The organism is Mycolicibacterium chubuense (assembly GCF_001044255.1).
Lineage (GTDB): Bacteria > Actinomycetota > Actinomycetes > Mycobacteriales > Mycobacteriaceae > Mycobacterium > Mycobacterium chubuense.
In genome coordinates this window covers 1-55678 of the sequence record NZ_JYNX01000008.1, presented here as the reverse complement: position 1 = coordinate 55678, position 55678 = coordinate 1, and the positions used below count along the sequence as shown (strand labels likewise).

Below are 55678 nucleotides of genomic sequence, written 5' to 3'. Positions count from 1 at the left end.
CGCGACGACGCCGAGCTGACCCGCTCGGGGCGCGCCCTGAGCGACGAGTTCGGTGTCGACGTCCGCTCGGCCGCCGTCGATCTCGCCGACCACGACGGACCGGCCGCGCTGACCCGGATGGCGTCCGAGGCGTTCGGCGGACTCGACATCCTGGTCAACAACGCCGGCATCTCCCTGCCCGAGTCGGTGGTCGGCACGACCGCGGAGAACTTCGACGCCACCATCGCCGTGAACCTGCGCGCTCCCGCACTGCTCGCCGCGCAGATCGGAGCGCTCATGGTCGAGCAGGGCACCGGCGGGTCCATCGTCACGGTAGCCTCCGCGGCGGCGCTGGCCCCGCTGCCCGAGCACTACGCCTACTGCGCCTCGAAGGCGGGCCTGGTGATGGCGACCAAGGTGCTGGCGCGCGAACTCGGGCCGCACGGCATCCGGGCCAACTCCGTCTGCCCCACGGTGGTGCTCACCGAGATGGGACAGCGGGTGTGGGGCGAGGAGGCCAAGGCGGCCCCGATGCTGGCCCGGATCCCGCTGGGCCGCTTCGCCGTTCCGCACGAAGTGTCCGACGCGGTGGTGTGGTTGTGTTCCGACGCGGCGAGCATGGTCAACGGCGCCGACATCGCGATCGACGGCGGCTACACGATGGGCTGACCCCTGCTCAGTCGGGGTCGGCGGCGGCCAGCCGGTGCACCTGGTCTCGCGTGGCGGGGTACATCTGCGCCCACGTGGTGAACAGATCGTCGTAGAGCGCCCGGTTGCGCGGGTTCGGGGTGATCTCCCTGGCGATCGTGGCCCAGTCGGTGTCGGGCGGCACCAGCCCGACCCCGATGCCGGCCAACAGCGCGTCGCCGTAGCTGGCGCCGATCGCCTGCTCGGGCACCAGTTGCGAACGGCCCGTCACATCGCTGATCGCCTGGGCCCACACCGGGCTCTTCAGTCCCCCTCCGACCGCGACGGTGCGGGTGGCTTCGTGCGCGTCGTCGAATCTGTCCAGGATCTGCCGGATCCCGAACGCGATGCCCTCGTAGGCCGCGCGGAACAGGTGGCCCCTGCCGTGGCGCAACGTCAGCCCGGCGAGCACGCCGCGCGCCTTCGGGTCGAACACCGGGGTGCGTTCCCCGGCCAGGTACGGCAACATCAGCAGACCCTCGCTGCCCGCGGGCACTTCGAGCGCCTCGGCGGTCAGGTCGTCGAAAGACGGTCGCCCGGTGACCGATTGCAGCCAGTTGATCATCGTTCCGGCCGTCGAGGTCCCGGCGGCCAGCGCGAGCGTCTGAGGATCCACCCCCGCGGTGGTCCACAGCGCGGGATCGCTGTGGTACTCGTCGATCACCTGGACCAGGAACATCGTCGAGCCGTACATCAGCATCTGATCTCCGGGGCGACGAACCCCCACCGAGAAGGCCTCCGAATACGCGTCGACGGTCCCGGCGGCGACCGGCAGGCCCACCGGAAGGCCGGTCTCGCGGGCCGCCGCGGGTGTCACCCGGCCGACGATGTCGCTGGGCCACACCAGGTCGGGCAGCGGCAGCGGGCCGCAGATCCGCTCGGCCCACTCCCGGTTCCACGCGAACTCCCGGGTGGCGTACAACGGATCGCACTGGCTCGCGGTGTGGTGGTCCATCACGTACTCGCCGGTGAGCTTGGCGGCGATGAAGGAGTTGGAGCCGTACCACCCCGCCGCCGCGGCGAACGTCTCCGGCTCGTGGTTGCGCACCCATTCGATCTTGGGGCCGACGGCCTGACTCGACAGCAGGGTGCCGGCCCGGTCGAGAATCGCCTCCTCGCCCAATTCCTCTGTCAATGAGGCGATCTCGGCGTGCGCGCGGGTGTCGATGCCGTACAGGATGGCCGGCCGCAGCGGCCGCAGATCCGCGTCGCAGAGCACCAGGCACGGCCCCACGCCGCTGACGCACATACCGGCCAGCGTCGCGTTTGCGGGCAGCTTCGCGGTCAGTGCCGCGCTGATCGCGCAGACCTCACGCCACCACACCGCGTCGGCGTCGACCTCGGCCCACCCGGGCCGGGGCAGGTCCATCCCGTGGCTGATCGTCTCCGAGGCGACCACCGTGCCCGTCGAATCCACGAGAACGCCCTTGGTGCTCCCCGTTCCCATGTCGATACCGAGCAGCATGTCCACCACCCAACCCTACGACGGCGGGCAGAATCGCTGAGATGGACATCCGTCGGCTGCAGCTGCTGCTGGCCCTGTCCCGCCTGGGGTCGATGCGCGCGGTCGCCGAGGAACACCACCTCACCACGTCGACGGTGTCCGCGCAGATCGCCGCACTGGCCCGCGAGACCGGGGCGCAGCTGATCGAACCCGAAGGCCGGCGCGTGCGGCTCACCCCGGCCGGCCGACGGCTGGCCGACCACGCCGTCACGATCCTGGCCGCGGTGGAACGCGCCCGGGTCGACCTCGACGCCGACGCCGACCCTGCGGGAACCGTCCGGGTGGGCGGCTTCGCCACGGGCATCCGGGTGTCGCTGCTGCCGATCGTCGCCGATCTGCGCACCCGGTTCCCGAACGTCGACTTCGTGATCAGTGAGTACGAACCGATCGAGGCGTTCGGGCTGCTGACCGCCGACGACCTCGACCTCGCGCTGACCTACGACTACAACCTCGCCCCGGCCTCCCCCGGGGCGCTGCTCGACTCCGTGCCGCTGTGGTCGATCCGCTGGGGGCTGGGAGTCCCGTCGCCCGCCGCCCGGGGTACCTCGGGAATCGCGGACTTCGCCGACCAGACGTGGATCGTCAACTCCCGCAACACCGCCGACGAGGACGCGGTGCGGACGCTGGCCTCGCTGTCGGGATTCACCCCGCGCATCGCGCACCAGATCGACAGCCTCGACCTGGTGGAGGATCTGATCGTCGCCGGGTTCGGTGTGGGTCTGCTGCCGATCGCGCGGCCGACCGCGCCGGGGGTGACGGTGCTGCCGCTGACCGACCCCGACGTGGTGCTGACCGCCTACGCCGTCACCCGGATCGGCCGCGCCGACTGGCCGCCGCTGCGGGCCGTGCTGGAGCGCCTGCGGGCGGCCCCCGGCGAGCCACTGCCCCGGCCGCACTGGCCGCGACCCGACGCCGGGTGCCCGCCGCCGGCCTGACCACGCTCACCGCAGGGTGAGCTCCTGTGCGGTCCGGTATCGGTCGAGCACCTCCGGAGTCGGCGCACCCTCGTACACCGTGGTGCTGGCGAGCGACCAGTCCGGCGGACCGTCGCCCCCCGACAGGACCCACGCCGCCTGCCGGGCGGCGCCGAGTGCGACGTACTCGGCGGGGGCCGGAACGTGCACGGGCGCTCCGAGGACGGCCGGGGCCACCTGACGGACGGCCTCCGAGCGGGCGCCGCCGCCCACGAGGATGATCCGGTCCACCTCGACCCCGTGCGCGCGGATCTTGTCGATGCAGTAGGCCATCGATGCCAGCAGACCCTCCACCGCGGCCCGGGCAATGTTGGCGGAGTTGAGGTTTCGCGTCGTGACGCCGTGCAGGGCGCCGGCGGCGTCGGGCAGATTGGGTGACCGCTCACCGTCGAAGTACGGGACGAGGACCAACCCCTCCGCGCCGGCCGACGCCTTCAGGGCGAGGCGGTCGAACTCCTCGAAGTCGACGCCGATCATCGTCGCGACGGCCGCGAGCACCGGCGCCCCGTTGAGCGTGCACACCAGCGGGAGCTGACGCCCGGTCGCGTCGGCGAAGCCGGCGACGATGCCGTCGGGGTCCCGCGGTGCCGCGGCTCCGACGGCGCTGACCACCCCGGAGGTGCCCAGCGACACGACGCAGTCACCGGGACCGGCGCCCAGGCCCAGTGCGGCCGCCGCGTTGTCCCCGGCGCCGGCTCCCAGCAGGGCACCGTGCGCGGTCTGCGCCTGCGATCCGGCCGGCGCGACGACCGTCGGGAGCACCGGGCGCCGACCGCGCAGAGCCAACTCGAGCAACTCGGGGTCGTAGCTGTCCGACGCGGCGGAGTAGTACCCGGTGCCGCTGGCGTCGCTGCGATCGGTGGTCAGCTCGGTGATGTCGGTGGAGCCGGACAGTCGCCACGTCAGCCAGTCGTGGGGCAGGCAGACGGCCGCGGTGGCGTCGGCGTGCTCCGGCTCGTGATCGGCGAGCCACCGCAGTTTCGTCGCGGTGATCGCGGCGACGGGAACCACTCCCGTCCGGTCGGCCCACGCGGCCGGCCCGCCGAGCTCGTCGATCAGGTCCTCGGCCGCCCGGGCGGACCGGGTGTCGTTCCACAGCAATGCATCGCGGACCACCTGGCCCGACGAGTCCAGGCACACCATGCCGTGCTGCTGGGCGCCCACCGAGATCGCGGCCACGTCGGAGATGCCGCCGGCCTGCTCGATCGTCGCGGTCAACGCATCCCACCAGTGGGCCGGCGCGACCTCCGTGCCGCCCGGATGGGGACTGGACGCCGACCGCACCGGTTCCCCGGTGTCGGCATCGCAGATCACGATCTTGCACGACTGGGTGGAGGAGTCGACTCCCGCAACGAGTGGCACGCCTGCGAAGCTACCCTCGATGACCCTGACGAGATGGCGGACCGCACTGGCTTCGGTGTCGATCGCGGTGGCGCCGCTGATCGGGGCGACGCCGGCGGCAGCGGCGTGCGCCGCCGACAGCGACTGCGACCTGGTGCGGCGGGTCGCCGCCGCCGATGCCTACCTCGCCGACCGGCCCGGCACGGTCGGCTATGTGCTGCGCGACCGGCAGACCGGATTCGTCCACCGCAACGCCGAAGCGGCCGCGCCGGTGTGGACGGCGTCGACGATCAAGCTGGCCATGGTCGACGACCTGCTGGTGAAGAACCGCAGCGGTGCGATCACGCTCAGCGCATCCGACCGGCAGTTGATGACCGCGATGCTGCACTCCTCCGACGACGACGCCGCCGACACGCTGTGGGCCCGCTACGGCGGCGCCGACCACCGGACCTTCAACGCCGATTTCGCCGCGCTGGGACTGACCGGCTTCCGGCCCCAGCCCGGCTACAGCTCCGTGTATCCCTACTGGGGATTCCAGAAGGCCACGCCGGAGGACCTGGACCGGCTGATGACGTTCACGCTGACCGCTCTCGACGCGGCCGACACCGCGGCCGTCGTCGGCGAACTGCAACACGTCGCACCCGACCAGCAGTGGGGTGTGTGGGGCGCGGGACCGCAGCTGGCGCCGGGCAACAAGGACGGCTGGTCGCGGGAGGACAGCGGCTGGGTCACCAACAGCGTGGGATTCGCCGGCGCCCAGCAGCGCTACACGCTGGCGGTGATGAACGACCTCGGTTCCGCGGGCGGGTACGACGACGGGGTGGCGACCACGACGCACCTGGCGGAGCTGCTCCTCACGGGCCGATGACCGCCGCGTGACGGTGGCGTCGGTATCTGGTTTGGCCGCTCTGGAGCGTGGGAACATACCCGGCATGTTGATCCGTCGTGTCGCGCGCCCCATGCTGTCCGCCGTGTTCATCTCCCGCGGGATCGAGGCTCTGCGTAGCCCGAAGCCCGCGGCGGATGCCACCCGGAACACCCTCGAGGGCCTCAGCAAGTTGCCCGACCCGGTCGGCCCCAACGTGCCGTCGAACGCCGAGACGGTGGCCCGTGTCAACGCGGCGGTGCAGATCGGCGGCGGCCTGCTGCTCGCGACCGGCAAGCTCCCCCGGGTGGCCTCGGCCGCCCTGGCCCTGACGGTGGTGCCGGGCTCGCTGGGCGGGCACAACTTCTGGAACGAGGCCGACCCGCAGCGCAAGGCCGACGAGCGGCGCGCGTTCGTGACCGACATCAGCCTGATCGGTGGCCTGATCATCGCCGCCGTGGACACCGAGGGGAAGCCGTCGCTGGGCTGGCGTGGCCGGCGCGCGGCGCGCAAGGTCTCCGAAGCCGTCACCGCGGCCCTTCCGGTCGGCGCCGCCGCGGGCGGTTCGCTGGCCGACAGTGAACTCGCCGAGAAGGTCGGCCACGGCCTGCAGGTCGGCGCCGAGCGCGGCCGCGAACTGGCCCACATCGCGAGGGAACGCGGCGGCGAGTTCGCTGAGGTGGCGAGCGAGCGCGGCGGGAAGCTTGCCGAGATCGCCCGCGAGCGCGGCGGCGAACTCGCCGAGATCGCCCGCGAACGCGGCGGCGAGCTGGCGCACGTCGCGCGTCAGCGCGGCGAGGAGTTCGCCGACGTCGCGCGTGCCCGTGGCGAGGAATTCGCCGACGTGGCCCGCGACCGCGCACCCGAACTGGCCGACGCGGCCCGCGACCGCGCACTGCGCTCGGCCGAGCTGGCCCGCGCCCGGGCCGCCGATCTGGCCGACACTGCCGGCTCCGAGGTCAAGAAGCGCCGCAAGCGCTGGAGCTGAGCGCGGCCATTTCCTCTCATCCCGGGTGAAACTCTGCTCGCCCGGGTCCCCGCATGGGTACGGTGAGCTCGAATCGCAGCCGCCGCGAGAAAGAGACCACCCATGACCAGCGATTACCCCCCTCAGCCGGGCCAGTACGCGTACTCGGGCGGCTATCCGCCGCCCGGTCCCGGCGGTCATCCCGGCGGTCTCGGTCTGCGATTCGGCGCCCGGATCATCGACGGTCTGATCGTCGGCATCGTCGGGGGGATCATCGTCTACGTCATCGGGGCCGCGTCGAACGTCTGGATCACCGGACTGTTCACCGGGGCCCTGACGTTCGCTTACTACGTCGCCTTCGAGGTGACCCAGGGCTGGACGCCGGGCAAGAAGATCCTCGGGCTGAGCGTGCACGGACCGGGCGGGGCGGCCAAACCCACCGCCGCCCAGTCCGCGATTCGCAACTCGTGGACACTGTTGCCGATCATTCCGTTCATCGGCGGGCTGCTCGGCGTCGTCGCGATCGTCGTGATCGCGGTGACCATCAACAGCAGCCCCACCAAGCAGGGCAAGCACGACGAGCTCGCCGGCGGCACCCAGGTCGTCAAGGCCTGAGCGCGCCCGGGATCAGATGAAGATCCCGAGCAGCAGCACCAGCACCAGGCCCGTCACCGAGAGCACGGTCTCCATCACCGACCAGCTCTTGATGGTCTGGCCGACGCTCATCCCGAAGAACTCCTTGATGAGCCAGAACCCGGCGTCGTTGACGTGAGAGAAGAACAGCGAGCCCGCGCCGACCGCGAGTACGACGAGCGACACCTCGCCGGTGCTCAGGCCGTCCACAAGGCCGAGCATCAGCGACGACGCGGTGATGGTGGCGACCGTCGCCGAGCCGGTGGCCAGGCGGATCAGGACGGCGATCGTCCAGGCCAGCAGGATGATCGACACGTTGGCGCCCTTGGCCCAGTCGGCGAGCAGCGTCCCGATGCCGGTGTCGACGAGCAGCTGCTTGAAACCTCCGCCCGCGGCGACGATCAGGATGATGCCGGCGACCGGCGGCAGCGAGGATTCGACGCACTTCACAATCTGATCGCGGGTCATCTTGGCGCCCCGGCCGAGGGTGAAGATGCCGACGACGACCGCGATCAACAACGCCATCAGCGGCCGGCCCAGGATGTCGAACGTCTGCCGCACCAGGCTGTTCTCGTCGTCGATGAAGATGTCGACGAGCGCCTTGCCCATCATCAGCGCCACCGGCAGGAGCACGGAGAAGAGCGTGATGCCGAAGCTGGGGCGGGTGCGCTGCGCGACGGTCTGCACGCTGCCCGCGCCGCCGGCCGGGCCGCCTGTGCCCGAGCCGCCGGCGCCGCCGCCGTCGGCGCGGAGGTCATCGGCATTGAACCGGTCCGGGATGTCGATGACGACCCAGCGGCCGGCCAGCTTGCCGAACAACGGACCCGCGACGATGACCGTCGGGATCGCGACCGCCACGCCCAGCGCGAGCGTCACCCCGAGATCGGCGCCGAGCAGGTCGATCGCGGTCAGCGGTCCCGGGTGCGGCGGGACGAGCCCGTGCATCGCGGAAAGGCCTGCCAGCGCCGGGATTCCGATGGTGATCAGGGACTGACCCGAGCGCTTGGCGACCAGATAGATGACCGGCATCAGCAGCACGACGCCGATCTCGAAGAACATCGGCAGACCGATGATCGCGCCGACCAGCGCCATGGCCCAGGGCAGTGTGCGCGGCGAGGACCGCCCCACGATGGTGTCGACGATCTCGTCGGCACCGCCTGAGTCGGCGAGCAGTTTGGCGAACATCGCGCCGAGTGCGATCAGGATGCCGACGCCCGCGGCCGTGGTGCCGAAGCCGTCGGAGAACGACTCCAGCACGTCGCCGATGTTCATTCCCGCGACGATGCCGACGGTCAGCGCGCCGAAGATGAGCGAGAGGAAGGGATGCAGCTTGAAGACGGTGATCAGCACCACGATCACCGCGATGCCGGCCAGCGCGGCGATCACCAGTTGCCAGCCCGACGCGACGGGCTCCGGTAACTCGGTGTCGGCGGCCAGCAGTGTCAGTGCGAGGGGACTCATTTCTTCTCCTGTTCGGTGGTGATCCCGGTGGTGGCGCAGTAGGTGTCGACGATCGCGTCGATGCTCTGGTCGACGTCGATGGTGGTGCCGCGTTCGTCGGCGTCGAGGGGTTCGAGGGTGGCGAACTGGGAAGCCAGCAGCGACGCCGGCATGAAGTGTCCGGGCCGGCTCGCCTGGCGTCGGCTGATGACCTCGGGGGTGCCGCTGAGGTGGAGGAACTCGACGTCCGGGCAGTGCCGCCGCAACTGCTCCCGATAGCTGCGCTTGAGCGCCGAGCAGCTCATGACCCCACCGGTGTCGCACCGCTGAGCCAACCAGTCGCCGATGATTTCCAGCCACGGGTAGCGGTCATCGTCGTCGAGCGGCAGGCCGGCCGTCATCTTCGCGATGTTGGCCGGCGGATGGAAGTCGTCGGCATCGGCGAACGGCACCCTCACCCGTTGCGCGAGCGCTGCGCCAACAGTCGACTTCCCGGACCCTGAAACGCCCATGACCACGATGGGTGACGCCATCGGGACCTCCTACCCAGTTGTGCTTACGATCACACAGCATGCCTCAATCGTCATACCATTGCAAGAGTATCTCGACAATGTTCTACTTATTCATATCCAGCAAATCGTATGACAAGATGAATGGGTGACGCTGGAGACCGGAGCGCTGCACGACAGTGTGCTGACGGCGCTGGGCACCGCAATCGTGTCCGGCGAGTACTCCGAGGGGCAGGTCATCACGCTGGACGGGGTCAGTGCGCGGCACGGGGTGTCGCGCAGTGTGGCACGCGAGGCGATCCGTGTACTGGAGTCGATGGGCATGGTGGCCTCCCGCCGCCGCGTCGGCATCACCATCCAGCCGTCGCACAAATGGAATGTGTTCGACCCCAGGCTGATTCGCTGGCGGCTGGACTCCGATGACCGTGCCGCGCAACTGGCGTCGCTGTCGGAACTGCGCCGCGGTTTCGAACCGGCCGCCGCCGCACTCGCCGCGCGCCGCGCGGACCCGCACCAGTGCCGGATCCTGGCGGCCGCCGTCTCGGACATGGTCGTGCACGGCCGCACCGGCGACCTCGAGTCATACCTGTTGGCGGACAAAATCTTTCATCGAACCCTGCTGGAGGCCAGCGGCAACGAGATGTTCCGGGCGCTCAACGACGTGGTGGCCGAGGTGCTCTCAGGCCGCACGCACCACGGCATGATGCCGGACAGACCGAACCCGGCGGCCATCGCCCTGCACGACGAGGTGGCCCGCGCCATCCGGTTGAGCGACGAGGACGCGGCCGAGCGCGCGATGCGGGCGATCATCGACGAGGCGGCTTCGGCGGTGGCAGAGGGCGATTGACCTGCTCACCGCCGCGGTGCGTAGGTGTAATCGACCTTCGCCCCGTCGACGGTGGTGACCGTCAGCGTCAGCTCGGCGCGTTCCGAGCCGGCCGACACCGTGCAGTCCACGGTGTTGCCCACCCGTCCTTCGAGGTCGCCCCCACACACCGCGGATTCCGGCCGCTTGCCCAGATGGGTGGCGAGTTCGTCGAGCAGCGAGTTCTCGACCTCGGCCTTGGTCAGCAGCGGCACGAGGTCGAAGTTCATGGTCAGCCCGTCCACACTGGTCACCTCCGCGGTGCGCCGCAGGGTGGCGCCCCCGGCGGTGACGTCGCACTGAGCCGTCGCCTGGGGCCGGCCCAGCAGGCCCGTCGGGCACGCGACGGTGTCCGGGGCAGAGCCGGCATCGGCCGCCAGCCGCGTCACCGCCTGTTCGAGCTGTTCGCGCGACAACGCCGGGATCATCTCGTAGACGATCGACCCGCCGTCGATGCCGGTGACGGTGACGATCGGTTCGAAGCTGTTGGTCGTGCTGAGCACGACATCGCAGCGCGCCGACTGCCCGACCTCGCCGACCAGGGGATCCTTGCAGGTGACCGATTGCGGCTTCTCCCCCGCGGCGGCCAACCGCTGGGCGATGTCGGCCTGCAGATCGTCGGGGGCCACCGCGGGCACGGCATCGGAACTGACCGGCGAACTGCAGGACGTCAGCACGGCGCAGATGACGGCCAGTCCGGCGACCGCACTGATCAGCTTCGCCATCCGCTTCCCCGTCACCCCCGACCCCAGGTGCTGGGGACGTTAGCAGACCCGCCAGGACGGGGTGATTGACTGCCGGTGTGGACAGACAACCGCGCCGGCCCACGACGCTGGCCCGTCGGCTCTTCGACCGGATCGAACCCGTGCACGCCGTCACCTACTTCGCCCCGGAGTCCAGGACCGCCCTCGACGGCCTCGGGTACCGAGGCTTCTGGATGGGCTATCTCGCCGCCCGGTCGGCACCGCTGGGCCCGGTGCCCGCCGAGGTGGTGACCGCGCTGTTCTACAACTTCACCCCCGAACGGGTGGCCAAAGCTCTGCCCGCGGCGTGGGACATCGCGTCACCGGCTGACGCGCTGGGCGCCCGGGAAGACTCGGCCGCGGCGGCGCTGCGCCGCTGCGGCGTCACCGACGCGGCCGCGGCCGTGGCCGCCGACCTGGCGGCTCGCGCGGCAAGCGGGGCCGACGTCAGCGGGCGGGCACTGTATGCCGCCAACCGATCGCTGTCCTGGCCGTCGGAGCCGGTGGCACGGCTGTGGCACGCCGCGACACTGCTGCGCGAACACCGCGGCGACGGACACGTCGCCGTGCTCGCCGCCGAGGGACTTTCGGGCCGCGAATGCAACGTGCTGCACGCCGCGGCGGGCCGGGTGCCCGAGGAGATGATCAAACGCAGCCGCGACTACGACGACGCGCAATGGGCGTTGCACACCGACGCGCTGCGCCGGCGGGGACTGCTCGGGGCCGACGGCGCACTCACCGACGCCGGCCGCGCCCTCAAGCAGCGGATCGAGGACACCACCGACGCCCTTGCCCTGCCTGCGCTCGACGCCCTCGACGACGACGAGGTCGAGGCCCTGTTCCGGGCGCTGACCCCGATCACGCGCACCGTGATCGCCGCGGGCGACGTGCCCGCCGGGACGCCGATGGGTTTGCGCCGCGACGACCTCGACGACGACAGCGCGCATCTGGGGTGAACGCTCAGCGGGGTCCGTACATGATCAGCGCCACCCCCGCCAGAGCGACCAGCGCGCCCGCGACGTCCCACCGGTCGGGCCGGAAGCCGTCGGCGGCCATGCCCCACAGCAGCGAACCGACGATGAACACGCCGCCGTAGGCCGCCAGCACCCTGCCGAAGTGCGCGTCAGGCTGAAACGCGGCGACGAAACCGTATGCGCCCAGCGCGATCACACCGGCGCCCATCCACAGCCATCCGCGGTGTTCGCGGATGCCCTGCCACACCAGCCAGGCTCCCCCGATCTCGAGGACTGCGGCCAGGACGAACAGCAGGACGGATTTGACGACCACCCGTCCAGCCTGCCATCAGTGGTGCGCGCTGGTGGCGGACGTGTGGCACGCGTCCGGCGGCGTGCCGACCACGTCCAGGGCCGGGTTGCGGTCGAAGAACCCGAAGGGCTTGAGCCAGAACGACACCACATCGGCGGGCATCACCGGCCAGTCCTCGGGCCGGGTGATGTGGTGGATGCCGAAGACATACCACAGCACCACGTCGGTGTTCTCGATCGGGCGGTCGGCCGCGGTCCACTGCGTGAGCCCGGTGTCGCGCACCGATTGATTGACGAATTCGCCTGCAGGCCAACGCTCATCGGGCTTGTTCGGAGTCACCCACAGGGTGTGGGCGATCACGCCGGCACGCTGCAACACCGGCGAGCCGGGGTCGAACATGGGCGGGATGGCGCCGGTGGGCACAAGCTTGTAGGCCGGATGGGCCCCGATACCCGTCTTTACGTTGGGGTTGACCACCTTCCAGGCGCGCTGAGTCGCGAAGTTGACGTCCTGGCGGGCTTCGGCCTCGCTGCGCAGCGCGATGTTGCGTGTCACCAGCGACAGACCGTGCGGGTTGTCCGGTCCCATCGGCTCGGCGTAGGACTCCGACATCACCACCGTGTTGTCGGGGCCGTCGATGTCCATGTCGAGGCGGGCAACCAGAAAGTGTTGGTGGAACGGGGCGTACGTGCGTTCGTCGACGATCGTGCCGTTCGGATTGGGCGCCCCGGGCGGCAACGGCGTGGTCACCATGATGCCCGTGGCACGGACCTCGCATTCGATGTTGCCGTCCTGATACAGCCGCCAGTACACCAGGTACTCGTAGTTGGCGACAGTCACATGGAAGGACAACGTCAGCCGCCGCATCCGGCGCACCTCGGCGCCGATGTCGTGGTCGACGTGCTTCCACAGCACGGCGTTGTCCTCCTCGTGCATGCAGATCGCATTGGTGATGGTGTAGGGCTCACCAGCGCTGTCGTGCAGAACGGCGTCGAGATAACGGATTTCGCCGAGGCAGTCGCAGCCCAGTTCCAGTGACGTGGTCATGAAGCCCAGGCCCCACTCGCCGATGTCGAACGCGGTGCGGCGGTAGTGGTCCGGCGAGGGATCCCGGTAGGGCACCACCATCTCGGCGAACGACATCCGGTGCGCGATCGACCTGTCGCGGTCGCCGTCCCGGTAGCGCACGGTGTGCAGCGTCATTCCCTCGCGATGGTTGAAGCCCACCCGCAGCGACCAGTTCTGCCATGTCACGAGGTTGCCGTCGACCTGAAACGACGGTCCCTCCGGCTGGGTGATGTGCAGCGGCTTGAGCGGCTCGCGGCGCCCGCGGCCGAGCACCCGCTCGGGGATGTGGCGCGGCACGTACTCACCCATCACCTCCGGGGGCGTCGCGTCCCCGTCGGCGGCGAACGGTCCGACGTCCTCGACGCGCAGCAGTTCCATCGCGTTCAGGTCGATGACGCAGTGCAGTCCGCTCAGCAGCCGCGCATACGGGTTGGCGCCGGGCGCGGCTTTGACCCAGCTGTCCGACCACCCGATCCGCCGGTCGCGGAACTCCGGCGGCGCGACCGCGTCACCGTAGGTCCAGGTGTCGAAGAACACCAGGTCGACGTCGGTAACGCCGCGGCCGCGCAACGCGGCGAGCACGTCGGGATGCGAGCGCAGCAGCCGGTCGCATTCCGTGAACTCGTCGACGGTGAAGTTGGCCTGCACGCCGGGGATGTGCTCGAACGACTCCACGCGATCGTCGGTCAGCGACACCACGCTCTTGTAGGTGGCGTTGGCGCTGCGGTCGAAGCACACCACCGTGGCGCGGCGCGCCGGCCGCGGGCCGCCCGCCTCGAAGGCCGCCACCTCGGCCTTCGACGGTTCGAGTGACTCGATCGATGCGAAGCGCCACCCGCGCTGCTCGCCCGAACCGGCCGGCTGCACGCCGTGCTCTCGGCGCAGGATCGCCGCGACGGCGCGGAACTCCTCTTCACCGAGCGGATCAAGCGGATGGGTACGGGCCTCGGACACGCGCTAACGCAACCACATCCCGCGCCGCCGAGCAGGGGATTACCCCAACTCGGTGACCGTCATCGGGAGGCGAGGGAGAACGTCTCCCACGCCTGGCGCCGCTCGGCGTGCGGGTCGTACTCGACCCGGCGGCGCCGGTCGAGCACCATCACCGGCCGCTCGTCGTGGTCGTAGCGCGGCCAGTCCTCGCCGGGCACGCCGTGGGTGGCGAACGCCAGCCACCGCGCCTGGATGTCGTCGCTGACCTTGCCGGCGGTGCGGGCGTCGACGCCGGCAGCGAGCAGCCTGCCGAACCGCGAGCGGTAGACGTCGAACACCGCGAGCAGCTCCATCGCGTGCGTCGCGCCCAGACCACTCAGGTGCAGTGCCCGGGTCGCGTAGTCGTAGCGGTACACGTGGGTGGGCGCATGCCGGCTGTGCGCCTGCGCGATCTGCCACATCGCCGACCCGAAGATGAAATCGCCGCCGAGCCGCACGCACGCCGCGGAATTCGGATAGCCCGGATACGCGGCCAGGATGCGCTCCCGCTCGCCCGGCTCGGCCTGCGAGAACAGCCGCTCGATGGCGGTCTCGGTGGTGGGCAGCAGTTTGAGGAAGCGGGTGAACAGCCGGCCCTCGTCGGCGTTGGTGCCCACGATCAGCGGCACACGGTGCGCACGGCCGGTGCGCATGGCCTCGACCGGGTCCAGCGGCAGGTACTCGGTGCCGTAGGTGGGTCCGATGGCGAAGGCGCCCAGCATGTCCCGCTGACCTTCGAGGATCAGATGCTCGAGAGCGTTCACCAGATCGGCGGGGCGGGTGCGCAGCAGCACCTCGGCCGCGTCGCGTCCCTCGGCCCCGAGTCGGCGGGCGAACCGCTGCGCGTACTGCTCGGCGATGTCGGCGCCACGCGTCATCCCGCTGCTGGGGCTCTGCGCGATCGCGCGGGCGAACAGACCGTCGGCGTCCGGGGTGGCCAGCAGGGTCCCCACGGCGTGCGCGCCCGCACTCTCGCCGAAGATCGTCACGTTGTCCGGGTCGCCGCCGAACGCGTCGGCGTTGTCGCGCACCCAGCGCAGCGCCATCACCAGGTCACGCAGGAAGAGGTTGTCGTCGATCGGGGTGTCGGGGGTCGACAGCGACGACAGCTCCAGACACCCCAGCGGCCCGAGCCGGTAGTTCACCGAGACGTAGACGCATCCCTTGCGGGCCAGTGACGCGCCGTCGTAGATCGGGGTGGCCGAACTGCCCAGCATGTAGCCGCCGCCGTGGATGAACACCATCACCGGCAGCCGTTCGGCCTGCGGCCGGGCCGGCGCGACGACGTTGAGCGTCAGACAGTCCTCGCTCATCGGCTGGTACTTGCCGGGCCGCAGGATCGTGTACATCCGCTGCTGCGGCGCGCAGTACCCGAACCCGTGGCAGTGCCGCACCCCGGACCAGGGCCGCACCGGTTGCGGCGCCCGGTAGCGCAGCGCGCCGACCGGCGGCTTGGCGTACGGGATGGACCGCCAGCGGTGGACACCGTCACGGGTGAAGCCCTCGACGACGCCGGATGCGGTCTTCACCCGCACGGTGTGCTCATGCATCCTCCCGACGGTAGCGAACCCGCGCCCGCCCCGCCTCGCGGACCGGCCCCGTGTCGGGCGGCTAGCCTGGGCGGGTGCGCGTTGCCGGCCTGATCGCAGTGGCGACCCTGGTGGCAGGCTGCTCGCAGTCGGTGGGCGGGCAGGCCGAGTCGTCGTCCCCCGCTCCGGTGCCGCCCGAGGCCACCACCAGCACCGCAGCGGCACCCTCGAGCCCGCCGAGCGCGGCGGCACCGGGCAGCGATGCGTCGATCGACGACGTCATCCGATTCATCGAGGGCGGCGCCGCCGCCGATCCCGGCACTTTCCACGTCGCGTTTCGCGACGGGGTGACCACCCGCCTCGGTGAGGACATCGCGTTCACCGCGCCGTCGGGCGCGCCGCTGGGCACCACGCAGTGCCTCACCGTCGCCGGCGGCCTCACCTGTCTGCTCGACCTCACCTCCCCGCCGCCACGCCCCACCGACGCCGAAGGGGTGTGGAAGGCGGGCTGGGTCGAATTCCCCGGCACCGAGCTGCGGGTCGGCGCGCTGCGCGGGGATCCCGGCCCGTTCGTCAACGGATCGGGCACCGAACTGCCTGCGGGCCAATCGCTGTCCTTCGGCGACGACCGGTGCCGCAGCGATGACGCGGGCCTGTACTGCGTGAACTACGCACACCGGGCGGCGGTGCTGATCAGCGCGGACGGTGTGGTGCCGTTCGGCTGCCTGCAACCGTCGCAACCGCCCGCCGGTGTGGGTGCCGCGTTCCGCTGCTGAGTGGCGCTAGGAGTCCTTCGGACGCGCCTTCTCGCGGGCCCGGTTCGGATAGGCCTGCGTCATTCCGAACGCGCCGACGATCACCACCACGGGGATCACGGCTTTGGTCCAGTGCACCGTCGACGGCGAGATGGCCGCGACATAGCCCAGCACGGCGATGAGGGCGAACACCAGCGCCCACATCAGCGTCAGCACCTGGTTGGTGCGCCGGAACGCGAACTCCTCCCACTCCTGGCGCGGCGCAGACGCCGGCGCGTACTGCGCGGTGAACGGTTCGAACGCCAAAGAGCCCAGTGCCATCGCGGCCAGCACCCCGCTCGACAGCGTGGTGGCGTAGTTGTCCATCCAGTCGCGGTCCTCGGCCCCCACGATCAGCCCCGCGATCGTCACGCCGGTGAAGAACACCACGGTCACGATGTCGAGCAGCCGCGCCCCGGCGAAACCGGCCGAGACGCCGAGGATCAACGTGGCGATGACCGCGCAGATCGCCCCGAACATCCAGGTGCTCGGGCCGTCGGCCACCACCCAGTAGACGATCCAGGGCACGAACCCGACGAACGGACTGCGCTCGAACCATTCGTCCACGCCAGAAGAGATACCAGACGCTCACCGGATCCGGGGGTCAGGCGACCCCTTTGCGCTTGAGGATCGGCAGCACGCCCTCGGCGAACCAGTACGCCTCCTCCAGGTGCGGATAGCCCGACAGGATGAACTCGTCGAAGCCCAGCGAGTGGTACTCGAGGATCAGGTTGGCCACCTCCTCGTGGGAGCCCACCAGCGCCGTGCCCGCACCGCCACGCACCAGGCCGACGCCCGCCCACAGGTTCGGATAGATCTCGAGCTGGTCGATCCGGCCGCCGTGCAGCGCGGTCATCCGGCGCTGTCCCTCGGATTCGGATTTCGCGTGCAGCGCCGTGGCCTTCGCGATCTGATCGGGGCTCAGCTGGGCGAGCAGTTCGTCGGCCACCGCCCACGCCGCCTCGGAGGTGTCGCGGCTGATGGTGTGCAGCCGGATGCCGAAACGCACGCGGCGGCCCCGCTGCTCGGCCAGCTCACGCACCTGCGCGATCTTGGCCGCCGCGGCCTGCGGCGGCTCACCCCAGGTGAGGTAGACGTCGACGTACTCGGCGGCGATGGGCAGCGCCGCCGGCGACGAGCCGCCGAAGTAGATCTGCGGCAACGGATCCGGCGGTGCGGACACCCGCGCGTCGGCCACCTCGTAGTAGGAGCCCTTGTAGTCCAGCGACTCCTGCCGCCAGATCGAGTTCACGATGTGCAGGAATTCCCCGGTGCGCGCGTAACGCTGGTCGTGGTCGAGCCAGTCCCCGAAGCGGCGCTGCTCCAGATCGTCTCCGCCGCTGACGATGTTGAGCAGCACCCGGCCCTCGGAGTAGCGCTGCAACGTGGCCGTCTGCTGGGCGGCCAGCGTCGGCGGCACCAGGCCGGGGCGGAACGCGACGAGGAACTTCAGGCGCTCGGTCTCGGCGAGCAGTGCCGACGCGGTGAGCCAGGCGTCTTCGCACCAGGTGCCGGTCGGGGTCAGCACACCTTCGTAGCCGAGCCGGTCGGCGGCCCGCGCCACCTCGGCGAGGTAACGCCGGCTCGGTGGCCGGTAGCCGGCCGGCACGATGTGGTGTGCCGAGGCGTGCGAGGCCCCGACGATGGAGCGGCTGTCGCCGTTGGTGGGCAGGAACCAGAAGAATTTCGCTGAAGACATGAATTCCTAATTCGTCGCGATCAAGAGCGGCCGCAGCGCGTCGTTGTACCTGCGATCCACCCACTTGTTGAAATCAGGTGCAGGAGAGGCGATCTGACCGGACTCGGCGAACAGGTCGGCGATCTTCTGCTCCGAGGCCACCACCTGGTCGTCGAGTTCGGTCGGCAACCGCAGGCTGCGCGACTGGGACACCCGGGCCACCTCGGGGCTCAGCCCGACGGCCTGGGCGTAACTGGTGGCCCACTGGTCGGGATGCTCCTGGGCCCACCGCGCCGCCTTCTCGAAACGGACCAGCAGGTCTGCCAGCGCGGTGTTGCGCTTCGGGTCGGCCAGCGCCTGATCCGACGCCACGCCGAACCAGTAGCCGTTGGTGACGTCGCGGGCCTGCCCGATGGAGCGCACCGGGAGCTGTGCAGCGGTCTGGGCGGTGTACGGATCCCAGATCGCCCACGCGTCGGCCTGACGCTGCGTGAACGCCGACAGGGCGTCGGCCGGCTGCAGGAAGATCAGCGTGACGTCGTCGGGGGTCAGCCCGGCGTTCTCCAGCTGGGCGAGGATGTGCCCGTGCGCGGAGCTCCCCTTGCCCACCGCGATGCGTTTGCCCCGCAGGTCCGCGATCGAGGTGATCGGTGAATCCTGGTGCACCAGAACCTGATCGCCGTTGCCGCCACCGTCATAAGCGGCGACCACCTTGACCTTGGCACCCGAGGCGGCCCCGAAGATCGGTGGCGTGTTGCCGGTGATCGCGAAGTCGATCTTGCCCGCCGTCGCCGCCTCGATCTGCGGCGGCCCGGAGGTGAAGGTCGAGAACGCGATCTGATACGGCAGGCCGTCAAGCGCGCCCGCGGCGCGCAGCAGGGATTCGGTGCCTCCCTTCTGATCGCCGACCTGCAGCGTCAGGCCGGCCAGATCGGACAGCGGGACCGTCTCGGGCGCCTGCTGGGCACCCGAGACATCCTGTCGTGACACGCATCCGGCGAGCAGCAGGCTCACCACGGCGAGCACGGCAACAACCCTATTCATGTTGGTCCCCTCGTCGACGATGGTCAGGACTGCACGCCGAGTGTGTCGAGCAGCTCGGCGCGGTAGCGGTCGGTGTGTCCCTCGCCGGGCGGGAGCCGGGGGTCGGGGATCTCGAGGGTGTGCACGATCTGCCCGTCGTCGAGCACGAGCACCCGGTCGGCGAGCGCGACGGCCTCGTCGACGTCGTGGGTCACCAGCAGCACACCGAAGCCGTGTTCGCGCCAGAGGTCGAGCAGCAGCGCCCGCATCGAGAGCCGGGTCAGCGCGTCCAGCGCACCGAACGGTTCGTCGAGGAGCAGCAGTTCGGGTTCGGCCGCCAGCGCGCGGGCGAGCGAAACCCGTTGCGCCTGACCACCGGACAGCGTCGCCGGCCACGCGTCGGCACGATCGGCAAGGCCGACGTCGGCAAGGGCCTTCTCGGCCCGGGACAGTGCTTCTGCCTTCCCCAGCCGGGTGCGGGTCAACCCGTAGGCGACGTTGGTGCGCACGTCGCGCCACGGGAACAGCCGGGGTTCCTGAAAGGCGACCGCCGGCGCGCCGGCGACGACGCGCTCCCCGGTGTGGTCGGTCGACAGCCCGGCGAGCACCCGCAGCACGGTCGACTTGCCCGACCCGCTGCGCCCGATCAGCGCGACGATCTCGCCGCGCCCGATGCGCACCGAGAGATCGGTCAGCACATGATGGGCGCCGTACCACTTGTCGACCCTGCGCAGTTCGCCGGCGCTGTCGGCGCGGGGACCGGTCACGGAGGTGGACGCGTCGGAGGTGAGGGTCATGCGCGATACCTCGATGCCCGCTTCTCGAGCCCGCGGACCACGGCGTCGGTGCCGATGCCCAGCAGCGCGTAGATGATCAGACCGAAGATGATGATGTCAATCCGCAGGAAGTCGCGGGCGTTCATGATGAGGAATCCGATTCCCTTGTCCGCGTTGATCTGTTCGGCCACGATCAGGGTGAGCCAGGCGATCGCCAGGGACTGCCGCAGACCGACGAGCACCTGCGGAGCCGCACTGGGCACGATGATCGTGCGCAGCTTCTGCCAGAACGAGAAGCCGAGCACCTGCGCGGTCTCGAACAGTTTGGGGTCGACCTGGCGGATCGCCGAGATGGTGTTGAGGTAGAGCGGGAAGCTGACCCCGAGCGCGACGAGCAGCACCTTGGGCAGTTCTCCGATGCCGAACCACACGATGAACAGCGGGATCAGGCCGAGGTGCGGCAGCGCGCGCACCATCTGCATGGGCGGATCGATGGTGACCTCAAACCACTTCGACAGGCCGACCGCGACACCGAGCGCGATGCCGACCACGCCGCCGAGCACCAGACCCTCGACGACCCGGACACCCGACACCGCAAGGGCATCCGCGAGCTGGCCGGTTCTGATCAGCTCGACCCCGGCCTCGGCGATCAGCGAGGGTGCGGGCAACACGTCCTGCGGGATGAGGCCCACCGCGCTGCCGATCTGCCACAGCGCCAGCAGCACGAACGGGGAGGCCAGCCGGATGAGCATCCACCTGCGCTGAGCCCGTGGGCGCGGGGCGGCGGGTGCCAGCGGCACGGCCAGATCGGCGGGACTGGTCACGGTGAGGCGACGCTACGCGCGGCCCCTGCAGCGTTGAAGCGTTTGATTCTGCGTGAGAAAAAGCAGGAGGAGCTCAGCGCCAGCCGTCGGCGGCGCGCGCGGCCCGCATCACCGCGTCACACAGCTCGCGCAGCTCGCCGGGTCCGGCGCCCTCCTCGATCGCGATGGCCATGTCCTCGGCCGCGCACCGGACCTGGTAGACGCGGTCGGACAGCTCGGAGGCCTCCTCGGCGCTGAGCACCACGGCGTCCTCGGCGACCGCGGTGCCCTTGACCAACGCGCGCTGCTCGTAGGCACGCTGGCGGCACGACTGCCGGCAGTACTGGCGCCGCCGGCCCAGCCCCGCATCGGCGACTTCCCGGCCGCACCAGCGGCAGGTCTGGGGACGGTTCCGGGTGCCGCCGCGGGAGGTCATCTGGCCAGGAGAGGCTGTCACGGCCCGACTCTAAACCGGCCGATCCTCCGATCCCGGTATCATCAGGGGCCGAGTCGGGAACTCTGCGTGGCACACCTGCGTTGTTACACCCGGACCACATGCGCTTACAGAGGAGTTGACGATGGCTGATCGTGTCTTGAGGGGCAGCCGCCTCGGAGCCGTGAGCTACGAGACCGACCGCAATCACGACTTGGCGCCGCGGCAGGTCGCCCGCTACCGCACCGACAACGGCGAGGAGTTCGACGTCCCGTTCGCCGACGACGCCGAGATCCCCGGCACCTGGCTGTGCCGCAACGGCATGGAGGGCACCCTGATCGAGGGTGACGTTCCCGAGCCCAAGAAGGTCAAGCCCCCGCGCACCCACTGGGACATGCTGCTGGAGCGGCGTTCGGTCGAGGAGCTCGAGGAACTGCTCAAGGAGCGTCTCGAGATCATCAAGACCCGCCGCCGCGGGTAGTCAGCGGGCGGTGCCGCGGGCCCGGTCCAGCCGGGCGCGCAACCCCCACTGCGCGACCTTGAGGATCGCCTCTCGGATCGTCGAGCCGTCCATCTTCGACACGCCGTGCTCGCGCTCGGTGAACGTGATGGGCACCTCGATGACGGTGAACCCGGCGTTGATCGAGCGCCAGGTGAGATCGACCTGGAATCCGTAACCCTTGGAATCGACCGCCGCGAGGTCGATCTTCTCGAGCACCTCGCGCCGGTAGGCGCGGTAGCCCGCGGTGATGTCGTGGATGTCGACGCCCAGCAGGATCCTCGAGTATCCGTTGGCGGTCCGGGACAGCACGAGGCGCCGCCGCGGCCAGTTGCGCACCTCACCGCCGTCGACGTAGCGCGAGCCGATCACCAGGTCCGCGCCGGCGTCGATGGCGTCGAGCAGCCGGTGCAGCTGTTCGGGGGCGTGGCTGCCGTCGGCGTCCATCTCCACCAGCACCGTGTACTGGCGGCTCAGGCCCCACGCGAATCCGGCCAGGTAGGCCGCACCGAGACCGTCCTTGGAGCTGCGGTGCATGACGTGCACCCGGTCGGGATCGGCCAGAGCGAGCTCATCGGCCAGCCGACCGGTGCCGTCCGGGCTGCCGTCGTCGACGATCAGCACGTGCACCGCCGGCGCCGCGTCGTTCACCCGGCCGACGATCTTGAGGAGGTTGTCGCGCTCGTTGTACGTCGGGATGATCACCAGTGTCCGTGCGCTGGGCTTTTCCACGGCTTCTCGGCCACCGGGGACGCTCATGGGGCTCCTTTGCCGTTGTCGGTCGTCGATCGCCGACCCCTGTTTCTTGCTCGCACGAAGAGACCATTGTGCAGCATGGCCGAAGCGATCCCCGCAAGACCGATGCCGATCAGCAGCGCCTCGACGTAGGGACCGAACCGCGTCGCGGGGGTCAGTGCGGTCCGCAGCCGGATCTGTTGATCGAGGTAGGCCGGTTCGAAGAACGCGGTCCGCGCCAGCTCGCGGCCGTCCGGGGAGATCACCGCGCTGATGCCGACGGTGCCCGCGACGACGACATAGCGGTCGTGTTCGACGGCGCGGAGCCGGGCGAAGTCCAGCTGCTGCTCGCTCATCGCCTCGTCGAAGGTCGCGTTGTTGCTCGGCACCGCCAGCACCTGGGCACCGCTGCGCACCGCTTCACGGGCCGCCCGGTCGAAGATCACCTCCCAGCACGTCGTCACACCGATGGGCACTCCGGCCGCCCGCACGACGCCGTCGCCCTGGCCGGGCACGAAGTAGCCGGCCCGCTCGGCGTAGGGCGAGAGCTTGCTGAAGAAGCTGCGCCACGGCAGGTACTCGCCGAACGGCTGGATGATCTGCTTGTCGTGCCGATCGGCCGGGCCGGTGTCGGGGTTCCAGACGATCACCGAGTTGTTCGACACGGGGTTGTCGCGGCTGTAGCCGGGGGCCGCCAGCACGCCGCCCACCAGGATCGGCGCGCGGATCGCCGCCGCGGCCGTGGAGATCTCCTGGCCGGCGTCGGCGTTGGCCAGCGGATCGATGTCCGACGAGTTCTCCGGCCAGATCACGAACATCGGTTGGGGGGCGCGACCGGCCCGCACGTCGTCGGCCAGCCGCAGTGTCTCGCGGACGTGGTTGTCCAGCACCGCGCGGCGCTGGGCGTTGAACTCCAGCCCCAGGCGGGGGACGTTGCCCTGCACGGCCGCGACCGTGACGGGCGGTTCGTCGCCGGCGCCGGCGCCGGACTTCCGCACGTGCGGCCACGCCAGCGCGGCGGTCAGCAGGACCAGGCTGATGCACAGCCCGGGCAGGACGACCGCCGGAGGCGCCGCGGCGCGGGCCGCGGCGTCGCGGCGCCACCAGCGGATCACCTCGAATGTCAGCGCCGCCATACTGAACCCGAACAGGACGGTCGCGAACGACACCAATGGGGCGCCGCCGAAGTAGGCCAGCGGCAGGGCGGGGCCGCGCGTCTGCGAATAACCGACGACGCCCCACGGGAAGCCGCCGAACGGCACCGTCGATTTCAGCCACTCCTGCGCCGACCACAGCCCGGCGAACCACAGCGGCCAGCCCGGCGCGCGGCGGACGACGACCGCGGCGAGCCCGAACAGCGCCGGGAACAGCGCCTCGACCAGGCTGAGCGCGAGCCACGGCACCGCGCCGACCAGGCCGCTGATCCAGGGCAGCAGCGGCACGTAGAACGCCACACCGAACAGCAGCCCGTACCCGAACCCGCCGGCCGCGGTCGTCGACGGCCTGGTGAGCAGCCAGCCCAGCGCGGCGAACGCCAGGATCGCGGCGAACCACCACCCGAAGGGCGGGAAGCTCGCGCACAGCGCCAACCCGGCGACGATGGCGACGCTGAGCTGGGGCAACCGGTCGACGACGGCCTGGCCGAACCGGCGCAGCCGCGACGGGCCTTCCGCGACGGCGTCGTCCGCCTCGCGGGCCTGCTGGGCCTCAGCCATGGAGGACCGCGCCCCGGTGCACGGTCTGGCGGCACCTCGGCAGCGGGCCGTCCAGCCGCGGCAGCAGCGGCACCCGGGACCGCGGATCGGTCGACCAGCGCTGCACCGCGTCGGCGGGCGCGCTGACGTCGAACGCGTCGGCCTCCCAGATCGCGTAGGACGCCGGGGCTCCGGGCACGAGCGTTCCTGTGACCCCGTCCCGGACCCCGCCGGCACGCCAGGCGCCGCGGGTGGCGGCCGCGAACGCGGCGCGCGCCGAGACGGCGCTGCCGGAGGTGTGATGCGTGGTTGCCGCGCGCACGGCGGCCCAGGGATCCATGTCGGTCACCGGCGCATCGGAACCGAAGGCGAGTGGCACGCCTTGGGATGCTAACAGCGCGAAATCGTTCATCCTGGCCGCTCTCGACGCACCGAGACGCTGCGCGTACATGCCGTCCGCACCGCCCCAGACGGCGTCGAAGGCGGGTTGCATGCTCGCGATCACGCCCCAGCCGCCGAGCTTGGCCGCCTGCTCGGCGGTGACCATCTCGAGGTGCTCGAGGCGGTGTCCGCAGCGCGCAACCGCGACGCTGCCGACGCGCTCGACGACCGCGTCCAGTGCGGTCACCACCGCGGACGCCGCCGCGTCGCCGATGACGTGGAAACCCGCCGTCACCCCCGCCTCGGTGCAGGCCGCCAGGTGGGCGGTGATCATGTCGACGTCGAGGTAGGTGTTGCCGGTCGGCGCCGCGCAGTCGGAGGGGACGTCGGCGTAGGGCTCGTGCAGCCACGCCGTGCGCGAACCGAGCGCGCCGTCGACGAACAGGTCCCCCGCCAGCCCGCGGGCACCGGTCTCGGCGATCAGCTCGCGGGCCTGCTCGGCGGTGCTGACCTGCTGCCCCCAGTAGCCGACGACCTCGACGCCGTGCTGCAGGTCGCGAAGCTCGCGCCAGTCCTCCAGGCCGCCGATGTCGGGTCCGGCGCACTCGTGCACCGCGACGATGCCGCGCGCCGCGGCGGTGTCCAGGGCGGCGCGGCGGGCCCCGGTCCGCTGCGCAGCGGTGAGGTGATCGCGGGCGATCCGGCGGACCCGGTGATGGTCGTCGGCGGTCAGCGGTGCGTCGCTGCGCACACCGGCGGCGTGCTGCAGCGCGGTCGATGCGAGCGCCGAGTGCACGTCGATCCGGGCCAGGTAGGCCATCCGCCCCGCACCGACCGCCGCGTCGACGTCGGCGGTGCTCGGCGGCTCGGCGTCCGGCCAGCCCGATTCGTCCCATCCGTGCCCCCACAGCACCCCGTCGGGGTGGGCGCGGGAGTACGCCGCCAGCAGATCGAGGCAGTGCCGGCGCGACGTGGCGTGGCGCAAATCGAGGCCGGTCAGGGTCAGGCCGGTGGCGGTGACGTGGACGTGGCTGTCGACGAACGCGGGTGCGACGAAGCAGCCGTCGAGGTCGGTGACCTCGGCGTCGGGGAACTGCGCACGGCCGACGTCGTCGCTGCCCAGCCACGCCACCACCCCGTCGCGCACCGCGATCGCGGTGGCATCGGGCATGGCGGGGCTGTGGATGCGGCCGCCCAGCAGAAGACGAGTGGCGCTCACTCCGGCAGGCGGCGCGGCTCGGCGTTCGGCCGCTCGGCCGCGGCATCCACCACGTCGATGACCTCACCGTCGATGTACTCGGTGCGCCCCGGACGGGTGGCGTAGCGGCCGGCGGCGCCGCCCATGGTGCTGACCCCGATGATCAGCGGGGCGCGGCGCGCGGCCATCGCCGTGACGACAGGACGCGCGACGGCGCGGGTCGGGGGCAGCAGCAGCAGCGCGCCGAGGACAGAGGTGGCCAGGCCGGGGATCACGACGAGCACCGTACCGAGCGCGACGAGCGCACTGTCGGTCACGGCGCCGGCGGCGTCGGTGGCGGTCAGCCCGCCGCGCAGACGCCGGATGTGGCGACGCACCTGTGAGCCCGCCAGCGCGAGCCCGACCAGGAACGTGGCCGCGAACAGCAGCATGGTCCAGCCGAAGCCGATCGTGGAGGCCAGTGCCACCACAACCGCCAGCTCGACCACCACATAGAGCGCGAACAGCCTCATCGCCATGCTGTGCCAACGATCGGGGCGGCCACCGGGTTCCTAGCCGTCGGCGGGCGGGGCGGTCACCTCGATCGCGGCGTGCACCTTGTCAATGCCGCCGCGCAGGATCGCCTGCGGGATGAAATACCAGGCGTGGTTCCAGTAGCGCCGGATGATCATGTCGAACACCCGCCGCGTCTCGGATTTCGGCAGCATCCGGGCCACCGCCTCGACGGGTTCGCCCTTGACCTTGCCGAGCACGCCGCACTTCTGGATCGTGACCCGCGGGGTGTTGTTGATCCGCTTGGTCTTCCACGACCCGTCGTCGGTGATGATGAGCAGCTTGTCGCCGTCGCGGACGCCCCACACCGGGGTGGGCTTGGGCTTGCCGTCCTTGGTGAACGTCGTCAGCAGCAGGTACTTCTCGCGGTAGACGTCGGTGAAGGTGGAAGGCATGCTCAGCCGGCCGCCGACAGCTCGATCGTGACGTTCTTGTCCATGCCGCCGCGCAGCTTGGAGAAGAAATTGAACGCCTTGCCGAGCAGGCCGTACCGCTTGCCGAGCGCGTCGTAGGTCGCGCCGTTGACCGACTTGTCCAGGATGCGGGCGGTCGCCTCGACCGCCTCGCCTTTCGGCTTGCCGCCGCGGTCACACGGGGCGATCGTCACCCGCGATGTGTTGCGGATCCGCTTGACCTTCCACGACTTCTCCTGGGTGATGGCGATCAACCGGTCCCCTACCGGCGCCGCCCAGATCGCGGTCGGCTTCGGCCGGCCGTCCTTGGTGAACGTGGTGAGAAGGATGTACTCGGACTTGGCGACCTCGGCGAACGTCACGGGCATGGCAACAATGTAACCGCGCCGGATCCGCGCCGCGTCAGGCGGCGTGAGGGTGGGTGAGGAGGACGCTCAGTCTGGCCTCGATCGTGCTGTGTTGTCGTGTGGGTCCGGGTAGTGGTGGGGCGGTGGAGTGGTAGGTCGCGCCGGTGGGCGTTCGGTATTCGGCGGTGTGCCGACCGTCGTGGTCGGTGGTGGTGACCTGCCAGCCGGGGGCTTCTTTGGCGTAGTTGCAGGTTTCGCAGTACCCTGCCCCGTTGAGTGCGCTGGTTTTTCCGCCCTTGTGGTGGGGTTGGCGGATCGGGGCGTTGCAGTACGGGGTGCGGCAGGTCTGGTCGCGCAGCCCGATGAACGCCGCCAACCCCTTCGGAAATAGCCGTGCCTTCGACTCCATCGCCACGAGTTGCCCGCTGGCGGGGTGTCGGTAGAGCCGCCGCAGTGTGGCTTTGGCGTCCTCATCGGTGACGGCGTCGCTCACGAGGTCGCGTACCACCATCGCGGGGACGGGGCCGTAGCCCTGCACCCAGCCCGGGCTGTCGTCCTCCCCGAACAAGGTGGTGTCGGCCAGCACGAGATTCAGCGCGACCGGGGATGGTGTGTCGGCCGGGCGGGCAGTCACGCGTTCGTAGAGGGTGTCGGTCATGACCTGCCCCCGCGACCGCCCATCACCGGTGGTGTCGGCCTCCCGTTTGAGGGCGGCGTACACCCCGATGCCCTGGGACAGCGGCATCAGCGCAGTCAGATACACCATCCCGTTCGGGGCGCACCGGGTCCACACCCCCGCACTCTGCGCAGCGCGGTTCTTCCGCTCGACCACCGCGGCGGCATCCAGGCGGGCCGCGATCGCCGCGGACGCGGCTTCGATGCGCTTGTTGCCCAACCCGGCCAGCGCCTGCTGATCGGCGCACAGTTCGGCATCCAACACCCGGCGGTCTTCCACGGTGAGGCAGGCCGAGGCTTTGACGATCAGGGTGGCCCGNAGCACCCCCGCCTCCAACGCGGCCAGGGTGTGCGGCATCTCGTGCACCAGCGCATTCGCGAAACCCAGATGCTGGTTACCGCACACCGGGGCGTCCAGGCGGGCCAGCGCGATCTCCGTCGCCAACCCCCGCCCCCGCTTCCGCGCCGGCACCCCGGCGGCGTCCTCGGCCGCGCGGCGCTGCGCCGCCCACAACGCCGTCGCCCGCGCCTGCGCCGCCGCCGCGGCAGCCTTCAAGCGTTCACAGCGGGCCACCACCTCGCGCAGCTCGGCCTCGGAGGCCGTCGCATCAATATCGAACAAGTGTTCGAACATGACCCGACCTTACACCGGCCCACCGACAAAGCTCAGCCTTCGAGGTCGCCCTCGGTCTCGAGCAGTACCTGCCGCAGTCCGTCGAGCGTCGCCTGCTCCGGCGCCGCCCACATCCCGCGTCCCGCTGCCTCGAGCAGTCGCTCCGCCATACCGTGCAGCGCCCACGGATTGGACTCCGACATGAACTTGCGGTTCTCGTCATCGAGCACGTAGCTCGCCGAGAGCTGCTCGTACATCCAGTCGGCCATCACCCCGGCGGTGGCGTCGTAGCCGAAGAGGTAGTCGACCGTCGCGGCCATCTCGAAGGCGCCCTTGTAGCCGTGCCGGCGCATCGCGGTCATCCACCGCGGGTTGACCACGCGGGCACGGAACACCCTCGTGGTCTCCTCCGACAGCGTGCTGGTGCGCACCGCGTCAGGGCGGGTGTTGTCGCCGATGTAGGCCGCCGGCGCCGTCCCGGTGAGCGCACGCACGGTGGCCACCATGCCGCCGTGGTACTGGAAATAGTCGTCCGAGTCGGCGATGTCGTGTTCGCGGGTGTCCGTGTTCTTGGCGGCCACCGCGATCCGCCGGTAGGCCCGGTTCATGTCGTCGGTGGCCGGCGCGCCGTCCAGACCGCGGCCGTAGGCGAACCCGCCCCACGCCGTGTACACCGCGGCGAGATCGGCGTCGTCGCGCCAGTTGCGGCTGTCGATCAGCTGCAGCAGGCCCGCACCGTAGGTCCCCGGCTTGGAGCCGAAAATCCTTGTCGTCGAACGCCTCTGATCGCCGTGCTCGGCCAGGTCCACCTGGGCGTGCGCGCGCACAAGATTGTCCTCGGCGGGCTCGTCCAGACCGGCGACCAGCTGCACCGCGTCGTCGAGCATTGCGACCACATGCGGGAACGCGTCGCGGAAGAAGCCCGAGATCCGCACGGTGACGTCGATCCGGGGCCGGCCGAGTTCGGCCAGCGGGATCGGTTCGAGATCGACGACGCGCCGCGACGCGTCGTCCCAGATCGGCCGCACCCCGAGGAGCGCCAGCACCTCGGCGATGTCGTCCCCGGCGGTGCGCATCGCCGAGGTGCCCCACACCGACAGGCCCACCGACTCCGGCCAGCGCCCGTGATCGGCCCGGTACCGCTCGAGCAGCGAATCCGCCATGGCGACACCGGTTTCCCACGCCAGTCGCGACGGCACCGCCTTGGGGTCCACCGAATAGAAGTTCCGTCCGGTGGGCAACACGTTCACCAACCCGCGCAGCGGGGACCCCGACGGCCCGGACGGGATGAAATGGCCGTCGAGCGCCCGCAGCACCTGGTCGATCTCTCCGGAGGTCTGCCTCAGTCGCGGCACCACTTCGATCGCCGCGAAGCGCAGGATCGCCGCGACGTCGTCGTTGTCGGTCAGCGAGTCGACCACGCCCGCGTCCCAGCCGCTGTCCTGCAGTGCCGCAACGAGTTCGCGTGCCCGCGCCTCCGCCTCGTCGACGGCCGACCTTTCGTCGTGGCCGTCCTCGGCGAGACCGAGCGCCTGGCGCAGTCCGGGCACGGTCTGTTCACCGCCGAAGAGCTGGCGCGCCCGCAGGATCGCCAGCACCAGGTCGAGTTCGCTGTCCCCCGTGGGCCGTTGGCCGAGGATGTGCAGGCCGTCGCGGATCTGGACGTCCTTGATCTCGCACAGCCAGCCGTCGACGTGCAACAGCATGTCGTCGAACGAATCCTCGTCGGGCCGATCCTCCAGACCGAGGTCGTGGTCCATCTTGGCCGCCCGCATCAGCGTCCAGATCTGCTGGCGGATCGCCGGCAGCTTGCCCGGGTCCAGCGCCGAGATGTTGGCGTGCTCGTCGAGAAGCTGTTCCAGACGGGCGATGTCGCCGTAGGTCTCGGCGCGGGCCATCGGCGGGATCAGGTGGTCGATCAACGTCGCGTGGGCGCGGCGCTTGGCCTGGGTGCCCTCCCCCGGGTCGTTGACCAGGAACGGATAGACGAGCGGCAGATCACCCAGCGCGGCGTCGGTGCCGCAGGACGACGACATGCCCAGCGTCTTGCCGGGCAGCCACTCCAGGTTGCCGTGCTTCCCGAGGTGCACGAGGACGTCGGCCCGGAAACTGTTGCCGAAAGCGCCGTCCAGCCATCGGTACGCCGCGAGATAGTGGTGGCTGGGCGGCAGGTCGGGGTCGTGGTAGATGGCGACCGGGTTCTCGCCGAACCCTCGGGGCGGTTGCACCACGATCACCACGTTCCCGGATCGCATGGCGGCGATCACGATCTCGCCCTCCGGATCGCGGCTGCGGTCGACGAACAACTCGCCCGGCGGCGGCCCCCAGTGCTCGACCACCGCGTCGGCGAGGTCGGCGGGCAGGGTGGCGAACCACGCGCGATAGTCCTTGGCGGACACCCGGATCGGGTTGCCGGCCAGTTGTGTCTCGGTCAGCCAGTCCGGATCCTGGCCGCCGCGTTCGATGAGCGCGTGGATCAGCGCGTCCCCGTCGCGGGCGTCGAGGCCCGGGACGTCGCCGACGTCGTAGCCGGCGTCGCGCATGGCCTCCAGCAGCGCGATCGCGCTGGCCGGGGTGTCGAGCCCCACCGCGTTCCCGATGCGGGCGTGCTTGGTCGGATACGCGGAGAACACCAGGCCGACCCGCTTGTCGGCGGGTGCGACGGAACGCAACCGCGCATGCCGCACGGCCAGCCCGGCCACCCGGTCGCACCGCTCGGGATCGGCGACATAGGTGATCAGGCCTTCGTCGTCGATCTCCTTGAACGAGAACGGGACCGTGATGATCCTACCGTCGAACTCCGGCACCGCGACCTGGGTCGCGACGTCGAGCGGCGACATCCCGTCGTCGTTCGCGTCCCACTGGCTGCGCGATGACGTCAGGCACAACCCCTGCAGAATCGGAACATCAAGGGCGGCAAGGTGAGCCACGTTCCAGGCATCGTCGGTACCGCCTGCGCCCACCGCCGCCGGTGTCGCGCCGCCGGCGGCCAGCACCGTGGTGACCATCGCATCGGCGGTGCCGAGCAGTTCGATCAGCGCGGCCTCGGGCGTGCGCAGCGATGCGCAGAACACCGGAAGTGCCGCGCCCCCGGCCTCTTCGATGGCGTCGCACAGCGCCTCGACATAGGCGGTGTTGCCCGCCAGGTGCTGGGCCCGGTAGTACAGCACCGCGACGACAGGCCCGTCGGTGCGGCCGGCAGGGCGTTCGAGGACTCCCCACGCCGGTGCGCTCTTCGGTTCGGCGAAACCGAATCCGGTCATCAGCAGCGTGTCCGACAGGAACGCGTGCAGGTTCGCGAGGTTCTCCACGCCGCCCTGGGCGAGGTAGACGTGGGTCTGCAACGCGACGCCGCCGGGTGTCGTCGACCGGTTCATCAGATCGGCGTCGGGCGCCTGTTCCCCGCTCACCACCACGGCGGGCACTCCGCTGGCGACCACCGCGTCGATGCCGTCCTCCCAGGCGCGGTAGCCGCCGAGGATGCGGACCACGACGACGTCGGCGCCGGCCAGCAGCTCCTCGAGCTCACCGGCCACGAGCCGCGACGGGTTGGCCCACCGATACCCCGCCCCGCTGGCACGCGCGGTGATCAGGTCGGTGTCGGAGGTGGACAGCAGCAGAACGGTCGTCACCCCCCATTCGTACCGGACTACGGTGATGTGCATGACCTCGGGCGTCGCCGTCGGCACCCCGGACCCCTCGCTGCGCAGCGTGGTGCTGCGCTACGAAGGATTCACCTCACGGGACGCCGGGCCGGTCGTCTTCCGCGAAACGGCGTGCACGTTCGTACCGGTGATCATCGACCTCGATGCGGGATGGACGGTCGCGCACCGGGATCACGTCGGCCCTCCGCTGCGGCTGCGGTCGTTCGTCGCAGGCCTCACCGACGCCCCGGTTCTCGTCGGACACGCCGGCTCCGCGCGCTGCCTGCAGATCGACCTGACCCCCCTGGGCGCCCGACGCATCCTGGGGCTTCCCCTGTCGGAGCTGGCCAACCAGACAGTGCCGATCGAGGCCGTGCTCGGCCGCACCGGCAGGACGCTGGTGCAACGCATCGGCGAGGCGCCGTGCTGGCGGGACCGCTTCGCTCTGGTCGACCAGCTGCTGCTGCGCCGCCTCGGCGACGCTCCCGACGTCGACCGGGGCGTGGCCTGGTCCCTGGCGCGCATCACGGCAAGCGGGGGCCGCACATCCATCGGTCCGCTCGCCGCCGAACTGGGCTGGAGCCACCGCAGGCTGATCAGCCGGTACCGCGACGCGGTCGGCCTGCCGCCCAAGACGGTCGCGCGGATCGTGCGCTTCGAGCGGGCCCTGGAGCGCCTGCGGTGCGGCGCGGAGCTGTCGGTGGTCGCGGTGGCCTGCGGGTACTTCGACCAGGCCCACCTCTGCCGTGAGGTCCGCGACCTCGCCGGCGTCACCCCCGCGGAGCTCCGCGAAGGGATCAATTCCGTCCAAGACCCGGTCGGCTGAGGTTCCTACCGTCGAGGCCATGACAACACCGCAGACTGTGGCCGGCGTCGTGCCGGTCGTGCCGTTCACCGAGCCGCGCAAAGCCCTCGAGTGGCTGGCGAGCGCGTTCGGCGCCGTCCCGACGCTGGTGGTCCCGCCCGACCCCGATCAACCGCTGCGCCACGCCGAAGTGCGGATCGGCACCGGCGTGGTGATGATCGACGACGCCGAGCGCGGCGGCGTCTTCGGCCTACCGGGCCCCGTGCTCGTGTACGTCGTCGTCGACACCGCGGCCGACGTCGACGCCCTCCACGACCGGGCAGCCGACGCGGGCGCCGAGATCGTGCAGCCGGTCAGCGATCAGGACTACGGCTCCCACGAGTTCGCCGCGCGCGATCCGCACGGCAACATCTGGAGCTTCGGTACCTACCGGCCGTCCCTGGGCTGACGCTGATCAGCCGTGCCAGCGGCCGTACCAGGTCTGCCGGTAGGGCGGGCCCGCGAGGACCGCGAGCCCGACGACGACTGCTGCGAAACCGATGAGTGCGAACATCGTTGTTCCTTTCCCGTGACCCCGTTGACGACGGGATTCACTAGGCGGACGGTACCGCCGGTACCGGGTTCACAGCAGCGAAGGTGCGGCACGGAACGAACCCTGTCCGAATGTGACAACGGTCACACTCAGCCGGCGGTGACGAAGCCCCGGGACACCATCCAGTCGCGGGCGACGACGCTCGGATCCCGGCCCTCGACGTCGACCTGCTTGTTGAGCTCGATGATCACCTCGTTGGTCAGCGCCGCGGTCACCGGCGCGGTGACCTCCGCGATCTCGGGGTGCGCGTCGAAGAACTCGCGCTTCATCGTGACCGACGGGTTGTAGTGCGCGAAGAACTGCTTGTCGTCGGTCAGCACCGTGAGGTCGAGGGCGGCGATCCGGCCGTCGGTGGTGAACACCTCGCCGAAGTCGCACTGGGTGCCGTCGGCGGTGGCCTGGTAGATGATGCCGACCTGCAGGATCGGGGTGTCGGCCCGGGCGGGATCGAACCCGTAGGCCGCGGCCATCCCGGGGAAGCCGTCCTGCCGGGCGCGGAACTCGGTGTCGACGCACGTGCGGGCCGACGCCGGATCCCGCATGACCAGTGCGGCGTAGTCCGACAGGGTGCGCACCCCGGTCCGCTCGACGGTGCGCTTGCTGGCGGCCAGCGCGTACGTGTCGTCCATCGGTCCGGGCTCGAGCCAGACCATGCCGTTGCGCGCGAGGTCCTCGTCGCGCACCGCCTCGTACTGCTTGCGGGTGTCGGGGATCGGCGTCTCGTGACCGAGATAGTTGATCCACGCGTTCCCGGTGAACTCGTAGGCCACGTCGACCTGCCCGGACAGCTGGGCGCCGCGGGTACTGCGGGATCCGACGATGCCGGTGAGGTCTCGCACGTCGGCGCCCGCGGCGGCCAGCGTGTACTCAAGGATGTAGCCCAGGATGACCTGCTCGGTGTACTCCTTGGAGCCGACGGTGATCTTCACGCCCTCCAACCCCGGGGTGGGCTTGATCGATCCGGGGCCGACCTGCAGCGGCACCGCGCTTCCCGACCCCAGCCCGCACCCGGCCACGACGAGCATCACCGCCGAGAGCAACGCCGTCGCCCACCGCATCAGCGCAGCCCCTTCGGCCCGACGTAGAACTCGGCGAGCCCGCCGAGCCAGTCCACCAGCAGCGCCAGGCACACCGCGAGCACGCTGCCCAGCACCAGGGTGACGTTGTCCTGCAACTTGTATCCGGTGTCGATCAGGATGCCCAGACCGCCGGCGTTGACCAGGAAGGACAGCGTCGCCGTGCCCACGGCCAGCACCAGCGAGGTACGCAGCCCGGCGAGGATGAACGGCACCGCCAGTGGCAGTTCGACACGCGCCAGCAGCGCGGCGCGCGACATGCCCTGTCCCAGGCCGGCGTCGAGCAACGCGCGGTCCACCTGGCTGATGCCGAGGATTGTGCTCGACAGCACCGGCAGCAGGGAGTACAGCGCGATCGGCAGCACCCCGATCCAGAACCCGGTCCGCCCGGTGAACAGGAACAGCAGCACCAGCAGGCCGATCGCGGGTGCGGCCTGCCCGACGTTGGCGATACCGATGAACAACGGCCGCAGCGCTTTCGCGCCCGGGCGGGTGACCACGACCCCGAGCGGTACGCCGATCAGCACCACGATCGCCGTCACCGCCACGGTGATGAGCAGGTGCTGCCAGATCAGTGTCGCCACGTTGCCCGGGTTGATGTTCTCCCGCTGGGTGGCGGTCAGGTCGCGGTCGAACGCCCAGAAGACCACGGCGGCACCGACGATCAGCACCAGCACCGGCTGGATGAACAACCGCAGCCGCTCGGCCGGAGTGGTTGCCGGGGCGCCCGACGTCGCGGTGGCGCCGGCGTCGGTGACGGTGCTCACGACGGCCCGTCCCCGGAACCGTCGGCCTCGGCCTCGGTGCGCAACCGGGTGATGGTGTCGATGAGCGTGTCGAGGGTGACCACCCCCTCGTAGCGACCAGCGGCGCCGGTCACGACTGCCGAGGCGTGCTGTTCGGCCAGGATCGCCTCCAGGGCGTCCTCGAGGGTGGACTGGGTGCTGACGACATCGAGGCGCTCGACGGCGTCGGCGAGGGAGGCGGCGTGGCGCAGCCGGTTCTCGCGCACCCAGCTGACCGGCCGCTCGCGGTCGTCGAGCACCACCGCCCAGTCGCAGTCGCTGCCGGCGATCGTGGCGCGCACCTGCTCCACGCTGTCGTCGCGATGTACCGACGGACGCGATTCCAGCGCAACGTCTTTCACCCGCAGCAGGCCGAGCTGACGCAGCGACGCGCCGGAGCCGACGAAGCCGGCGACGGTGTCGTCGGCGGGGCTGGCGAGGATGTTCTGCGGGGTGTCGTACTGCAGCACCTTCGACTGCTGACCGAGCACGGCGATGCGGTCGCCGAGCTTGACCGCCTCACCGAAGTCGTGGGTGACGAACACGATGGTCTTGCGCAATTCGCCTTGCAGTCGCAGCAATTCGTCCTGCAGCGTGCTGCGGGTGATCGGGTCGACGGCGCCGAACGGTTCGTCCATCAACAGCACCGGCGGGTCGGCGGCCAGCGCCCGCGCCACTCCGACGCGCTGCTGCTGGCCGCCGGAGAGCTGGCGGGGGTAGCGGTCGGCGTATTGCGCCGGCTCGAGCCCGACCAGGTCGAGGAGTTCGTCGACGCGGTCGTCGATCCGCGGGCGTTTCCAGTTCAGCAGCCCCGGCACCAGGCCCACGTTCTGCCGGATCGTCATGTGCGGGAACAGCCCCGCCTGCTGGATCGCGTAGCCGATCGAGCGCCGCAGCTCCGTCGGCTTGATCGACAGCGCGTCCTTGTCGCCGATCAGGATGCGGCCGGAGGTGGGCTCGCTGAGCCGGTTGATCATCCGCATCGTCGTGGTCTTCCCGCACCCAGACGGGCCGACGAACACCACGATCTCGCCGGCGGGGATGTCGAGGGACACGTCGTCGACAGCGGGCTGCTGGGCGCCCGGATAGACCTTCGACACGTGGTCGAGCTCGATGCGGACCCCGGTCGGGTCGGCCTGGGAGTCGATCTGGGTTGTCACCGAATGCCTTTCGATGTCGTGAGCCGTCCGATCAGCACGAGCACGGCGTCGAGGATCAGCGCCAGGATCACGATGAGCAGCGTGCCGGTCAGCGCCATCGGAAGGGCGGTGGGGCTGCCGACCCGGGCCAGGCCGGCGAAGATCAGGTTGCCCAGTCCCGGGCCCTTGACGTAGGCCGCGATCGCGAGCACACCCATCGACATCTGGGTGGACAGCCGCATCGCCGACAGGATCGCCGGCCACACCAGCCGCAGCTCCACCCGGGTCAACGTGGTCAGACGGCTCATGCCGATGCCGCGGGCGGCGTCGGTCAGCGCGGGGTCGACGCCGTTGAGCCCGACGATCGTGTTCCGGATGATCGGCAGCAGCGAGTAGAGCACCAGCGCGGCCACGCTCGGGATCACCCCGAGGCCGAACAGCGGGATGAGCAGACCCAGCAGAGCGAACGCCGGGACGGTCAGGATCACACTCGACGTCGCGGTCGCCAGGTTCGCCGCAATGGAGTTCCGGTAGGTCAGCACCCCGATCGCGACGCCGACCACCGTGGCGATCAGGACACTCTGCACCACTGCGCTGACGTGCTGATACGAGTCGAAAACCAGCTGAGGGTAGTGGGTGCTGACGTAACTCCACAACGAGTTGCTCGAGGTCACCGCTGCAGCCCCACAGGTCCCTCGACTTTCCCCGCCTTTGCTGGCGATCACCACTTCTGGTGTCGAGCGTTACCCGATCTCGACTGTGGCGAAACGGCGCCGGTTCGGTTCTCGGTGAATCTAAGGGTGGTCGGCGCAAGCCTTCGGGGCGACTGTTGAGGCAAACGTCTGCGTGTGTGGGAAAGGTGGGGCGATGTCAGCGCTTCGCGTCGTCAAGCTCGGCGCGGTGATCGGTGCGCGCATCGAGGGGGTCGATCTCGCCGGGGGCGTGGACACCGCGACGGCCGCCGAGATCAACGCCGCGCTGCTCGAGCACAAGGTGATCTTCTTCCGCGGCCAGCACGGTCTCGACGACGACGGCCAGTTGGCGTTCGCCCGCGCCCTCGGCACACCGACGACCGCGCACCCGACGGTGACCTCCCGCGGGACCAAGGTGCTGCCGATCGACTCGCGCTACGACAAGGCCAACAGCTGGCACACCGACGTCACGTTCGTCGACCGCATCCCGAAGGCCTCGCTGCTGCGCGCCGTCACGCTGCCGCCCTACGGCGGAACGACGACCTGGGCGTCGACGGAGGCCGCCTACGATCGGCTGCCGGAGCCGCTGCGCGCGCTCGCCGAGAACCTCTGGGCGGTGCACACCAACACCTACGACTACGCCCGGGACATCGACGGCCGGCGAGAGGCCTTGGCCGACACCGAACGCCAGTACCGGGAGGAGTTCGTGTCCGACTACTACGAGACCGAACACCCCGTCGTGCGGATCCACCCCGAGACCGGTCGGCGCGTCCTGCTGCTCGGCAACTTCGTCAAGGGTTTCGTGGGACTCGGACGCACCGAATCGGCGGCGCTGTTCGATCTGTTCCAGGCGCGGATCACCAAGCTGGAGCACACCATTCGGTGGAACTGGGAGCTCGGCGACGTCGCGGTCTGGGACAACAGGGCCACCCAGCACTACGCCGTCGCCGACTACGACAACCAGTTCCGCCGGCTCACCCGGGTGACGCTGGCCGGCGACGTCCCCGTCGACGTCCACGGCGAGCGCAGCCGGGTGATCACCGGGGACGCCTCGGGCTACTCCGACATCGTCGTGCCGGTGCGGCTGGCCAGCTGAGCGGATCAGAGCCGCTCCATCATCCGGGCCATCATGGCCTGTTCGATGAAGTCCGGTCGCCGGGTGCGCTGCCGCCGCGCCCGCCGGCGCTGCGGCACGGCGGGGTCGGTCGATGCGGTGTGCGCCGGTGCGTCGAGTCCCATGGTCAGTTCGGTCATGTCGTCCACTCCTGCAATCCCGCGGGCCCGCGGTCCGGGCCCGTCGTCATCGAAAAGTAGGTTCGGTACCCATCACGATCACGGGTAGCGGCGTACTCGAATCGCGGCGCGGCGGGCCGTTTCCCACCTGCGTGCCGCGCTTCGGCTACCTGCCACCGCGTACCGTGGACGGGTGACCAGGGCCCGCGACACCGACGCCTGCCCCGGTGCGGTGCAGACCCACCGGGCTGCCGACGGCGACCTTGCGCGGGTCCGCCTGCCCGGCGGCATGCTGACCGCGGCGGCGATGGAGGCGATGGCCACGGCCGCACTCGACCTCGCCGCTCCGGCACTCGAGCTGACGTCGCGAGGCAACGTGCAAATCCGGGGTGTGCGCGACGCCGCCGCGCTCGCCGACCGGCTCACCGACGCCGGCCTGCTGCCGTCGACGACGCACGAGAAGATCCGCAACATCGTCGCCTCTCCCCTGGCCGGCCGCCGCGGCGGTGTGCGCGATGTCCGGGAGACGGTGCTCGCCCTCGACGCGGCGCTGCAACGGGATGCGGACGTAGCCGCGTTGCCCGGCCGGTTCCTGTTCGGCATCGACGACGGCAGCGGCGACATCTCCGGTCTGGGCGCCGACGCCGGGGTGCACGTCCTCGACGACGAGACCGTCGCGCTGCTGCTCGCCGGAACCGACACCGGGGTGCGAATCGCCGTCACCGACGTGGTCGACACCCTGCTGTCGATCGCCCGTCGTTTCGTCGAGATCCGCGGAAAAGCCTGGCGGATAAGAGAACTGAATGATCCGGCGGCGTTGCTGGAATCGCTGGTGGCGACGGCGCCAGCCGGCCGGACGTGGCCGGTGCAGACCCGGCCCCCGGTGGGCTGGATCGAGCAGCACGACGGCCGGATCACGCTGGGCGCCGCCGTGCCCCTCGGCGTGCTCGACGCCGGGGTGGCTCGCTACCTGGCCGCGGTGGAGGCGCCGCTGGTCATCACCCCGTGGCGGTCGGTGCTGATCTGCGATCTCGACGACGGTGTCGCCGACGCGGCGCTGCGGGTGCTCGCCCCGCTCGGCCTGATCTTCGACGAGGCGTCGCCGTGGCTATCGGTGTCGGCCTGCACGGGCCGGCCCGGCTGCGCGCACGCGCTCGCCGACGTGCGCGCCGACGCCGCGGCGGCCCGCCACGACGCCACCGCCGCGGTGCACCGGCACTTCGTCGGCTGCGACCGCGCGTGCGGCAGCCCGCCTGACGGAGAGGTGCTGGTGGCGACGGGAGACGGCTACCGGGCGCGGCGGGCCCACCCGTAGGGTGATCGGGTGCTCGACTACATCCGCGATGCCGGGGAGATCTACCGGCAGTCGTTCGCGACGATCCGTGCCGAGGCCGACCTGTCCCGCTTCCCCGACGACGTCGCGCGCGTCGTCGTCCGGTTGATCCACACCTGCGGTCAGACCGATGTCACCGAGCACGTGGCGTTCACCCCCGATGTCGTCGACCGCGCCTACGCCGCGCTGGCCGCCGGTGCCCCGATCCTGTGCGACTCGTCGATGGTCGCCGCCGGTATCACCCGGTCACGGCTGCCCGCCGACAACGAGGTCATCTCCCTGGTCGCCGATGACCGGGCGCCCGCCCTAGCCGCGCGGCAGGCCACCACCCGGTCCGCGGCGGCCGTCGACCTGTGGGCCGACCGGCTGCCCGGCGCGGTGCTGGCCATCGGCAACGCCCCCACCGCGCTGTTCCGGTTGCTCGAGATCGTCGACGGCGGCGTCGCCCCGCCCGCCGCGGTGCTCGGCGGTCCGGTCGGCTTCGTCGGCTCGGCGCAGTCCAAGGACGAGCTGATCGAGCGTCCGCGCGGCATGTCCTATCTGGTGGTCACCGGCCGCCGCGGCGGCAGCGCGATGGCCGCCGCCGCCGTCAACGCGATCGGGACCGTGGCCGAATGAGCGAGCGCCGGGGAACGCTGTGGGGTGTCGGGCTGGGACCCGGCGATCCGGAACTGGTCACCGTCAAGGCGGCCCGGGTCATCGGGGCGGCCGACGTGGTCGCGTACCACAGTGCGCGGCACGGCCGCAGCATCGCCCGCGGCATCGCCGAGCCGTATCTGCGGGACGGCCAGATCGAGGAGCACCTCGTCTACCCGGTCACCACCGAGACCTCCGAGCATCCCGGCGGCTACGCCGGCGCGATGGAGGACTTCTACCGCGAGTCCGCGGAGCGCATCGCCGCGCACCTCGACGCCGGCCGCGACGTCGCGCTGCTGGCCGAGGGCGACCCGCTGTTCTACAGCTCCTACATGCACATGCACACCCGCCTCACCCGGCGCTTCGACGCGGTGATCGTGCCCGGGGTGACCTCGGTCAGCGCCGCCTCGGCGGCGATCGCCACTCCGCTCGTGCAGGGTGACGAGGTGCTGACGATCCTGCCGGGCACGCTGCCGGCCGACGAGCTGAGACGCCGGCTGGCCGACACCGACGCCGCGGTCATCATCAAACTGGGACGGTCCTATCCCGCAGTGCGCGAGGCACTTTCGACCGCGGGCCGGCTGGAGGACGCGTTCTACGTGGAGCGCGCCAGCACCGCGCGCCAGCGGGTTCTGCCCGCCGGCGAGGTCGACGACGCCTCCGTCCCCTATTTCTCGCTGGCGATGCTGACCGGCCGCCCACGGGTGCGGGCGGGTACCGGATTGGTGACCGTGGTCGGGCTGGGCCCCGGCGACATCGACTGGATGACCCCGCAGAGCCGCCGCGAGCTGGCCGCGGCCACCGACCTGATCGGCTACGGCCCCTACCTGGACCGCGTGGGCGTCCGCGAAGGCCAGCGCAGACATCCCAGCGACAACACCGACGAACCGGCCCGCGCCCGGCTGGCGTGCTCGCTGGCCCAGCAGGGCCACACCGTGGCGGTGGTCTCCTCCGGCGATCCGGGCGTGTTCGCGATGGCCACCGCGGTGCTCGAAGAGGCCAAGGAGTGGCCAGGTGTGGACGTGCGGGTGATCCCGGCGATGACGGCCGCACAGGCGGTGGCCAGCCGGGTGGGCGCCCCGCTGGGCCACGACTACGCGGTGATCTCGCTGTCGGACCGGCTCAAGCCGTGGGACGTGATCGCGACCCGCCTCGCCGCCGCGGCGCAGGCCGACATGGTGCTGGCCATCTACAACCCCGCCTCCAAGACGCGCACCTGGCAGGTCGGCGCGATGCGGGACCTGCTGCTCGAGCACCGCGACGCCGGGACGCCGGTGGTGATCGGCCGGGACGTCGCGGGACCCCACGAGTCGGTGAAGGTGGTGCGGCTGGCCGACCTCGACCCCGCCGACGTCGACATGCGGTGCCTGCTGATCGTGGGATCGTCGCAGACGCAGTGGTATTCGGGCGACGAGAGCTCCGATCGGGTGTTCACGCCCCGGCATTATCCGCAGACCACGGGCTCTGCGCACACGCGCCGACCGACCGATGAGGTGACCTCGTGAGCATTCCCCGCTGCCCTGCCGATCTGACTCCGGCCTGGCTCGGTTCGGTGCTCGGTGTCGAGGTCACCGACGTCGATGTGACCGCCATCGGCACCGGCCAGACCGGCGCCACCTATCGGGTGGCCGCGACGTATGCCGACGCCGCGGGGCTGCCCGCCACGTTCGCGGTCAAACTGCCCGCCCAGGACGACACCGTGCGCGAGCGGGTCGCACTCGGCTACCTGTCGGAGGTCGAGTTCTACTCGACGGTGACCGACGCCGTCGCGATCCCGGTGCCGGGTTGCTTTCACAGCGAGATCTCCTCCGATGGAAGTGATTTCGTGCTGGTCCTGGCCGACATGGCCCCCGCTGAGCAGGGCGACCAGATCGCCGGCTGCACCCCGGCCGAGGCGGCGCTGGCCGTCGAGGCGCTGGCGGGCCTGCACGGTCCCAGCTGGTGCGAGCGGCGCTGGTGCGACCTGGCGTCGATCATCATGCCCAAGCCGGGCGACGAGGCCGCCGCCGGCGGTCTGGGCGAGATCGCGCTGATGGCGGCGAACATCACGTTGGAGAAACTCGGCGGCAAGGTCACCGAGGAGGACCGCGACACGCTGCTGACCTCGATGGGCCTGGTGGCGCCCTGGCTGCTCGCCGAACCGCAGCGATTTTCGCTGATGCACGGCGATTATCGACTGGACAACCTGCTGTTCGACCCCGACCGCACGCGGGTCACGGTGGTCGACTGGCAGACGATCGGGGTGGGCCTGCCGACGCGCGACCTGGCCTACTTCACCGCGACCAGCTTGCTCCCCGAGATCCGGCCCACCGTGGAGCGCGACCTCGTGCAGCGCTACCACGCCGCGCTGCTGCGCCACGGCGTCACCGACTACGACGTCGAAACGTGTTGGCAGGATTACCGTCTCGGTGTTCTGCAGGCACCGTTCCTGACCACGCTCGGCTTCGCGTTCGCCGCGTCCACCGAGCGGGGCGACGAGATGATCCTGACGATGCTCAGCCGCGGGTGTCAGGCGATCCGCGACCTCGACGCGATCGACCTCGTCAGGTCATATGGGGCTTCGTCACCAGCCACTGCGTGACCGGCATCGCCGGTCGCCACCCGGTGAACGAACCCACCGGCTCGCCGCGATAGTGCTGGTAGCGGCGCAGCTCACCGCCAACACGTGAATACCAGTGCAGTACAACGGCTTCGGACTCCGCCGTCACCGCGTTCGCGACCAGCCGGCCGCCGGTGGGCAGGCGGTCCCAGCAGGCCGCGAGCAGATCGGGCCCGGTGACCCCGCCCCCGACGAAGATCGCCGCCGGGGTGGGCACCGACGCGAACGACTCCGGGGCGCCTGCCCGCACGTCGAGCACCACCCCGAACGCGCGCGCGTTGTCGCCGATGCGTGCCCGCCGCTGGGGGTCGCGCTCAAAAGCCACTGCTCGGCAACCATTTCCGGTGCGGCACCACTCGATCGCCACGCTCCCCGACCCGGCGCCGACGTCCCACAGCAGCTCCCCGGGCCGCGGTGCCAGCGCCGCCAGCGTGACCGCCCGCATCGCCTGCTTGGTGAGCTGCCCGTCGTGGGAGAAGGCAGTGTCGGGCAGCACGGCGGCCAGCCGCTCGTCGGGCAGATAGCGCACCGCGACGACGTTGAGGTCGTCGACGTCGCCGGGCGGGCGCGCCGCCCACTCCCGGGCCGTCGACGAACGGCGCAGCTCGCGCGGACCGCCGAGCTGCTCGAGGATCGTCACCTCGGAGTCACCGCGACCGGTCGCGGTGAGCAACCGGGCCAATTCGCCCGGGCTCGTCCGGTCCCGGGACAGCACGACGGCCTGCCCGCCGCGCCGGATCGCGCTGACCGGTTCGGCGGTGACCAGGCTGATCACCTCCGTGTCCTGCACCGACCAGCCGACCCGTGAGCAGGCCAGCGTCACCGACGACACGTGCGGCAGGACCGCGACCCGGTCGGCGCCGTGACGACGGATCAGCGTGCTGCCCACCCCGTGCAGCAGCGGGTCTCCGCTGGCCACCACGTGCACGTCACCGTCGGCGCCGTCGAGCAGGGTGTCGATCGCGGGCAGCATCGGGCTCGGCCACGGCCGCCGGACCGCACCCACCGTGCCGTCGAGCAGGTCCAACTGTCGCGGTGAGCCGTAGACGACTGTCGCCCTGGCCAATTCGGCGCGCGCCGGCGGAGCCAGCCCGGCCATACCGTCGGCCCCGATACCGACCACGACGATCATGCCGGCTCCGTTCTTCGCGCGAGCGCTCATCACCTCGGCAGCCTTCGCCACACCCACCGCGGCGTCACCCGGAACGCCGCAGCCAGCGCGGCCAGCGGCCTGGGCACCCACACCACCTGCCGGCCCGCGCGCAGCGCCGCGACGGTGGCGTCGGCGACCTGGGCCGGCGTGCTCGACAGCGGCGCCGGCGCCATCCCCTCGGTCATCCGCCCGATCACGAACCCGGGCCGCACCAACAGCAGCCGCACCCCGGTGCCGTGCAGCGCGTCGGCGAGCCCGCTGCAGAACGCGTCGAGCCCCGCCTTGGCCGATCCGTACACGTAGTTCGCCCGGCGCGCCCGCACACCGGCCACCGACGAGAACGCCACCAGGGTGCCGTGCCCGGCTTCCCGCATCACGTCGGCGAGCACCGTGAGCAGACTCACCTGCGCGACGTAGTCGGTGTGCGCGATCGCCGCCGCGTGCGCCGCGTCCTTCTCCGCGAGCGCCTGATCGCCCAGGATCCCGAAGGCCAGCACCGCGGTCCCGATCGTGCCGTGCGCGGCCACGATGTCGTCGACCACCCGGCGGTGCGACGCGAGATCGTCGGCGTCGAAGGCGACGCGGTGCACGGCTGTCGCACCGGCCTGGGTCAGGGCGGCGGTCTGCGCGTCGAGATCGTCGGGGCGACGCGCCGCGAGCACGACCGCCGCGCCGGCGGCCAGTCTGCGCGCCACCTCGACGCCGATCTCGCTGCGGCCGCCGAAGACCACGACCGGGCTCACCTCCGCCGTGTCCTTCATGGCTGCGATTATGTCCTGCGCTAGCGTGGGCGTGATGGGCAAGGCAACCACCCGGCTGACCACCGACGCGATCGCGTTCCTGACCGAGCGTCACCTCGCGATGCTGACGACGTTGCGGGCCGACCAGTCGCCGCACGTGGTGGCCGTCGGATTCACCTTCGATCCCGCCACCCACATCGCCCGCGTGATCACCACCGGCGGTTCGCAGAAGGCGGTCAACGCCGACCAGCGCGGTGTCGCGGTGCTCAGCCAGGTCGACGGGGCGCGCTGGCTGTCGCTGGAGGGCAAGTCCTCGGTGTACACCGACATCGACAAGGTCCGTGACGCCGAACTGCGCTACGCGCAGCGCTACCGGACCCCGCGGCCCAACCCCAAGCGCGTGGTGATCGAGGTCCGCGTGGAGCGCGTGCTGGGCTCTTCGGGACTGCTGGACCGCGGCGAGAGCTGACCCGTCAGCCGACCGGCACCACGACGAGGTCGTGCGGTCGGTTGTTCACCGACAGCGCGCCGTCGGCGGTGACGATCACGATGTCCTCGATGCGTGCACCCCACTGGCCCGGGAAGTAGATGCCCGGCTCGACGGAGAACGCCATCCCCTCCTGCAGCGCCAGCGAGTTCCCGGCCACGATGTAGGGCTCCTCGTGCACGGACAACCCGATGCCGTGCCCGGTGCGGTGCACGAACGCCTCGGCCAGCCCCTCGGCGGCCAGCACGTCGCGGGCGGCGGCGTCGACCTGTTCGGCGGTGACGCCCGGCCGGACCGCAGCCACCGCGGCCTGCTGGGCCCGCTGCAGCACCGCGTACCGCCGTGCCACCTCGGGGTCGGGATCCCCGATGCTGTAGGTGCGGGTGGAGTCGGAGTTGTACCCGGGCTCGTAGGGTCCGCCGATGTCGACGACCACGACGTCGCCGGCGGCCAGTTCACGATCCGAGCACTCGTGGTGCGGGTCCGCACCATGCGGACCGGAACCCACGATGATGAAGGCCACCTCCGAATGTCCCTCGGCGACAATGGCTTCGGCGATATCGGCGGCGACGTCGGCCTCGGTGCGGCCGGGCACCAGGAACTCCGGGACGCGGGCGTGCACCCGATCGATCGCCGCCCCGGCCTTGCGCAGCGCGTCGATCTCGGCCGGATCCTTGACCATCCGCAGCGTGCGCAGCACGTCGGTGGCCAGCACCGGCACCACGCCGAGCACCTCGGCGAGCGGCAGCAGGTGCAGCGCCGGCATCGAGTCGGTCACCGCTACCGCGCGCCCCACCCCGCCGAGGGCGTCGGCCACCAGCGCGTACGGGTCCTCACCGTCGACCCAATCCCGCACCGCCACACCGAGTTCAGTGACCGCCGACTCCTTCAGGGCGGCCAGTTCCAGGCGCGGCACGACGATCGTCGGGGCGCCGTCGGCGGGCAGCACCAGCGCGGTCAGCCGCTCGAACGTCTGCGCCCGCGACCCCACCAGGTAGCGCAGGTCGTAGCCCGGGGTGATGACCAGGCCCGCGAGCCCGGCCCCTGCGGCGGCCTGCGCCGCGGCGGTCAGGCGGTGGGCGTACACCTCGGTAGGAAAACGGGCCGGCGGCGAGGACGGGGAAGCCATGCCGCCCAGGCTAGTGTCCGGCGCCGCGGCCGGTGCGCGAAGATACCGGGTGTGACTGCTCCCCTGGTACTCCTCGACGGCGCGAGCATGTGGTTCCGCTCCTACTTCGGTGTCCCGTCGTCGATCACCGCTCCCGACGGCCGCCCGGTCAACGCGCTGCGGGGTTTCCTCGATGCGGTCGCCACCGTGATCACCCGCGAGCAGCCCCACCGGCTGGTGGTGTGCCGCGACGACGACTGGCGGCCGCAGTGGCGTGTCGACCTCGTGCCGTCCTACAAGGCGCACCGGGTGGTGCAGGAGAACCCCGGCGACGAGCCCGACGTCGAGGAGGTGCCGGACGATCTGACGGCACAGGTCGACATGATCATGGAGATCCTCGACGCGTTCGGGATCGCGACCGCCGGCGCGCCCGACCACGAAGCCGACGACGTGCTGGGCACCCTGGCCGACCGCGAGCGCCGCGATCCGGTCGTCGTCGTCAGCGGTGACCGCGACCTGCTGCAGGTCGTGCGCGACGAGCCCACGCCGGTGCGGGTGCTCTACCTGGGCCGCGGCCTGGCCAAAGCCACCACGTTCGGTCCCGTGGAGGTGGCGCAGACCTACGGGGTGCCCGTCGACCGGGCCGGCCCGGCCTACGCGGAACTGGCGCTGCTGCGCGGTGATCCGTCCGACGGCCTTCCCGGCGTCGCGGGGGTCGGCGAGAAGACGGCGTCCAGCCTGCTCACGAAATACGGCTCGCTGGAGGCGATCCTGGCCGCGGCCGACGACGCCGGGTCGACGCTCACCCGGGCCCACCGGACCAAGCTGCGGTCGGCGGCCGACTACATCGCCAAGGCCGCTCCCGTGGTGCGGGTCGCCACCGACGCGGCGGTCACTTTCTCGACGACGGACGACACGCTGCCGCTGGCCGCCGCGCATCCCCGCAAAGTCGTCGAACTGGCCGAGCGCTACGGCGTGTCGTCCTCGATCGGGCGGCTGCAGAAGGCGCTCGACGCGCTCCCCTGACGGCTACTTGGGCCGGCCGACCTCGTAGGTGCCCTTGTCGTCCTGGAACGTGACCGTCACCTGACGCTTGGTGCCGTCGATGCTGACCTCGCAGTTGAAGGTGTCACCCTTCTTCACCGTGGGGCTGACACCGTTGTTGCACTTGACGTTGCTGACGTTCTTGGCGCCGTAGCCGTTGGTCTCGTCGGTGAGGATCTGCTGCACACCGGTCTGCGCGGCGTTGACGTCGAGCTTGGTGGTGACGAAGAAGCCCGGCTTCCAGAAGCCGAGCACCAGCACCACGGCGACGATGATCGCGGCCAGCAGGCCGATGATGCCGCCGACCACGGCCAGCGAGCGCTTGGAGCCCTCCTCCTGGCCGGGTGCCTGGTAGTTCGGGTACTGCCCGTACTGACCGGGCTGGCCCGGTTGCTGGCCGTATGGGGGCTGCTGACCGTAGGCGCCGGGCTGGCCGTACTGCGGCTGCTGACCGTACGCGCCGGGCTGCCCGTACTGCCCCGGCGGCGGATAGGCCGGCTGGTTGTAGTCGGTCTGCTGGCCGTACTGCTCGGTCGACGGGTACTGCTGCGGGGGGTAGGTCGGCGGCTGCGTGGGCTGCTGGTACTGGGGATACTGCTGCGGCGTGTACGCCGGCGGCTGCCAGGACTGCTGGTCCGGCGCCTGCGGCTGCTCGGACCCGGACGGCGGCTGCCAGCCCTGATGCGACGATTCACCCGTCTGCTGCTCCGTGCCAGACTCAGGCTGATGACCCGGCCACGGCTGCTGCGTCGGGTCAGATCCCTGCGGTCCGCTCATTTCTCTCCTCGGTCGTGCACGGCTGTCTGGTGTAGCTGGCCACACACTACCCGGCGTCAACGGCGACGACGCCGCGCCGAACGTCGTTGATCGCGCGTTTCGCAGTTGCCCGCAACGCCGGTGACGGTGCGGCGTTGCGCACCTGATCGGCCAAGTCGAGGACCTGGCGGCACCAGCGGACGAAATCACCGGCGGGCATGGTGACCCCGTTCCCCGGGTCGCTCGCGGCCAGCGCCGAGGCGAGGTCGCCGGTGCGGGCCCAGCGGTGGATCGCGGCGACGAATCCGTCATCGGGTTCGCGGCTGGCGCTGATGCGCTGGCGCTGCTCGTCGGCCCGCAGCTCGCTCCACAGCCGGCGGGTCTGGTTGAGCGCGCGACGGAGCCGCCCGGTGGGGATCTCCGTGCCGTCCCCGGCGCCGTGCCCGTCGCGCCGCGACTCGTAGACCACCGCGGACAGCGCAGCCGCGAGTTCGGCCGGGTCGAGGTCGTCCCACACCCCGGCGCGCAGACACTCGGCGACCAGCAGATCGCTCTCGCTGTAGATACGGGCCAGCAGCCGGCCGTCGTCGCTCACCGCCGGCGCGTCGCCCGTCTGGTCGATGAAGCCCCGCTCGATGAGCAGCACGACGATGCGGTCGAAGGTGTGGGCCAGCGAGTTCGTCGCGGTCGCGATCTTGCGGCGCAGCTGCTCGTTCTCGCGCTCGATCTTGAGGTACCGCTCGGCCACCCGCGACCGGTCCTCCCGGTCGGGCAGCTGGTGCGCCCGGTGCGCCCGCATGCGGTCGCGCAGCGACGCGAGCTCGGGGTCCACGTCGGGTTCGGCCTGCGGCCCGCTGCGCCGCCGCCGCGCGGACGGGACGTCCAGGCCCTCCGCGGCCGACGTCAGCGCCGAGGCCAGGTCGCGGCGGGCACGCGGGTTGCGGTGCTCGACTCGTTTCGGCAAGGTCATCCGCCCCATCGGTGCGACGGCCCCGGAGTAGTCGGCCGCGGAGATCCTGCCCGCCCACCGGGTCTCGGTCAGCACCAGCGGGCGCGGATCGTCGTCGTCGCGGGCCGGCTCGAGGACCACGGCCAGCCCGCCGCGCCGGCCGTGGGTGATCGTGATGATGTCACCGCGGCGCAGCGCCGTCAGCGCATCGTTGGCGGCCTGGCGGCGCTGCAGCCGGGACGAGCGCGACTGCGCCCGCTCCCGCTCGGAGATCTGGGCGCGCAGCCGCGCGTAGTCCAGGATCGGGGCGTCGCGGCCGCCGAGTTCGGCGGCCAGCTCGCCGAGCAGCTTCTCGCCGCGTTCCACGGCGCGCACCAGCCCGACCACCGAGCGGTCGGCCTGGTACTGCGCGAACGAGCGCTCGAGCAGCTGGTGGGCCTGCGCGGGTCCCATCTGGTGGACGAGGTTGATCGTCATGTTGTAGGTCGGGGCGAACGAACTGCGCAGCGGGAAGGTGCGCGTCGAGGCCAGGCCGGCCACCTCGGCGGGGTCGACGTCGGGGTTCCACAGCACGACGGCGTGCCCCTCCACGTCGATGCCACGCCGCCCCGCCCGGCCCGTCAGCTGGGTGTACTCCCCGGGCGTCAGCGGCAGGTGCTGCTCACCGTTGAACTTCACCAGCCGTTCCAGCACCACCGTGCGGGCCGGCATGTTGATGCCCAGCGCCAGCGTCTCGGTGGCGAACACCGCCTTGACCAGACCGGCAGTGAACAGCTCCTCCACGGTGTGACGGAAGGTGGGCAGCATGCCGGCGTGGTGGGCGGCCAGCCCGCGCAGCAGCCCTTCGCGCCACTCGTGGAAGTCGAGCACGATCAGGTCGGCGTCGTCGAGGTCGGCCGTGCGCCGGTCGACGATCTCGGCGATGCGGGTGCGCTCCTCGTCGGTGGTGAGCCGCAGCGACGAGCGCAGGCACTGCTTGACCGCGGCGTCGCACCCGGCCCGGGAGAAGATGAACGTGATCGCCGGCAGCAGATCGCGCTGCTCGAGAACCCCGATGACGTCGGCGCGGCCCGGGGTGCGGTAGATCGTCGGCCGCCCGGCCCGGCCGCGCCCCCGCGGCTGCCAATCGGCGAGCCGGTCAGCCTCCCACCGATGCGAGATGTGGCGCAGCAGTTCCGGGTCGACCAGCAGGTCGCGGCCCGCCCGCGCCGGACCCGACGCGCGGTAGTCGAACAGGTCGAGCAGCCGCTTGCCGACCAGCACGTGCTGCCACAGCGGCACCGGCCGGTGTTCGTCGACGACGACGGTGGTGTCCCCGCGCACGGTCTGGATCCACCCACCGAACTCCTCGGCGTTGCTCACCGTGGCCGACAGGCTGACCAGCCGCACCCCCTCGGGCAGGTGCAGGATCACCTCCTCCCAGACCGCGCCGCGCATCCGATCGGCCAGGAAGTGCACCTCGTCCATGACGACGAAGGAAAGTCCGTGCAGCGCAGGCGAATCCGCATAGAGCATGTTGCGCAGCACCTCGGTGGTCATCACCACCACATCGGCGTCGCCGTTGATGTTCTGATCGCCGGTGAGCAGGCCGATGCGCTCCGCCCCGTAGCGGCGCACCAGGTCGTTGTGCTTCTGGTTGCTCAGCGCCTTGATCGGTGTGGTGTAGAAGCACTTACCCCCGGCCGCCAGCGCGAGATGCACGGCGAACTCGCCGACCACGGTCTTGCCCGCGCCGGTCGGTGCGCACACCAGCACACCGTGCCCCTGGGCGAGGGCGTCACACGCGCGGCGCTGAAACCCGTCCAGCGCGAAGGGAAGTAGCTCGGTGAACGCCGCGACGGACTCGGCGACGGAGTCGGTGTCGAAGGGCATGTCAGGTGGCGTCGTCGTCGATGACGAGCCGCGACGGCGCGGGCACCGCCGACGGCGCCTGGACGGGTTCGGCCGGGCCGATCGGGGCGGCCTCGTCCTCGGGAACCGACTCGAGCTCGCGGCGGGCCTTGCGCCGGTCGTTGACGCGCGCGATCTGGATCGCGACCTCGAGCAGCAGGGTCAGCGCGATCGCCAGCGCGAGCATCGAGAACGGGTCGGAGCCGGGGGTGGCGAAGGCGGCGAAGACGAACAGACCCATGATCAGACCGCGCCGCCAGGCCTTCAGCCGCGCGTAGGTCAGCACACCGACCAGGTTCAGCATGACGATCAGCAGCGGGAACTCGAAGCTGATCCCGAACACCAGTAGCAGATTGATGAGGAAGCCGAAGTACTGATCGCCCGACAGCGCCGTGATCTGCACATCGCTGCCCACGGTCAGCAGGAAACCGAGAGCCTTGGACAACACGATGTAGGCGAGCACGGCGCCGGACACGAACAGCGCTGCCCCCAGCGTGACGAATGCGACCGCGAACCTGCGCTCCCTGCTGTACAGGCCGGGCGTGATGAACGCCCACAGCTGGTGCAGCCACACCGGGCACGCGAGGACGATCCCCGCCATCAGACCGACCTTGAGACGCAGCATGAACTGATCGAACGGCGCGGTGGCCAGCAGTCGGCACTCGCCGTCGGGGGCGATCGTCGCCCGCGCTGACGCCGGAAGTGAGCAGTACGGACCGCGCAGCCAGTCGCCCAGGCTGGGCAGCCCGAACACGCCGTGGCTGTACCAGAAGAATCCGAGGGTCGTGGTGACCAGAACGGCCAGCACCGAGATCAGCAGCCGGGTCCGCAGTTCGGTGAGGTGTTCGACCAGCGACATCGTGCCGTCGGGATTGACCCGGGACCGGCGGCGGCGCGGGTCGAGCTTCTTGAAGAGTCCGGGCATCTGCACGTCGAGGAGGGCCTACCTGTTCACAGGCGCAAGACTACGGCGCGGACGGGGCCCGCGCCGTGTCGAGGGGGCGTTTCAGGCGGGGCGCTTGTCCGACGACGGTTCGGTATGCGTCGTCGCGCCACCGGCGGGCCGGTCGGCGTCGGTCACCCGCTCCGAGGAGATCTGAGTCGGTGTGTCGGACTTCGACTCAGCCTGCATCTCCTTGATCTCGGACTTGAAGATGCGCATCGACTTGCCGAGCGAGCGGGCTGCGTCGGGGAGCTTCTTGGCGCCGAAGAGCAGCACGAACACGGCGATGACGATGATCCAGTGCCAGGGTTGTAGACCACCCAATTTGGTTACCTCCAGACGTCTGCGCCGAGTCTACCCGCCGGGGCGCTCGTCACCGACCCGATAGGCGTCCAGGGCGGCGACGGCCGCCCGCTGCACCCGCTCGGCCAGCGGCTTCGGCTCGAGGACCCGCACCCCCGAGCCGAAGCCGAGCACGAACCGGGCCATCCAGTCGTCCGAGGCATAGGTCATCGCGGCGTCGCACGACCCGTCGGGGTACTCCTGCAGCACCCGCAGCGGGTAGTAGTCGAACATCCACGCCGCCGAGCGGTCCACCCGCAGCGTCGCCGTCGGCAGCGACGGATCGGCGGTGTCCGGGTCGAACAGCGACGTGTCGGGGCCGGCCTGCACCGCGGGCGGCGGCGGTGCCGACGGCTCATCGAGCACCCGGGCGTCGACGATCCGGTCGAAGCGGAACAGCCGGACCGCCTCGGCGGTGCGGCACCACGCCTCCAGGTAGCTGTGGTCGGCGACGAGCACCACCCGGATCGGGTCCACCACCCGGCTGGACAGCATGTCGTGCGAGGCCGAGTAGTACTCGATCGCCAGCGCCCGGTCCCCGCGCACCGCCGTGCGCACCGCGGCGGCGGCCTCGCTCTCCACCGGTGCCGGCTCGTCGACCGCCGCGCCCTCGACCCCGTGGCCCGCGCTGCCCGCCGCGGACTCGATCTTGGCGATCGCGCTGCGGGCCGCCTCCGGGTCGACCATGCCGGGCACGTCGACCAGCGCGCGCAGCGCCACCAGCACGCCGGTGGCCTCGGGCGAGGTCAGCCGCAGCGGGCGGTCGATGCCCGCGGTGAACGTCACCTCGATGGTGTCGCCGGAGAATTCGAAGTCGATCAGATCACCGGGGCCGTAGCCGGGCAGCCCGCACATCCACAGCTGGTTGAGGTCGTCGCGCAGCTGCTTGACGCTCACCCCGAGGTCGGCGGCGGCCTCGTCGTAGGTGATCCGCGGATTCGCCTGGAAATACGGCACCATGTTCAGCAGCCGCACCAGTCGCGTGCTCACGGCGGTCACGCCCGCACCTGCTCGACGCCGGCCTGGGCCGCCAGCCGCGCGATCACGTCCCCGCGCAGCGAGGCCGGCTCCAGCGCGACGGCGTCCGCGCCGTAGCTGGCGACCTCGCGGGCCAGCCGGTCGAACATGCCGATGTCGAGGGTGATCTCCTGCCCGGCGCGGCCGCCGAGCGTCTTGGCACCGACGAGGGTGGCCCGCCGGCGCAGCGCGGTGGCCTTGCCGTCGGCCACCCAGATCCGGGCCTGTCCAGCGCCGGGCCAGTCGCCCACCACCTTCGCGACGATCTCGCGCAGGTTCACCCCGGGCGGCCGGACCACCTCGCCGGGTTCGCCGATCGGGGTCACCTCGGCGCCGATGCGGGACAGCCGGAACGTGCGGACCGCGTCGCGGTCCCGGTCGTGGCCGACCAGGTACCAGCGGCCACGGTCGGTGACCACACCCCACGGCTCGACGGTGCGCATCACGTACGGCTCGCTGCGCGACGGCCGATGCGGGAAGCGCACGGCGCGACCAGAGTCGATGGCCGACAACAGGATTCCGAGCACGTCCTCCGAGCCGCGCAGCCCCGGCAGCGCGGCCGTGGAGGTGATCGCGACGTCGAGGTCGTCGACGGCCTCGATCTCGACGCCGGCGGCCCGTAGTTTCAGCAGTGCGCTCTGGGTCGCGGTGATCAGCTCGGGGGACTCCCACAACTGGGTCGCGACCGCGACGGCGGCGGCCTCGTCGGGGGTCAGCTCCACGGCGGGCAGCGCGTAGGCCTCCCGGTTGATCCGGTAGCCCTCCGTCGGGTCGGTCGAGGACACCCGGCCCGTCTCCAACGGGATCCCGAGGTCGCGCAGCTCGTTCTTGTCGCGCTCGAACATGCGGGAGAACGCCTCGTCGCTGGCCCCGTCGGAATAGCCGTAGACGGTCTCGCGGATCCGGTCGGCGGTGATGAACGTCCGCGTCGACAGCAGCGCGATGACGAGGTTCATCAACCGTTCGACTTTTGAGATCCCCACGCCGTAGAGCTTAAGGCGAATCGGCGGTGGGCTCGGACGGCCGTCCGCGGCGCGCCGCCGCCGAGGCTCACATCCGTCGGACGACGATCATGCGACGAGGCACGAGACGCGTTGAGGAGTCCGACTCACATCGAGGCGATGAGCCGCTTGACCCTCTCGTCGACCGAGCGGAACGGGTCCTTGCACAGCACGGTCCGTTGCGCCTGGTCGTTGAGCTTGAGGTGCACCCAGTCGACGGTGAAGTCCCGGCCCGCCTCCTGGGCGGCGCTGATGAACTCGCCGCGCAGCTTGGCCCGGGTGGTCTGCGGTGGCGTGTTGACCGCCGCCTCGATCTCCTCGTCGGTGGTGATGCGCGCCGCCAGGCCCTTGCGCTGCAGCAGGTCGAACACACCGCGGCCGCGCTTGATGTCGTGGTACGCCAAGTCCAGCTGGCTGATCTTGGCGTCGGACAGGTCCATGTCGTAGCGGTCCTGATACCGCTGGAACAGCTTGCGCTTGATCACCCAGTCGATCTCGGTGTCGACCTTGGCGAAGTCCTGGCTCTCCACCGCGTCGAGTTGCCGGCCCCACAGGTCGACCACCTGCCCGATCTGCGTGTTGGGTTCCCGGGTCTGCAGGTACTCGACCGCGCGGGCGTAGTACTCGCGCTGAATGTCGAGTGCGCTGGCCTGCCGCCCGCCCGCGAGACGCACCGGACGCCGGCCGGTCAGGTCATGGCTGACCTCGCGGATCGCCCGAATCGGGTTGTCCAGCGAGAAGTCGCGGAACGCGACGCCGGCCTCGATCATCTCCAGCACCAGCGAGGCCGAGCCGACCTTGAGCATCGTGGTGGATTCGCACATGTTGGAGTCGCCGACGATGACGTGCAGGCGCCGGTACTTCTCGGCGTCGGCGTGCGGCTCGTCGCGGGTGTTGATGATCGGGCGCGACCGGGTGGTGGCGCTCGAGACGCCCTCCCAGATGTGCTCGGCGCGCTGCGACAGGCAGAACGTCGCGGCCTTCGGCGTCTGCAGCACCTTGCCGGCGCCGCAGATCAGCTGGCGGGTGACCAGGAACGGCAGCAGCACATCGGAGATCCGGGAGAACTCGCCGGCCCGCACGATCAGGTAGTTCTCGTGGCAGCCGTAGGAGTTGCCCGCGGAGTCGGTGTTGTTCTTGAACAGATAGATGTCCCCGCCGATGCCCTCGTCGGCGAGCCGCTGCTCGGCGTCGACGAGCAGGTCTTCGAGCACCCGCTCACCCGCACGGTCGTGGGTGACCAGCTGGGTCAGGTTGTCGCACTCGGCGGTCGCGTACTCGGGGTGGCTGCCCACGTCGAGGTACAGGCGCGCACCGTTGCGGAGGAAGACGTTGCTGCTGCGTCCCCACGACACCACCCGCCGGAAGAGATAGCGGGCGACCTCGTCCGGACTGAGCCGGCGATGGCCGTGGAACGTGCAGGTGACACCGAATTCGGTTTCGATGCCCATGATTCGTCGCTGCACCTCATCGAGACTAGCCGCTGCTCGGCGCGGGCGTGGTTGTCCACGCCCAAAGAAGGCTGTGGATAACCCGGCGGGTGGGCACCCGCGGGGTGCCAGCATGAGCCATGGGGGAATTCACGCGGGTCGACGTCGAACGCCTGCGCGGTGTCGCCGACCGGGTCTGGGCGATCGCGGACGAGATCGGGGCGCTGCCGTGCCCGGCCCTCGACCCCGCCGCGCTGCCGGGATCGCGGGTCGCGGCCGTGTCGGCAGCGACAGTCGTTGCCGAGCTCGAGGACGTCGCCGCCGGGCT

Annotated in this window: 55 protein-coding genes and 2 pseudogenes (1 of these 57 cut by a window edge); 19 read left to right on the top strand and 38 right to left on the bottom strand. The window is 70.8% G+C overall.

Translation table 11 applies throughout. The features are described 5' to 3' along the window. Positions 1-648, top strand: partial view of an SDR family NAD(P)-dependent oxidoreductase gene (locus MCHUDSM44219_RS01175; protein WP_048416392.1) — the 3' portion only. 144 nt of this gene lie to the left of the window's left edge; 648 of the gene's 792 nt are visible here — the last part of the coding sequence; its start codon lies beyond the left edge, outside the window; the stop codon is at positions 646-648. Between the two features lie 7 nt (positions 649-655). Here MCHUDSM44219_RS01175 and MCHUDSM44219_RS01170 read toward each other — a convergent pair whose 3' ends face one another. Continuing rightward, positions 656-2137 (bottom strand): FGGY-family carbohydrate kinase, encoded by a 1482-nt coding sequence (locus MCHUDSM44219_RS01170; RefSeq protein WP_048416406.1) that lies wholly within the window; start codon positions 2135-2137, stop codon positions 656-658. A 35-nt stretch (positions 2138-2172) separates the two neighbouring features. Here MCHUDSM44219_RS01170 and MCHUDSM44219_RS01165 point away from each other — a divergent pair, with 35 nt between their 5' ends. After that, positions 2173-3105 (top strand): LysR family transcriptional regulator, encoded by a 933-nt coding sequence (locus MCHUDSM44219_RS01165; RefSeq protein ID WP_048416391.1) that lies wholly within the window; start codon positions 2173-2175, stop codon positions 3103-3105. Between the two features lie 6 nt (positions 3106-3111). Here the strand turns inward: MCHUDSM44219_RS01165 and xylB are convergent, their stop codons facing one another. After that, entirely contained in the window at positions 3112-4506 is a 1395-nt protein-coding gene (gene xylB / locus MCHUDSM44219_RS01160; protein WP_048416390.1) for a xylulokinase, read from the bottom strand. Positions 4507-4525: 19 nt separating this feature from the next. Between xylB and MCHUDSM44219_RS01155 the strand changes: the two genes are divergently transcribed. From MCHUDSM44219_RS01155 to MCHUDSM44219_RS01145, 3 genes are all read left to right on the top strand, one after another. After that, the gene (locus tag MCHUDSM44219_RS01155; protein WP_236695304.1) at positions 4526-5353 is read left to right on the top strand and encodes a serine hydrolase; all 828 of its coding nucleotides are present in this window, start codon (positions 4526-4528) and stop codon (positions 5351-5353) included. Between the two features lie 64 nt (positions 5354-5417). Next, positions 5418-6338, top strand: coding sequence for a DoxX family protein (locus tag MCHUDSM44219_RS01150; RefSeq protein WP_048416389.1), 921 nt, complete (start codon positions 5418-5420; stop codon positions 6336-6338). 102 nt (positions 6339-6440) lie between these two features. Continuing rightward, the gene (locus MCHUDSM44219_RS01145) at positions 6441-6932 is read left to right on the top strand and encodes an RDD family protein (RefSeq protein ID WP_048416388.1); all 492 of its coding nucleotides are present in this window, start codon (positions 6441-6443) and stop codon (positions 6930-6932) included. Positions 6933-6944: 12 nt separating this feature from the next. Here the strand turns inward: MCHUDSM44219_RS01145 and MCHUDSM44219_RS01140 are convergent, their stop codons facing one another. Further along, positions 6945-8411, bottom strand: coding sequence for a GntP family permease (locus MCHUDSM44219_RS01140; RefSeq protein ID WP_048416387.1), 1467 nt, complete (start codon positions 8409-8411; stop codon positions 6945-6947). Next, entirely contained in the window at positions 8408-8923 is a 516-nt protein-coding gene (locus tag MCHUDSM44219_RS01135; protein WP_048416386.1) for a gluconokinase, read from the bottom strand. The genes MCHUDSM44219_RS01140 and MCHUDSM44219_RS01135 overlap by 4 nt, the downstream gene beginning before the upstream one ends. Before the next feature lie 124 nt (positions 8924-9047). Between MCHUDSM44219_RS01135 and MCHUDSM44219_RS01130 the strand changes: the two genes are divergently transcribed. Then, positions 9048-9746 (top strand): FadR/GntR family transcriptional regulator, encoded by a 699-nt coding sequence (locus MCHUDSM44219_RS01130; RefSeq protein WP_048416385.1) that lies wholly within the window; start codon positions 9048-9050, stop codon positions 9744-9746. 5 nt (positions 9747-9751) lie between these two features. Here the strand turns inward: MCHUDSM44219_RS01130 and MCHUDSM44219_RS01125 are convergent, their stop codons facing one another. Further along, a complete protein-coding gene (locus tag MCHUDSM44219_RS01125) occupies positions 9752-10489 on the bottom strand; it encodes a DUF4333 domain-containing protein (RefSeq protein ID WP_048416384.1) in 738 nt (245 codons plus the stop codon). Between the two features lie 77 nt (positions 10490-10566). Here MCHUDSM44219_RS01125 and MCHUDSM44219_RS01120 point away from each other — a divergent pair, with 77 nt between their 5' ends. Continuing rightward, positions 10567-11463 carry an SCO6745 family protein gene (locus MCHUDSM44219_RS01120; protein WP_048416383.1) on the top strand — a complete coding sequence of 299 codons (897 nt, stop codon included), beginning with the start codon at positions 10567-10569 and terminating at the stop codon, positions 11461-11463. A 4-nt stretch (positions 11464-11467) separates the two neighbouring features. Here the strand turns inward: MCHUDSM44219_RS01120 and MCHUDSM44219_RS01115 are convergent, their stop codons facing one another. The 3 genes from MCHUDSM44219_RS01115 to MCHUDSM44219_RS01105 are packed head-to-tail and all read right to left on the bottom strand — an operon-like array spanning position 11468 to position 15363. Further along, entirely contained in the window at positions 11468-11794 is a 327-nt protein-coding gene (locus MCHUDSM44219_RS01115) for a YnfA family protein (RefSeq protein WP_048416382.1), read from the bottom strand. A 15-nt stretch (positions 11795-11809) separates the two neighbouring features. Then, the gene (locus MCHUDSM44219_RS01110) at positions 11810-13795 is read right to left on the bottom strand and encodes a primary-amine oxidase (protein ID WP_048416381.1); all 1986 of its coding nucleotides are present in this window, start codon (positions 13793-13795) and stop codon (positions 11810-11812) included. Positions 13796-13854: 59 nt separating this feature from the next. Further along, on the bottom strand, positions 13855-15363 hold the full coding sequence (locus MCHUDSM44219_RS01105; protein WP_048416380.1) for a carboxylesterase/lipase family protein: 1509 nt from the start codon (positions 15361-15363) through the stop codon (positions 13855-13857). A gap of 74 nt (positions 15364-15437) precedes the next feature. Here MCHUDSM44219_RS01105 and MCHUDSM44219_RS01100 point away from each other — a divergent pair, with 74 nt between their 5' ends. Beyond that, positions 15438-16118, top strand: a complete 681-nt coding sequence (locus MCHUDSM44219_RS01100) for a hypothetical protein (RefSeq protein WP_048416379.1) — start codon at positions 15438-15440, stop codon at positions 16116-16118. A gap of 6 nt (positions 16119-16124) precedes the next feature. Here the strand turns inward: MCHUDSM44219_RS01100 and MCHUDSM44219_RS01095 are convergent, their stop codons facing one another. The 6 genes from MCHUDSM44219_RS01095 to MCHUDSM44219_RS01070 all read right to left on the bottom strand — a co-directional run bounded on the left by MCHUDSM44219_RS01095 (position 16125) and on the right by MCHUDSM44219_RS01070 (position 20852). After that, on the bottom strand, positions 16125-16703 hold the full coding sequence (locus tag MCHUDSM44219_RS01095) for a hypothetical protein (RefSeq protein WP_082161972.1): 579 nt from the start codon (positions 16701-16703) through the stop codon (positions 16125-16127). 37 nt (positions 16704-16740) lie between these two features. Next, positions 16741-17835 carry an LLM class flavin-dependent oxidoreductase gene (locus MCHUDSM44219_RS01090; protein ID WP_048416377.1) on the bottom strand — a complete coding sequence of 365 codons (1095 nt, stop codon included), beginning with the start codon at positions 17833-17835 and terminating at the stop codon, positions 16741-16743. A 6-nt stretch (positions 17836-17841) separates the two neighbouring features. Further along, positions 17842-18858, bottom strand: a complete 1017-nt coding sequence (locus tag MCHUDSM44219_RS01085; RefSeq protein WP_048416376.1) for an ABC transporter substrate-binding protein — start codon at positions 18856-18858, stop codon at positions 17842-17844. Positions 18859-18881: 23 nt separating this feature from the next. Beyond that, complete coding sequence (locus MCHUDSM44219_RS01080) at positions 18882-19634, bottom strand: ABC transporter ATP-binding protein (RefSeq protein ID WP_048416375.1); 753 nt, start codon at positions 19632-19634, stop codon at positions 18882-18884. After that, positions 19631-20365, bottom strand: a complete 735-nt coding sequence (locus tag MCHUDSM44219_RS01075; RefSeq protein ID WP_082161973.1) for an ABC transporter permease — start codon at positions 20363-20365, stop codon at positions 19631-19633. The genes MCHUDSM44219_RS01080 and MCHUDSM44219_RS01075 overlap by 4 nt, the downstream gene beginning before the upstream one ends. 145 nt (positions 20366-20510) lie before the next feature. After that, positions 20511-20852, bottom strand: coding sequence for a hypothetical protein (locus MCHUDSM44219_RS01070; RefSeq protein WP_048416373.1), 342 nt, complete (start codon positions 20850-20852; stop codon positions 20511-20513). Between the two features lie 142 nt (positions 20853-20994). Here MCHUDSM44219_RS01070 and rbpA point away from each other — a divergent pair, with 142 nt between their 5' ends. Further along, positions 20995-21330, top strand: a complete 336-nt coding sequence (gene rbpA, locus MCHUDSM44219_RS01065; RefSeq protein WP_043409883.1) for an RNA polymerase-binding protein RbpA — start codon at positions 20995-20997, stop codon at positions 21328-21330. On the opposite strand, the gene MCHUDSM44219_RS01060 is transcribed toward rbpA, so the two are convergent. From MCHUDSM44219_RS01060 to cobN, 9 genes and pseudogenes are all read right to left on the bottom strand, one after another. Then, on the bottom strand, positions 21331-22107 hold the full coding sequence (locus MCHUDSM44219_RS01060) for a polyprenol monophosphomannose synthase (protein WP_048416372.1): 777 nt from the start codon (positions 22105-22107) through the stop codon (positions 21331-21333). Beyond that, positions 22104-23798: an apolipoprotein N-acyltransferase gene (gene lnt / locus MCHUDSM44219_RS01055; protein ID WP_048416371.1), complete on the bottom strand. Its 1695-nt coding sequence runs from the start codon at positions 23796-23798 to the stop codon at positions 22104-22106. Before lnt ends, MCHUDSM44219_RS01060 begins: the two co-directional genes overlap by 4 nt. Further along, the gene (locus tag MCHUDSM44219_RS01050; protein WP_048416404.1) at positions 23791-25329 is read right to left on the bottom strand and encodes an amidohydrolase; all 1539 of its coding nucleotides are present in this window, start codon (positions 25327-25329) and stop codon (positions 23791-23793) included. Before MCHUDSM44219_RS01050 ends, lnt begins: the two co-directional genes overlap by 8 nt. A gap of 44 nt (positions 25330-25373) precedes the next feature. After that, positions 25374-25874, bottom strand: a complete 501-nt coding sequence (locus MCHUDSM44219_RS01045; protein ID WP_048416370.1) for an FxsA family protein — start codon at positions 25872-25874, stop codon at positions 25374-25376. 33 nt (positions 25875-25907) lie between these two features. Further along, positions 25908-26303 (bottom strand): PPOX class F420-dependent oxidoreductase, encoded by a 396-nt coding sequence (locus MCHUDSM44219_RS01040; protein ID WP_048416369.1) that lies wholly within the window; start codon positions 26301-26303, stop codon positions 25908-25910. A 2-nt stretch (positions 26304-26305) separates the two neighbouring features. Further along, positions 26306-26689: a PPOX class F420-dependent oxidoreductase gene (locus tag MCHUDSM44219_RS01035; RefSeq protein WP_048416368.1), complete on the bottom strand. Its 384-nt coding sequence runs from the start codon at positions 26687-26689 to the stop codon at positions 26306-26308. Between the two features lie 34 nt (positions 26690-26723). After that, a pseudogene (locus MCHUDSM44219_RS01030) lies at positions 26724-27662 on the bottom strand (HNH endonuclease); the annotation flags it as partial. A gap of 1 nt (position 27663) precedes the next feature. Then, positions 27664-27977: pseudogene (locus MCHUDSM44219_RS30605) on the bottom strand (HNH endonuclease); the annotation flags it as partial. A gap of 32 nt (positions 27978-28009) precedes the next feature. Beyond that, a complete protein-coding gene (gene cobN, locus MCHUDSM44219_RS01025; RefSeq protein ID WP_048416366.1) occupies positions 28010-31621 on the bottom strand; it encodes a cobaltochelatase subunit CobN in 3612 nt (1203 codons plus the stop codon). On the opposite strand from cobN, the gene MCHUDSM44219_RS01020 reads away from it, so the two are divergent. Next, positions 31620-32426: an AraC family transcriptional regulator gene (locus MCHUDSM44219_RS01020; protein ID WP_053081158.1), complete on the top strand. Its 807-nt coding sequence runs from the start codon at positions 31620-31622 to the stop codon at positions 32424-32426. The genes cobN and MCHUDSM44219_RS01020 overlap by 2 nt on opposite strands. Before the next feature lie 19 nt (positions 32427-32445). Then, on the top strand, positions 32446-32853 hold the full coding sequence (locus MCHUDSM44219_RS01015; protein ID WP_048416364.1) for a VOC family protein: 408 nt from the start codon (positions 32446-32448) through the stop codon (positions 32851-32853). A gap of 233 nt (positions 32854-33086) precedes the next feature. Here MCHUDSM44219_RS01015 and MCHUDSM44219_RS01010 read toward each other — a convergent pair whose 3' ends face one another. Genes MCHUDSM44219_RS01010 through MCHUDSM44219_RS00995 form a run of 4 tightly spaced genes read right to left on the bottom strand, consistent with a single transcriptional unit; the run spans position 33087 to position 36671 of the window. After that, positions 33087-34055, bottom strand: a complete 969-nt coding sequence (locus tag MCHUDSM44219_RS01010; RefSeq protein ID WP_048416363.1) for a glycine betaine ABC transporter substrate-binding protein — start codon at positions 34053-34055, stop codon at positions 33087-33089. Further along, complete coding sequence (locus MCHUDSM44219_RS01005; protein WP_048416362.1) at positions 34055-34840, bottom strand: ABC transporter permease; 786 nt, start codon at positions 34838-34840, stop codon at positions 34055-34057. The genes MCHUDSM44219_RS01010 and MCHUDSM44219_RS01005 overlap by 1 nt, the downstream gene beginning before the upstream one ends. After that, positions 34837-36006: an ABC transporter ATP-binding protein gene (locus MCHUDSM44219_RS01000; protein WP_172506287.1), complete on the bottom strand. Its 1170-nt coding sequence runs from the start codon at positions 36004-36006 to the stop codon at positions 34837-34839. Before MCHUDSM44219_RS01000 ends, MCHUDSM44219_RS01005 begins: the two co-directional genes overlap by 4 nt. An 8-nt stretch (positions 36007-36014) precedes the next feature. Next, entirely contained in the window at positions 36015-36671 is a 657-nt protein-coding gene (locus tag MCHUDSM44219_RS00995; RefSeq protein WP_048416360.1) for an ABC transporter permease, read from the bottom strand. Positions 36672-36864: 193 nt separating this feature from the next. Here MCHUDSM44219_RS00995 and MCHUDSM44219_RS00990 point away from each other — a divergent pair, with 193 nt between their 5' ends. Then, complete coding sequence (locus MCHUDSM44219_RS00990; RefSeq protein WP_048416359.1) at positions 36865-37785, top strand: TauD/TfdA dioxygenase family protein; 921 nt, start codon at positions 36865-36867, stop codon at positions 37783-37785. A 5-nt stretch (positions 37786-37790) separates the two neighbouring features. Here the strand turns inward: MCHUDSM44219_RS00990 and MCHUDSM44219_RS29885 are convergent, their stop codons facing one another. Beyond that, positions 37791-37943 (bottom strand): hypothetical protein, encoded by a 153-nt coding sequence (locus MCHUDSM44219_RS29885; protein WP_157868739.1) that lies wholly within the window; start codon positions 37941-37943, stop codon positions 37791-37793. A gap of 172 nt (positions 37944-38115) precedes the next feature. On the opposite strand from MCHUDSM44219_RS29885, the gene cobG reads away from it, so the two are divergent. From cobG to MCHUDSM44219_RS00970, 4 genes are read left to right on the top strand one after another with little or no spacing between them, the layout of a single operon-like run. Then, the gene (cobG, locus tag MCHUDSM44219_RS00985) at positions 38116-39237 is read left to right on the top strand and encodes a precorrin-3B synthase (RefSeq protein WP_048416358.1); all 1122 of its coding nucleotides are present in this window, start codon (positions 38116-38118) and stop codon (positions 39235-39237) included. A gap of 9 nt (positions 39238-39246) precedes the next feature. Continuing rightward, positions 39247-39873, top strand: coding sequence for a precorrin-8X methylmutase (locus MCHUDSM44219_RS00980; RefSeq protein WP_048416357.1), 627 nt, complete (start codon positions 39247-39249; stop codon positions 39871-39873). Next, complete coding sequence (locus MCHUDSM44219_RS00975) at positions 39870-41396, top strand: precorrin-2 C(20)-methyltransferase (protein ID WP_048416356.1); 1527 nt, start codon at positions 39870-39872, stop codon at positions 41394-41396. The genes MCHUDSM44219_RS00980 and MCHUDSM44219_RS00975 overlap by 4 nt, the downstream gene beginning before the upstream one ends. Continuing rightward, entirely contained in the window at positions 41393-42472 is a 1080-nt protein-coding gene (locus MCHUDSM44219_RS00970; RefSeq protein ID WP_048416355.1) for a phosphotransferase family protein, read from the top strand. Before MCHUDSM44219_RS00975 ends, MCHUDSM44219_RS00970 begins: the two co-directional genes overlap by 4 nt. On the opposite strand, the gene MCHUDSM44219_RS00965 is transcribed toward MCHUDSM44219_RS00970, so the two are convergent. Then, positions 42435-43622, bottom strand: a complete 1188-nt coding sequence (locus MCHUDSM44219_RS00965) for a bifunctional cobalt-precorrin-7 (C(5))-methyltransferase/cobalt-precorrin-6B (C(15))-methyltransferase (RefSeq protein WP_048416403.1) — start codon at positions 43620-43622, stop codon at positions 42435-42437. The two genes, MCHUDSM44219_RS00970 and MCHUDSM44219_RS00965, sit on opposite strands and share 38 nt — an antisense overlap. Before the next feature lie 29 nt (positions 43623-43651). Continuing rightward, positions 43652-44404 carry a decaprenylphospho-beta-D-erythro-pentofuranosid-2-ulose 2-reductase gene (locus tag MCHUDSM44219_RS00960; RefSeq protein ID WP_048416354.1) on the bottom strand — a complete coding sequence of 251 codons (753 nt, stop codon included), beginning with the start codon at positions 44402-44404 and terminating at the stop codon, positions 43652-43654. Positions 44405-44438: 34 nt separating this feature from the next. On the opposite strand from MCHUDSM44219_RS00960, the gene MCHUDSM44219_RS00955 reads away from it, so the two are divergent. Continuing rightward, a complete protein-coding gene (locus tag MCHUDSM44219_RS00955; protein ID WP_048416402.1) occupies positions 44439-44852 on the top strand; it encodes a F420-dependent biliverdin reductase in 414 nt (137 codons plus the stop codon). A 4-nt stretch (positions 44853-44856) separates the two neighbouring features. On the opposite strand, the gene MCHUDSM44219_RS00950 is transcribed toward MCHUDSM44219_RS00955, so the two are convergent. Beyond that, positions 44857-45999, bottom strand: coding sequence for a M24 family metallopeptidase (locus tag MCHUDSM44219_RS00950; protein WP_048416353.1), 1143 nt, complete (start codon positions 45997-45999; stop codon positions 44857-44859). 51 nt (positions 46000-46050) lie between these two features. Between MCHUDSM44219_RS00950 and MCHUDSM44219_RS00945 the strand changes: the two genes are divergently transcribed. Continuing rightward, entirely contained in the window at positions 46051-47004 is a 954-nt protein-coding gene (locus tag MCHUDSM44219_RS00945; RefSeq protein ID WP_048416352.1) for a 5'-3' exonuclease, read from the top strand. A gap of 3 nt (positions 47005-47007) precedes the next feature. Here MCHUDSM44219_RS00945 and MCHUDSM44219_RS00940 read toward each other — a convergent pair whose 3' ends face one another. The 7 genes from MCHUDSM44219_RS00940 to pafA form a co-directional block, all read right to left on the bottom strand. Then, positions 47008-47799, bottom strand: coding sequence for a DUF4333 domain-containing protein (locus MCHUDSM44219_RS00940; protein ID WP_048416351.1), 792 nt, complete (start codon positions 47797-47799; stop codon positions 47008-47010). A gap of 46 nt (positions 47800-47845) precedes the next feature. Then, complete coding sequence (locus MCHUDSM44219_RS00935) at positions 47846-50599, bottom strand: DEAD/DEAH box helicase (protein ID WP_048416350.1); 2754 nt, start codon at positions 50597-50599, stop codon at positions 47846-47848. Position 50600: 1 nt separating this feature from the next. Next, on the bottom strand, positions 50601-51548 hold the full coding sequence (tatC, locus tag MCHUDSM44219_RS00930) for a twin-arginine translocase subunit TatC (protein ID WP_048416349.1): 948 nt from the start codon (positions 51546-51548) through the stop codon (positions 50601-50603). 75 nt (positions 51549-51623) lie between these two features. Beyond that, a complete protein-coding gene (tatA, locus tag MCHUDSM44219_RS00925; protein WP_048416348.1) occupies positions 51624-51884 on the bottom strand; it encodes a Sec-independent protein translocase subunit TatA in 261 nt (86 codons plus the stop codon). A gap of 30 nt (positions 51885-51914) precedes the next feature. Continuing rightward, positions 51915-52901 carry a helix-turn-helix transcriptional regulator gene (locus MCHUDSM44219_RS00920; RefSeq protein WP_048416347.1) on the bottom strand — a complete coding sequence of 329 codons (987 nt, stop codon included), beginning with the start codon at positions 52899-52901 and terminating at the stop codon, positions 51915-51917. Beyond that, positions 52898-53902: a helix-turn-helix transcriptional regulator gene (locus tag MCHUDSM44219_RS00915; RefSeq protein WP_201778124.1), complete on the bottom strand. Its 1005-nt coding sequence runs from the start codon at positions 53900-53902 to the stop codon at positions 52898-52900. Before MCHUDSM44219_RS00915 ends, MCHUDSM44219_RS00920 begins: the two co-directional genes overlap by 4 nt. 125 nt (positions 53903-54027) lie before the next feature. After that, complete coding sequence (gene pafA, locus MCHUDSM44219_RS00910) at positions 54028-55386, bottom strand: Pup--protein ligase (protein WP_109777515.1); 1359 nt, start codon at positions 55384-55386, stop codon at positions 54028-54030. A gap of 104 nt (positions 55387-55490) precedes the next feature. On the opposite strand from pafA, the gene MCHUDSM44219_RS00905 reads away from it, so the two are divergent. Beyond that, the coding region (locus MCHUDSM44219_RS00905; RefSeq protein ID WP_048416345.1) for a DUF7162 family protein at positions 55491-55678 on the top strand (188 nt) is incomplete at its 3' end.

Coding starts and splice junctions, on each gene's coding strand:
- MCHUDSM44219_RS01140 (WP_048416387.1), bottom strand. CDS start 8,411: ATGAGTCCCCTCGCACTGACACTGCTGGCCGCCGACACCGAGTTACCG.
- MCHUDSM44219_RS01150 (WP_048416389.1), top strand. CDS start 5,418: ATGTTGATCCGTCGTGTCGCGCGCCCCATGCTGTCCGCCGTGTTCATC.
- MCHUDSM44219_RS29885 (WP_157868739.1), bottom strand. CDS start 37,943: ATGACCGAACTGACCATGGGACTCGACGCACCGGCGCACACCGCATCG.
- MCHUDSM44219_RS01080 (WP_048416375.1), bottom strand. CDS start 19,634: ATGACCCTCACCTCCGACGCGTCCACCTCCGTGACCGGTCCCCGCGCC.
- MCHUDSM44219_RS01040 (WP_048416369.1), bottom strand. CDS start 26,303: ATGCCTTCCACCTTCACCGACGTCTACCGCGAGAAGTACCTGCTGCTG.
- MCHUDSM44219_RS00955 (WP_048416402.1), top strand. CDS start 44,439: ATGGGCAAGGCAACCACCCGGCTGACCACCGACGCGATCGCGTTCCTG.
- MCHUDSM44219_RS01145 (WP_048416388.1), top strand. CDS start 6,441: ATGACCAGCGATTACCCCCCTCAGCCGGGCCAGTACGCGTACTCGGGC.
- rbpA (WP_043409883.1), top strand. CDS start 20,995: ATGGCTGATCGTGTCTTGAGGGGCAGCCGCCTCGGAGCCGTGAGCTAC.
- MCHUDSM44219_RS01035 (WP_048416368.1), bottom strand. CDS start 26,689: ATGCCCGTGACGTTCGCCGAGGTCGCCAAGTCCGAGTACATCCTTCTC.
- MCHUDSM44219_RS00950 (WP_048416353.1), bottom strand. CDS start 45,999: ATGGCTTCCCCGTCCTCGCCGCCGGCCCGTTTTCCTACCGAGGTGTAC.
- MCHUDSM44219_RS01015 (WP_048416364.1), top strand. CDS start 32,446: ATGACAACACCGCAGACTGTGGCCGGCGTCGTGCCGGTCGTGCCGTTC.
- MCHUDSM44219_RS00960 (WP_048416354.1), bottom strand. CDS start 44,404: ATGAAGGACACGGCGGAGGTGAGCCCGGTCGTGGTCTTCGGCGGCCGC.
- MCHUDSM44219_RS01050 (WP_048416404.1), bottom strand. CDS start 25,329: ATGCCCGATGCCACCGCGATCGCGGTGCGCGACGGGGTGGTGGCGTGG.
- MCHUDSM44219_RS00965 (WP_048416403.1), bottom strand. CDS start 43,622: ATGATCGTCGTGGTCGGTATCGGGGCCGACGGTATGGCCGGGCTGGCT.
- MCHUDSM44219_RS01085 (WP_048416376.1), bottom strand. CDS start 18,858: ATGAATAGGGTTGTTGCCGTGCTCGCCGTGGTGAGCCTGCTGCTCGCC.
- MCHUDSM44219_RS01010 (WP_048416363.1), bottom strand. CDS start 34,055: ATGCGGTGGGCGACGGCGTTGCTCTCGGCGGTGATGCTCGTCGTGGCC.
- MCHUDSM44219_RS00940 (WP_048416351.1), bottom strand. CDS start 47,799: ATGAGCGGACCGCAGGGATCTGACCCGACGCAGCAGCCGTGGCCGGGT.
- MCHUDSM44219_RS01045 (WP_048416370.1), bottom strand. CDS start 25,874: ATGGCGATGAGGCTGTTCGCGCTCTATGTGGTGGTCGAGCTGGCGGTT.
- MCHUDSM44219_RS01135 (WP_048416386.1), bottom strand. CDS start 8,923: ATGGCGTCACCCATCGTGGTCATGGGCGTTTCAGGGTCCGGGAAGTCG.
- MCHUDSM44219_RS01075 (WP_082161973.1), bottom strand. CDS start 20,365: ATGCTCATCCGGCTGGCCTCCCCGTTCGTGCTGCTGGCGCTGTGGCAG.
- MCHUDSM44219_RS01070 (WP_048416373.1), bottom strand. CDS start 20,852: ATGACCTCCCGCGGCGGCACCCGGAACCGTCCCCAGACCTGCCGCTGG.
- MCHUDSM44219_RS01090 (WP_048416377.1), bottom strand. CDS start 17,835: ATGTCTTCAGCGAAATTCTTCTGGTTCCTGCCCACCAACGGCGACAGC.
- MCHUDSM44219_RS00975 (WP_048416356.1), top strand. CDS start 39,870: ATGAGCGAGCGCCGGGGAACGCTGTGGGGTGTCGGGCTGGGACCCGGC.
- cobN (WP_048416366.1), bottom strand. CDS start 31,621: ATGCACATCACCGTAGTCCGGTACGAATGGGGGGTGACGACCGTTCTG.
- MCHUDSM44219_RS00935 (WP_048416350.1), bottom strand. CDS start 50,599: ATGCCCTTCGACACCGACTCCGTCGCCGAGTCCGTCGCGGCGTTCACC.
- MCHUDSM44219_RS01105 (WP_048416380.1), bottom strand. CDS start 15,363: ATGCATGAGCACACCGTGCGGGTGAAGACCGCATCCGGCGTCGTCGAG.
- MCHUDSM44219_RS01020 (WP_053081158.1), top strand. CDS start 31,620: ATGACCTCGGGCGTCGCCGTCGGCACCCCGGACCCCTCGCTGCGCAGC.
- MCHUDSM44219_RS01165 (WP_048416391.1), top strand. CDS start 2,173: ATGGACATCCGTCGGCTGCAGCTGCTGCTGGCCCTGTCCCGCCTGGGG.
- MCHUDSM44219_RS01125 (WP_048416384.1), bottom strand. CDS start 10,489: ATGGCGAAGCTGATCAGTGCGGTCGCCGGACTGGCCGTCATCTGCGCC.
- MCHUDSM44219_RS00990 (WP_048416359.1), top strand. CDS start 36,865: ATGTCAGCGCTTCGCGTCGTCAAGCTCGGCGCGGTGATCGGTGCGCGC.
- lnt (WP_048416371.1), bottom strand. CDS start 23,798: ATGGCTGAGGCCCAGCAGGCCCGCGAGGCGGACGACGCCGTCGCGGAA.
- MCHUDSM44219_RS01155 (WP_236695304.1), top strand. CDS start 4,526: ATGACCCTGACGAGATGGCGGACCGCACTGGCTTCGGTGTCGATCGCG.
- MCHUDSM44219_RS01060 (WP_048416372.1), bottom strand. CDS start 22,107: ATGAGCGTCCCCGGTGGCCGAGAAGCCGTGGAAAAGCCCAGCGCACGG.